We start from the raw sequence: 55,362 nt of genomic DNA, 5'->3' as shown, positions 1-55,362 counted from the left end.
GTCGTCATGGCCGAGGGGCAGGGCCTGCGCGAGGGCGAGATTGTTCCAGAAGCAGTTCGCATGGGTGAGCACGACCCCCTTCGGCGCCGCCTCGCTCCCCGACGTGAAGATGACGAGGAGCGGGTCGTCGTCGTGCACCGGCCGACGCCGCCGCGATCCTCGCGACAGGGGGACGCCAGTCTCGACCCCGGCCGTGCCGAGGACGGCGACGCGCGGGGCCGTATCGAGCGCGCGCAGCGCCTCACCCGCCAGTGCGTCGTGCTCGTCCTCCACGAGCACGAGGGCGGGGCCCGTGCGGGTGAGGAGGTCGACGAGCTCCCGAGGCGTGAGCCTCCACGAGAGCGGCACGAACGCCACTCCCGCGAGCGCGCAGGCGAAGAACGCGACGACGTGGTCGGTGGAGTTTCCCGAGATCGTGGCGATGCGGTCGCCCGGGCCGTAGCCGGCCTCTCGCAGCCCGTCCGCGAGCGCCGAGGCTCGTCCGGCGAGCGTCGCGTAGTCGGTCGTCACACCGCGGTCGTCGATCGCGATGCGCTGGGGCGAGCGGGCCGCCCGATCCGTCAGCCAGCGGCCCACGGTGTGCGCGCCGTCGTCGAGGTCGACGTCCCACGTCATGCGCGCACCTCCGCCGGGGTCTCGGCGGCCTCGTCGGCGTCGTCGAGTGTGCGCAGGCCGTCGCGCACCCGCTCGCCGCGGCGTCGTCGCACGGCGGCATCGATCGTTCCCGCGATCCCGCCGGGGAGGAACATCACCACGAGGATGAACAGCACGCCGAGGATGAACAGCGGCTCCGACAGCGGAACGCGCAGCACGTCGGGGAGGCCGGCGATGGCGTCCGAGCCGGCGAGCACCGTGAGTCGCTGATCGAGCAGCGTGTAGAGCACACCGCCCACGATGGCACCCCACCGGAAGCCGACGCCACCCAGCACCACCATGACGAGGATGGTGATGGTGAGGTCTGCCGACACCGCGCGGGGCACGGTGCCGGACTGCAGGAGCATGTATGCGACGCCGGCGAGGCTCGCGAGCACCGCCGCGATCACGAAGACGATGAGCTTGACCTTGTACGGCTGGAGCCCGAGCACCCGCACGCGCTGCTCGTTCTCCCGCGTCGCGCGGGCGAGATGCCCCAGCCGCGAGGTGTCGACCCAGAGCGTCACGAGGTAGACGACCACGAGCACGGCGAGGGCGAACCAGTAGAGGTTCCGCGTGTTCACGACGCCGATCAGGAAGTCGGGCACCTGGTCGGTGTTCAGGCCCAGCCCCTCCTCGCCGCCGGTGATCTGGGAGTTGCGGCGCACGAGCACCGAGCCCGCCTGCGCGAAGGCGAGCGTGACCATCGCGAACGGGATGCCCGAGACGCGCATCGAGACGGCGCCCGTCACCAGTGCGATCACCATGCCGCCGAGCAGGGCGAGGAAGATGCCGGGCCACAGCGGCACACCGAAGTGCTCGAGGGCGACGCCGAGGCCGTAGGCGCCCGCGCCGAAGTACAGAGCGTGGCCGAAGGACAGCATCCCGCCCGAACCGAGCAGCAGGTTGTACGAGAGCGCGAGCGCGGCGAACACCATGCACAGCGACAGCAGCGCCAGGGTGCCGGGCATGTAGGTCGGGGTGGGCAGGATGCCGGGCAGTGACAGGTTGAGCAGCGGCAGCACGGCCATGAAGACGACGAGCGCGGCGCCGACGACGGCGGGGACGAAGCGGACGAGGCCGCGGGTCGAGGAGTCGCTCATGGTCAGGCCTTCTTCCCGAGGAGTCCGGCCGGGCGCACCAGCAGCACGAGGGCGAGGAGGATCACGACGATGAAGTCGCCCGTTCCGCCGAGATAGAAGTTCGCGAACTGCTGCAGCACGGCGACGAGAACGGATGCCACGGCCGCCCCGGTGAGGGAGCCGAGGCCGCCGACCACGGTGACGATGAACGCGAAGATCAGGAGCGTGCCGCCGAGGTGGGCCGAGACGAAGGTGGAGTAGTGCATCGCGAGCACTCCCCCGATGCCGGCCGCTGCCCCGCCGATCGCGAACACCAGGGTGAACGAGCGGCGGACGTCGATCCCGAGTGCGGTGACCATCGAGCGGTTCTCGACGCCTGCGCGGATGATCATGCCGTAGCGCGTCTTCTTGAGGAACAGCACGAGAGCGGCGAGCACCAGCACCGCGGCGACCATCAGCACCCAGTAGGTGTTGGGGATGCGGGCGCCGAGGACCTCGGTCGTCTGTTTCAGCCAGGGCGGCCCGGTGACGTGGATGGGGTCGGTCCCCCAGATGCCCTCGAACAGCGCGACCGCGGCGAACGAGAGCCCGACGGTCACGAGCACCTGCTCGATGTGCCGCTCGTACAGCGGGCGGATGAGCACGAGCTCGGTCAGCGTGGCGAACACCGCCCCGACGCCGGCACCCACGAGCACGGACAGCAGGAAGGAGCCCCAGGATTCGGTGCCGAGGGCCTGGGCGACCATCCAGCCCGCAAATGCGCTCAGCGTCAGGAAGGCGCCGTGCGCGAAGTTCAGCACGTGCATGAGCCCGTAGATGAGGCTCAGGCCGCTCGCGACGAGGAAGTAGAGGGCGCCGAGTCCGACGCCGGTGATGAGAGTGAGGACGAGGGTGCTCATGCGCGGGCCTCCGCGTGGACTCCCAGCAGCCGGCGGGTGAGCTCTTCGTCGTCGAGGATCTCGCGGGCCTTGCCGGTGTGGACGACCCGGCCGCCGCCGATGACGATGGCGGTGTCGGCGAGCCGCCGCACGACCTCGAGGTTCTGCTCGACGAGCAGGATGGGCACGGTCTTGGCCGCCTCGGCGAGCGCGTCGGCGACCTCGGCCACGATCTTCGGGGCGAGGCCCTTGGTGGGCTCGTCCACGAGCAGCAGGCGGTTGTCGTTGATCAGCGCGCGCGCCACCGACACCATCTGCTGCTGGCCGCCCGACAGCGTGCCGGCAAGCTGGTCGCGGCGCGCGACGAGGTCGGGGAACAGCTCGGCCACGAACTCGCGGCGCGGTGCGCGCTGACGCTCGGCGAGCGCCAGGTTCTCGGCGACCGTGAGCTTGGAGAAGATCTCGCGGTCCTCGGGGACGTACCCCACGCCGCGGCGCACGATCCGGTGCGTGGGCTGCCCGTCGATGCGCTCTCCGGCGAGGCGCACCTCGCCGCGTCGCTGTATGAGCCCCAGGATGCCGCGGAGCGTCGAGGTCTTGCCCACGCCGTTGCGGCCGAGGACCGCCGTGATGCCGATCGCCGGCATCTCGAACGAGACGTCCTCGACGACCTGCTGCCCGCCGATCGTGCAGCGCAGCCCCGTCACCGTGAGGATCGGTTCGCCGGTCATGCCGTTCCCGTCCCGAGGTAGGCGCTCTGGACGAGCGGATCGGCCATGACGTTCTGCGGCGTGTCGTAGGCGATGATCGAGCCGAAGTACATGACGGCGACCTTGTCGACGAGTCCCATGAGCACATCGATGTGGTGCTCCACCATGAGGACGGTGCAGCCCTTCTCGCGGTGCAGGTCGCGGATGTTGTCGACGAGCCCGGGCACGTCGCCCGACCCCACGCCGGCCATGGGCTCGTCGAGCAGCACGATGCTGGTCTCCGTGGCCAGCAGCACCGCAATCTCGAGCTTGCGCTTGTCGCCGTGCGAGATGTCGCCGGCGGCGAAGTCGCGCTTGTGAGCGAGCCCGACGGCCTCGAGCTTGGCGAGCGCGAGGTCGGTCGCGGCATCCGCTCGCCTGGGGAAGCGCAGCAGCGACGCGGAGCCGCCGAGCGACACCTGGGCCGCGAGACGCACGTTCTCGAGCACCGAGAGCCGAGGGAACAGGCTCGAGGTCTGGAAGGTCCGCCCCAGTCCCGCCCGCGCCCTGGAGGGAACGGACGCCGTCGTGATGTCGTCGCCGTCGAGCAGGATCTTGCCGGCGGTGGGCTTCATGAGGCCGGAGACCACGTTGAACAGCGTGGTCTTGCCGGCTCCGTTGGGCCCGATGACGCCCACGAGCGAGCCCGCGGCGACATCCAGTTCGACATCCTTCAGAATCGTCGCGCCGCCGATCTGCAGGCCGAGGCCTTCGACCTTGAGGTGCGAGCCGCGCCGCGGTGCGGCGGGTGACTCGACCGGCGCGGACGGGACAGGGGTGCTCATCGGTGTGTGCCGTCCCGACCTATTCGGCTTCGGCCGGAGCGACGTCGTCGGCCGAGACCGTGTCGACGAGCTCGGGGGCGAACACGTCGCCGTCGGCGACGAGCTTGACCTGGTACATCTCCTGGATCAGCGCGTGGTCGCCCTCGCGCACCGTCATGGTGCCCTTGGGCCCCTCGAACTCGAATCCCTCGAGCGCGTCGACCATCGCGTCGACATCGCCCTGACCCTCCTGGATGGCGTGGACGATCATGATCGCCGCGTTGAAGCCGTCGGGGCTGAACAGGTCCGCCGTCGTGCCGGCACCCTCGAGTGCCTCCACCATGGCGGTGTTCACCTCGTTGTCGGGAGCGCCCGGGAAGTAGTGGTTGAGGAAGTTGATCTTCTCGGATGCCTCGCCGTATGCCCCGAAAGTGGCGGAGTCGCCGAGACCCGTGACGACCGGGATGTCGTCGAGCACGCCCTGCTGGCTGAGCGCCTGCCACATCGCACCCGAGGTCGCACCGGCCCACGCGACGAACACCAGGTCGGGCGAGGTTGCCAGGATCTGCTGCGCGAACGGCGTGAACTCGGTGGCGTCCTCGGCGACGAGCACCGGGGCGACCGTCGCGCCCTGGCCGCCGAGGATCGCCTCGACCGCGGCGACGTTGCCCTGACCGAAGGCGTTGTCCTGGGCGAACACCGCGATGGTCTTGCCGTCGACGTCGTCGAGGAACGTCCCCGCGGTGGCGACGTCCTGGGCGCTCTGTCGGCCCGAGCGGAACGTGTAGTCGTTGATGCCGGTGATGGCGTCCGCGGCGGCGGGACCCGAGATGTACAGCACCTGGTTCTGCTCCGCCTGCTCGGCGACCGCGAGAGCGACGCCCGATGCCGCGGTGCCGGCGATGATCTGGACGCCTTCGCCGATGAGCTCCTTGACGACGGTCACGGCCTTGTCGGGGTCTCCGGCATCGTCCTTGTACTCGACGTTGATGGTCGTGCCGTCGACCTCGCCGGTGCCGTCGGTCGCGTAGTCGAGGCCCGCCTTGAACGCGTCGAGGTACTGCTTGCCGTAGCCGGCGAGCGGCCCGGTCTCGCTCGTGACGATGCCCACTGTGACCTCGGCGGCGGCGCCGTCATCGGTCGGGTCGCCGCCCGTCGTGGCCTGCGGCGCGCACGCCGCCAGAACAAGGGCGGCCGTGGCGACCACGGAGCCCAGGAGCAACTTCTTCGTAACCCGCATGTGCGTGCCTTTCACCATTGGAAGGTTCTCGTGCCCGGAGGGAGGGCATACCTGAAACGTGATTCAGGTATTCGCAAATCTAGGAAACGACATGGCGGAATGCAAGTCGATGAGGGATGCCGCAGCCCGTCGTTACCGAATCGGGACGCGAGGCCGTGCCCCGCGAAGCCGGAAAAGCGAGAACGGGCGGTCCGAGAGGACCGCCCGTTCTTCGTGGGTGCACCCCCTGGGACTTGAACCCAGAACCCACTGATTAAGAGTCAGTTGCTCTGCCGATTGAGCTAGAGGTGCGTGATCCGCATGAGGCGAACCGAGGGTCAACATTAGCATCACGATTGCGTCACCCGGAAATCGAGGCGGCATCCCGCCGGATATCCTTGGGACCGTGACCTCCCCCTCCTCGACGCCATCCTTCGACGCGCCGTACGAGGGCGACCTCCGTGCCGATCTGCAGCTCGCGCTGCGGCTCGCGGATGCGGCGGATGCGGCATCCATGAGCCGTTTCGATGCCGCCGATCTCGAGATCAGCACCAAAGCGGATGCCTCGCACGTGACCGAGGCCGACCTGGCCACCGAGCGGGCGATCCGCGCGCTGCTCGAGGCGGAGCGCCCCACCGACAGCGTCTTCGGCGAGGAGTACGGCGTCACCGGCGACTCCCACCGCCAGTGGATCATCGATCCGATCGACGGGACCGCGAACTACCTCAAGGGCATCCCGATGTGGACGACGCTCATCGCCCTGTCGATCGACGGCGTGCCGCGGGTCGGCGTCGCGAGCCAGCCCGCGCTCGGTCGTCGCTGGTGGGGGGCCACCGGCCTCGGGTCATGGACGAACACACCCGCCGGCGAGCCGAAGCGCCTCTCGGTCTCGTCCGTGGGCACGATCGCCGAATCGAGCGTGAGCTTCCAGAGCATCGGGCAGTGGCGGGATGCCGGTCAGCTCGACGCCCTCGAGCGCCTGACGAGCTCCGTGTGGCGCGATCGCGGCTATGGCGACACCTGGCCGTACATGCTCCTGGCGGAGGGCCGGCTCGAGTTCGTCGCCGAGTTCGGCGTGAAAGAGTACGACATCGCCGCGCTCGTGCCCATCATCTCCGAGGCCGGCGGGCGCTTCACGGCCTTCGACGGCAGCCACTCGCTCTCCGATCGCTCCGCACTCGCCACCAACGGCCTCCTCCACGACGACTTCCTGCAGCTCCTCCACTCCGTCTGACCTCCCCCACTCACGATCCCCTCCCCCGGAGACCGCACACGATGTTCCCCTCACGACACCGTCTCGGCGCTGCCCTCGTCATCGCGCTGACGGCGTTCCTCGCGACCGCGTGCGCGTCCCAGGCCCCGCCTGCCGTGCAGCCGGACGAGACGATCGCCGGCACGCCCACCGCGCCGCCGCCCGAGTCCACCGCCACGCCGACGGCCGACGCCGGCGCCGAGGAGGACCCGACGTGCGAGACCCTCATCGGCGAAGACATCGTCGCGGACTTCGAGAGCATCGGCTGGTCGGCCCAGGCGGAGAAGTTCTACCTCGGCGACCTCGAGCTCGAGCACGGCGTGCAGTGCGTGTGGGCGGACTTCGAAGGCCCGGCCGGCGATCACCTGCAGATCTTCGGATGGGCTCCGATCTCCGAAGAGGACGCGGCCCCGGCACAAGCGGCGCTCGTCGGCGAGGGCTGGGTGCGCGAAGAGTCCGCCGAGGGCGTGTACATCACCGAGCCCAAGGAGACGACCATCGCGGTCGACGACGAGGGCTACGGCATGACCTACCTTTTCGCGGCCGGCTGGGTGAAGCTCGCCGACACGAAGCAGGGGCTGCTCCTGATCGAGTGGCCGAAGTCCTGAGCTCAGCGCAGGATGTGCTCACCCCGGCGGGGTGATCTGGCGGGTCACCACGGTCTGGTTGACTGTGCGCCATGACGGCTGACCCGACCGCGCCACCTTTCAACGGCAAGCTCGCCCTGCTGCTGGCCATGGCGATGTTCGTCCTCGTGGTGGACACGTCGCTCATGAACGTCTCGATCTCTGCGGTCGTGCACGACCTGGGCACGACCGCCAGTGCCGTGCAGGGCGCCATCGCGCTGGAGGCACTCGTGTCGGCGGCGTTCATCCTCATCGGCGGCAAGACCGGCGACCTGATCGGTCGCAAGCTCGCCTACATCCTCGGGCTCATCGGCTACGCGATCGGCGCGATCGCCATGACGCTCGCCAACGACATCACGGCCGTGATCATCTTCTGGGCGATCATCGGCGGGCTCGGCGCGTCGCTGCTCCTGCCGTCGATGCAGTCGCTCATCCACGGGAACTTCAGCGGGGCCCACCAGAAGCGGGTCTACGCGCTGGTGGGCGCGTCGGCCGCGATCGCCGCCGCCGTCGGCCCGCTCATCGGCGGCGCGATCACCACGTTCCTCTCCTGGCGCGTCGGGTTCCTCCTCGAGGCCGTGATCATCGGCATCGTGCTCATCGGCGCTCCGCTGGTCAAGGACGTCCCCTTCACCGGCAAGCGCTCGATCGATCTCGTCGGCGCCGGCCTCTCCGTCGTCGGCATGGGCGGCGTCGTGCTCGGGATCCTGCTGTGGCAGGAGGGCGCCGCGTACGTCGGCCTCACGATCGCCGTCGGCGCGGTCTCGCTGGCAGGTCTCGCCGGCTGGCTCGTGGCACGCAAGCGCCGGCAGAAGGCCACGCTCCTCGACCCCGAGCTGTTCCGGTCGAAGATGTTCCGCACGGGGGCGACCGGTCAGCTGCTGCAGCAGGTCACGCTCGGCGGCACGATGATCGTGCTGCCCCTGTACCTGCAGATGGTGCTCGAGTACAACGCGCTGTGGGCCGGCATCTCGATCGCTCCCCTGTCGCTGAGCATGTTCGCCGTCGCCATCCTCGCCGGGCGCAGGGCGGGCGGGCGTCCCGCCAACCTGATCCTCTGGGGATTCCTGCTCGCGCTCCTCGGCCTGATCGCGCTCGTCCCCCTCGTCCCCATCGCCGACAGCGGCTGGTACCTGACGATCCCCCTCATCATCAGCGGCTGCGGACTCGGGCTGCTCGTGTCGCAGCTCAACAACTTCACGCTCTCCCCGATCGCCGAGGAGCGGGTCAGCGAGGCGGCGGGCGTCAACTCCGCGGCCGGGTCGTTCGGACTCTCGTTCGGCCTGGCGTTCGCCGGCGCGATCATGCTGGCCGCCCTGGCCGCCACCTTCACCTCGCTCGCGTACGCCAGTCCGGTCCTCGATGCCGAGCAGCAGACCCAGGTCGCCGCGGTCCTCGAGGAGGACGCCGAACTCATGTCCAACACCGGACTCGAGGCGCTGCTGGCCGACGAGCCGCCGGAGGTGGCTGACGAGATCCTCCGCATCAACAGCGAAGCCGGGCCCTTCGCGCTTCAGATCGCCCTGCTGGTGCCGATCGTCGCTTCGGCCGCTGGTGTGCTGAACGCCTTTCGCATGCGCCGCCTCCCCGACCCGACCTCGGCGGGCGAGGGCCGCGAGAGCGTGATCGGCTGAGGAGCATCCGTTGCCGGAGTGGCTGATCGTGGTGCTCGGCGTCTTAGGCGGGCTCCTGCTCCTGTGGATCGCGCTCGCCGTCGCGCTCTGGGTTCAGCAGGCCCGATCCGGCAGGACCATGGACTGGCGTGCCATCCTCCGGCTGGGTCCTGACGTGGTGCGTCTGCTCAAGCGCCTCGCTGGTGACCCATCAATCTCTCGAAGCACTCGGTGGTGGCTGCTCGGCCTCCTCGGCTATCTGCTGCTGCCCATCGACCTCATCCCCGACTTCATCCCCGTCATCGGATTCGCCGACGACGCCATCGTGGTGGCGATCGCCCTGCGGTTCGCCATCCGTCACGCCGGGGCGGACGCGGTCGCCCGGCACTGGCCGGGCACGCCGGCAGGCCTCGAGAGCCTGCTGGCCCTGACGGGGGCGCGTCCCCGGCCCGACCACTGAGCCGGCGGTCGTCAATGCCACAGCATCCCGGGCCGGCGCAACCCCCCTCGCAACTTCGACTCCGCGCGTTTCACTGAGGGACGGGCGCTTCTCGCGCTCGGCCGTCGGCGACACGAGGAGACCGCACATGACCACCGACACCTCGGCTCGGGGCGATGCCAAGGCAGCTCCGGACCCCGAGCACGAGTCCAAGCCGGACTCGCCGAAGGACATCGAGAAGCGCTCCTGGAAGTACGTCTTCGGCAAGACGGTGCGCGAGTTCTCGGACGACGAGTGCACCGACATCGCCGCCGCGCTCACGTACTACGGGGTCCTGTCGTTCTTCCCCGGCCTGATCGCCGTGTTCTCCCTGCTCGGTGTCCTCGGACAGGGTCAGGACGCCGCCGACTCGGTGCTCGAGATCGTCGGATCGGTCGCGCCAGGCGACACCGCAGAGGCGCTGCGCGGTCCGATCGAGCAGCTGGCGTCCTCCCCCGCCGCGGGGTTCGCCCTGATCTCCGGAATCGTGCTCGCGATCTGGTCGGCTTCGGGATACGTCGGCGCGTTCGCTCGCGCCATGAACCGCATCTACGAGATCGAGGAGGGCAGGCCGTTCTGGAAGCTGCGCCCGATGCAGCTGCTGGTCACCGTCATCACCGTGATCCTGGTCACGGCGGCGCTGGTGCTGCTCGTCGTCAGCGGGCCCGTGACCGATGCCATCGGTCAGGCGCTCGGTCTCGGCGAGGTCGTCACCACGGTCTGGGATATCGCCAAATGGCCCGTGCTCGCGCTCGTGGTGGTCCTGATCATCGCGATCCTCTACTACGCGACGCCGAACGCGAAGCAGCCGAAGTTCCGCTGGATCAGCATCGGTGCACTGCTCGCCATCATCGTGCTCGCGATCGCGACGACGGCGTTCGCGCTCTACGTGACGAACTTCTCGAACTACGACCGCACGTACGGCTCGCTCGCGGGCATCGTCATCTTCCTGCTGTGGCTGTGGATCGCCAACCTGGCGCTCCTGTTCGGTGCGGAGTTCGACGCCGAGCTCGAGCGCGGGCGGCAGCTGCAGGCGGGCATCGCGGCGGAGGAGGACATCCAGCTCCCGCCTCGCGACACCCGCAAGAGCGACAAGGCGGCCGAGAAGGAGAAGCAGGACATCGAGGAGGGGCGCCGCATCCGAGAACAGCACGACGACGATGACGACGACGACCCGGATGCCGCGATGACGCCCTCATCCGAGAAGAGGAAGTGACGACATGAGCGAAGGAACCCCGATGGACCGGGCCAAACAGCCCCGCTCGATCATCGCCGGACCCTACGGGCACCCGTTCCATCCGATTCTCGTGACCATCCCGATCGGCGCCTGGGTGGCGAGCCTGGTGTTCGACATCATCGGCTTCGCGGCGGACGACCCCGAGCCGTATGTCATCGCGGCGCGGGTGCTGATCCTGATCGGGCTGATCGGGGCGGTGCTGGCGGCCGTGGTCGGGTTCCTCGACTACCTCCAGCTCGCTCGCGGCACCGCGGCCCGCAAGACCGCCACCATCCACATGGCGCTGAACCTCTTCGTCACCGCCCTGTTCGTCATCAACCTCCTCGTGCGGTGGTCTGCGGACGACGACGATGAGGTGAGCATCCTGGGATTCATCCTCAGCCTCGTGGGACTCGCGGCGCTGGGCGTGTCCGGATGGCTCGGCGGAAAGCTGGCGTACCACTACGGCGTGCGGGTGGCCGACGAGCGCAAGCAGGCCGAGGGATTCCGCTGAGTCGCCGCTGACCGGCTCAGGCAGCCGTCGTGGGCGAGCGATGCCCGCCCACGACGGTCTCAGCGGGTCTCGGTGCGCCGGCCTGCGACAACGAGGCCCGCAGCGGCGGCGATCAGCGTCAGCACGGCGAGGCGCAGACCGGGCGCGCGCCATCCGCCGGTGACCGGCTGCGCCTCGGGGCGGGGCTCGAAAACGGTCCCGTCCGACAGCCGCGCGCTGCCCCCGCGCAGTTCGAGCTTGTCTTTTGCGAAGCGCGTCACGGCGTCCCAGACGCGCGGCGAGGACCGGTGCAGCACGATGACGCTCCGCTGCACCTGCCCCACCGATGTCGCGAACCGGCGGCGGTGCGGGGCGCGCATGATCGCGCGCGCGACATGTCCCGGTGAGACGGCCGGCGGCAGCGCGTGCACCTGGCGGCCGGTGATGTTCGCCGAGTTCTGGTAGATGGGCGTGTCGATCGTGGAGGGGAGGATGACGCGGACGCGGATGCCCGATCCCCGGAGCTCGGCGCGCAGAACCTCGGCGAACCCGAGGAGGCCCCACTTGCTCGTCACGTAGGGCGCGATCAGCGGGGAGCTGACGCGAGAGTAGAGCGACGCCACGAGGACGAGCGCTCCGTTGCCCTGCCGGCGGAAGTACGGCAGCACGGCACGGGCGCCGCTGATCTGACCCATCAGGTTGGTCTCGATGATCTGCCGGAACGTCCGCGAGGGGATCTGCTCGAAAGCGCCGTAGCTGAAGACGCCTGCGTTCCCCACCCACACGTCGATGCGGCCGTACTCGGCGACCGCCGCGGCAGCCAGCGCTCGAAGCTCGCCTTCGTGAGAGACGTCCGTCGGCACCACCATCGCCTCGCCGCCGAGGGCACGGCACTCTTGGGCGACGGTCTCGAGGGCGGCACGGCTGCGCGATGCGAGCACGAGGCGAGCACCGCGACGGGCATAGGCCTGGGCGGTCGCGCGTCCGATGCCGCTGGAGGCCCCCGTGATCACCACGACGGGCTGGGGACTCGTCACGGCGAGCCCTGCCCGCGGCCCGGGAGATTGAGGTCGTCGGGATCCACGTCGACATCGCCGACGTCATCGGGACCGCCCGTTCCGGGCACCACCCTCACGTCGGCGGCGTCGATGTCGTCATCGATGGTGTCGGGGAGCGGATCGTCCTGCTTCTGCTGTGTCTCGGTCTCGCTCCCGGGGCTGTAGCTCATGTCCTTGCGCAGCGACTCCTGCTCGGAGAGGTTCGTGCGCGGTGGCGGCGGGCCTTCGTCGTTCTCGCCTGCCGCGTAGCGTGTCTTGTCGTCGGGGTTCATGCCTCGACCGTAGAAGGCGTCCCGATCTTGCTCTGGCCCCTTGACATCTCCGGTTCGGCGAGAGATTGGGAGGAGCTCAGCCCCGGGGGGACAGGTCGGGCAGCGCCCGGGTCCCGAAATCGTGGCGCAGCGCACTCTGGGCTGCGAACCACCCGACGAGTCCGTGGACCCCGGGGCCGGGGGCGGCGGATGCCGAGGCGAGGTACACGCCGGGGATCGGGGTGCGCCAGGGGTCGGTGCGGAGAACCGGCCGGCGGAACATCTGCCAGAGCGTCGGAGCGCCGGCGGCGATATCGCCTCCCGGGTAGTTCGGGTTGTGCCGCTCGACCTCGACGGCATCGCGGGAGTTCGCGGCCAGGATCGTGTCGCGGAAGCCGGGGGCGAACCGCTCGATCTGGCGGGTCACCGCCTCCTGCCGATCGTCCGCGCTGCCCGCGGGCACGTGCGTGTATGTCCAGAGGGTGTGCCGACCGGAAGGTGCGCGACCGGGGTCGAAGATCGTCGGCTGCGACGCGAGCACGTACGGCTGATCGGGCAGGCGGCCGGCGTTCACCTCGTTCTCGGCAGTCGCCACCTCGGCGCGCGTCCCCCCGACGTGCACGGTGCCCGCGCGCCGCACCTCGGGATTGGTCCACGGGACGGGGTCGCTCAGCGCGAAGTCGACCTTCGCGACGCCGCCGCCGTAGCGGAAGCCGGCCAGCGCGTCGCGGTAACGGTGCGGCAGCGTCTCACCGGCCAGACGCAGCAGCGCACGAGGCGTGACGTCCAGGAGCGTGACGCGCGCGTCGGGAAGCTCCGCCAGCGATTCGACGTCATGGTCGAGCACGAGCTCTCCGCCGTGCGCCTGCAGGTCCGCGACCATCGCGTCGATGATCGCCTGGCTGCCTCCGACGGGAATGGGCCAACCTCGAGCGTGCGCGTACGCGCCGAGCGCCAGTCCGGCTCCCGCGGCGGCGATGCTCGGCTGCGACAGGATCGTGTGCGCCGCGATGCCTGTCAGCATGGCCGGCGCGGCGTCCTCTCGGAAGCGGACGTTCCAGGCGGGACTCCCCTGCTCCAGCGCCCGCAGACCGAACGCGACCGCCGTCACGAGGTCGGGCGGGATGCGCAGCAGCGACGAGCCGGTGAAGTCGGCGACGACCGTCGACCGGTCCACGAGCGGCCGCATCAGGCGTTCGTACGCGCGACCGTCGCGGCCGAGTTCGTCGCGCGTGCGTGCGAGGTCGCGGTACGCGATGCCGGCGCGACCGCCGTCCAGGGGATGCGCGAACGAGACCTCGGGGGTGACGAACTCCACCCGCTCCCGCAGTCCGAACTCCCGGAAGAACCGGGATTCGAACGCCATCGGATGCACGGCCGAGCAGACGTCGTGCCGGTATCCGGGCAACGTGAGCTCGCGCGTGGCGGCGCCTCCGCCTGCCTGATCCGCGCGCTCGTACACGCGCACCTGCAACCCGGCGCGAGCCAGCGTGACCGCCGCGGCGAGGCCGTTCGGCCCCGCTCCCACGATCACGGCGTCGATGCCCGCCCGTCCGCGTCGCCCGTGCTCCGTCACGTATCCGTCGCTCCGCTCTCGCCCGTCTCGGCCATCTCCTGCTCAGCGGTGCTGGCGCCAGTCTTGCGCACCGCCATGCCCTCGGCAAGGTAGGCGAGACGGTGCAGCGTCTCATTGTTGCGCCAGTGCAGCGGGATGTCGATCAGCTGCTCCGGAAGCATCTTCCCGGGCCCGGCGATCGCCTCCTCTTGGATGCGCACCACGCAGCCCTCGGCCCTCGGCTTGACGTCGATGGTGACCCGGGCCTCGCCGATCGGCCAGCCTCGGGCGCGCATCACCATGCGCCGCGGCGGCTCGCACTCCTCGACGATCGTCTTGTCGTCGATGAGCACGGGCCACACTCCGAACGAGTGATGCAGCTTCGATCCCGCTGCCGGCCAGGCCTCATCGACTTCGCGCATGCGCGAGGCCCCGACGACCCAGGACGGATACAGCCATCCGTCTCCCAGCACCTGGAACACGTCCTCGGGTGTGCAGCGCAGCACCCTCACATTGCGAGACATAGCGTCGGCCCCTCCATCGTTCGGCTCACATCGGGACGATAGGGCAGCCGGATGCCTCGGCCCAGGGCATTGCGCGGGCGGTGAGTGTGTGGTTGGAGGCTCAGGAGATCGGGTCGTACTGAAACTCGCGCAGCTCCTGCGGGCATCGGCACGCGACGGCGATCTTCGCCGCCCACTCCACTGCCGCCGCGCGGGACGGCAGCTCGAGGATCGTGTAGCCGCCGTTCGGCACGGTCACGTCGGGATAGGTGCCTGCGGAGACCGAGCCGTCGGCGGCGACGACCACCGGATCGACATCCTCGTTGATCCCCCCGCCGAACACATACACCCCGGCGGCCTGGGCCTCGACGATGACCGCGCGCGATGCGGCGGCCACGTCGTCCCATTCGCCGTCGGGGACGACCATCGCCTCGCCGGGGAATGAGATCAGGTACTTGGTCATTCACGACTCCTGCTCGCTCGAGGCGCCGGCCGCGGGTTCCGGGAGCTCCGGTTGACCGCCTGGTCCGGACATCCTGTCGATTATGACCGCGCTCGCCGACACCCGGTAGGGCGGATCCTGTCGCGCGGCGGCCGCACGCTCGATAGCGTCGGAGCACGGGACGGTTGAGCCGGCTCGAGGAAGGCGCGCACGGTGGATCACATCGACACGATCGTGGTCGGCGCAGGAGTGGCGGGCCTGACCGCCGCCCGGCTGCTGGCGGACGCCGGACGGCGCGTGGTGGTGCTCGAGGCCCGCGATCGCGTCGGCGGACGGGTGTGGACCGATCGGAGCGGCGGACGCGTCACCGACCTCGGCGCCTCGTGGATCCACGGCATCGACGACTCCCCCGTTGCCGCGGCCGCAACCGCGTTCGGCATGCCGACGGTCGAGTTCACCGTCGGCGGCTACCAGCCCGACAGCCGCCCGATCGCGTACTACGGTCCTGACGGACGACGACTCGCGGATGCCGCGACCCGCAGCTTCGTCGACGACATCCGCGCCGTCGATGCGGCGCTCGTCCATGTGGTGGAGCAGTCCGAGCCGGATGCCTCCTACCGCGACGCGACGGAGGCCGCACTCGCCGCTCAGGACTGGGACGAGGATCGGGCGCAGCGTGTGCGCGAGTACCTGGAGCACCGCTCGGAGGAGCAGTACGGGGCGTGGATCGAGGACCTGGCGGCGCACGGCCTCGACGACGACTGGATCGACGGTGACGAGGTCGTGTTCCCCGACGGCTACGACCGGCTCGCCGAAAGCCTCGCGGACGGGCTCGACATCCGCCTCCAGCACGTCGTCTCGCACGTGCGGTGGAGCGCCGACGGGGTGGCCGTCACCACCGGGCTGGGCACGCTGACGGCGGACAGTGCCGTGGTGACGGTGCCCGTCGGGGTGCTGCAGTCCGCCGAGTTCGTGATCGAGCCGCCGCTTCCGGAGTCCGTCGCGGGCGCGCTGAGCAGGCTGACGATGAACGCCTTCGAGAAGATCTTCCTGCGGTTCGCGACGAAGTTCTGGGACGACGGCGTGTACGCGATACGGCAACAGGGCCCGGAGAGCCGCTGGTGGCACTCCTGGTATGACCTCACGGCGCTTCACGGGGAACCCACCCTGCTCACGTTCGCCGCCGGGCCGGCGGCCGTGGAGACCCGCGACTGGGACGAGGACCGCGTGGTCGAGTCCGTTCTCGCTCAGCTGCGGCGCCTCTACGGCGACCGGGCGGAGCAGCCGACGCACGTGATCACGACCGCGTGGCAGCACGACCCCTTCGCCCGCGGCTCGTACGCGTACATGACCGTCGGCTCGACGACGGCCGACCACGACGAGCTGTCGACGCCCATCGGCGGAGTCCTCCACCTCGCCGGCGAGGCGACCTGGACGGATGACCCTGCCACGGTGACCGCCGCGCTCTGCTCGGGCCACCGAGCCGCGTCGAACATCCTGCAGCGCGAGATCCCGATCCGCGAGGTGTGGCGCCGCAGTGACCGCGATGGCCGGTTGCCGGTGTAGCGTCAGGCCAACAGGGTCACCGCGGCTCTCAGAGGAGCGAGACCCATGGGTGAGAAGTCCACGCGTAAGGAAGGCGGCAAGACCGCGCCGTCGAAGACGCTGAAGGAGAAGCGCACCGCAAGGGCCGACAAGAAGGCCGCGGGCAGTCGCGCCGCCCAGAACGAGGCCGTCACCGGCATCAAACGGGGCTGACCGGGAGGCTCGGGTTGTCGACCGATCGCCCGCGTCGCGCATGGCCGGTCCGATGAGGCTGGCCATGCTCGGGCCGATCGCGTGGCGCACCCCGCCGCGACACTACGGCCCCTGGGAACGCGTCACCGGTCTCCTGACCGAAGGTCTGGTTCGTCGCGGAGTCGACGTCACCCTGTTCGCCACCGGCGACTCACTGACGGCGGCGGCGCTCGAGTCCGTCGCGCCCCACGGCTATGCCGAGGATCCGTCGATGGACGGCCGGGTGTGGGAAGCGCTGCACGTCGCGCATGCGCTGGAGCTCTCGGCCGACTTCGACATCGTGCACAACCAGCTCGACTGGCTGCCGCTCGCCTTCAGTGGCCGGTTCGCCGCGCCGATGGTCACGACGATCCACGGTTTCTCGGGGGATGCCATCCTGCCCGCCTACGAGCGCTCGACGTCGGCGTTCGTCTCGATCTCCGACGCCGATCGCTCCCCGGCCCTCGACTATGCGGCGACCGTGCACCATGGCATCGACATGGCCAAGTTGGACATCGTGTCGGCGACTGGCGACGACCTCGTGGTCTTCGGACGGATCCATCCCGACAAGGGCATCGCGGATGCGATCGACATCGCGGACCGGTCCGGGCGTCGGCTCACCATCTGCGGGATCGTGCAGGATGCCGCCTACTTCGCCGAGGAGGTCGAGCCGCGGCTGGACGGCGACCGGATCGTGTACCGAGGCTCTGTCGGGCCGGCCGAGCGAGCTGCCGTGCTGGGATCGGCGGCCGTGCTGCTGCATCCGATCCACTTCGACGAGCCCTTCGGCCTCTCCGTCATCGAGGCGATGGCCTGCGGGACTCCCGTCGTCGCCTATCGGCGCGGGTCCATGCCGGAGATCGTCGAGGAGGGCGTCACCGGCCACCTCGTCGACGATGTCGCGGGCGCCGTCGCCGTGCTCGACCGCGCGGCGGCGCTCGACCGGTCGGCGGTGGGCGCCCGAGCCCGCGCCCGTTTCGGCGTGGAGCGCATGGTCGATGGCTATCTCGACGTCTACCGCTCGCTTCTCGAACCGGGAGCCCTCGCATGAGCGTGGTGTAGTCTCCGCAGCACAGCGTGGCCGATCGGCAGGGTCGCGTGAACCGGACTGCGGCGACGAAGGCGCGGTTCCACGAGGGATGCCGTTGGCAGACGTCTCGCGAAAACCCGCGCGTCGCCTGACGCCGGGCCGACAGAGATGGTCGCCATGACCCACTTCGGTTTCCTGTCCACCTATCCGCCGACGCGCTGCGGTCTCGCGACCTTCACCGAGGCACTGGCCGGGGCTCTCAGTTCGAGCGGTTCCGACGAGTCCAGGATCGTGCGCGTCGTGGAGTCGCGTGAGCTGTCGCCCGTGCTGGGGGTCGTGGGGCGGGTCCCCACCACCGTGAACATGATCACCGGAGATCGGGTGAGCATGCGCGGAGCGATCCGTGCGCTCGACGGGTGCGATGTCGCGATCATCCAGCACGAGTACGGCATCTACGGCGGGCCCGACGGCGACGAGATCATCCCTCTTCTCCGCGCTCTGTCGACGCCCGCGATCGTGGTGCTCCACACCGTCCTGCTCGTGCCGAGCCGCCGCCAGCGGATGGTCCTCGAGACCGTCTGTCGTCTGGCCGAGACGGTCGTCGTCATGACCGAGAACGCGCGCGACATCCTTCGCTCGTCGTACAGCATCAAGCTCTCGAAGATCAAGGTCATCCCCCACGGGGTATCCGTGCATGGCGCGCGTGCCGTGAAGGCAGGCGAAGCACCCAAGCGCGTCGTGACGTGGGGACTCATCTCTCCCAGCAAGGGGCTCGAGTGGGGCATCCGGGCAATGGCGCAGCTGCGCGAGCGCACACCCGCCGTCGAGTACGTGATCGCCGGCCAGACGCATCCCAAGGTGCTTGCACACGAGGGCGAGCGATATCGCGAAGCGCTGCAATCACTCATCGTCGAACTCGGCGTCGAGGACGACGTGAGACTGGACGATCGCTACCTGGACCCGGCGCAGCTGGACGCGCTCATCGCGACCGCCGACGTCGTGCTCCTGCCGTACGCGTCGCACGATCAGGCGACGTCGGGAGTGCTGATCGAGGCCGTGGCCGCAGGGATCCCCGTGGTCGCGACCGGATTCCCCCACGCGATCGAGCTGCTGGGCGGCGGCGCGGGTCTCATCGCCGAGCACTCGGATCCCACATCGATGGCCGACGCCGTCAGCGCGATCATCGGCACCGAGGAGACCGCGCGCCGCATGCGCGACGCTGCCCTCCGTGACACGCACGACTCCTCGTGGCCCGCCGTGGCCGAGCGCTACCGCGAGATCGCCGGGCGCCTGAGGGTCGCGGCCGCGTGAGGAACGCCGGCTCGCGCCCGAGCGGTCCCGCCTACGCCCATCTCCTGGCCATGTCGGACGAACACGGCCTCTTCGAGCACGCGCTGTTCGACGCGCCTCGCCGCGACCACGGCTACTGCGTCGACGATGTCGGCCGTGCGCTCATCGTCGTCGTCCGCGAGCCCGACCAGACGCCGGAGCTGGCCGCCCTCGCCGAGACATACCTGTCCTTCCTGGAGGATGCGGTCGACGCCACTGGTCGCGTGCGCAACCGGATGAGCTCCGATGGCGCCTGGACCGACGAGCCGGGTCTCGGCGACTGGTGGGGCAGAGCGCTGTGGTCGACCGGATTCGCGGCGGTGCACGCTCGATCCGAGGGCGTTCGCAGCCGCGCGCTGCGCGCCTTCCATCGTGCAGCGCTCGTGCGATCGGCGCACGGACGCGCGATGGCTTTCGCGGCCCTGGGTGCCGCCGAGGTGCTGAGTGCGGATCCCCAAGATCTCTCCGCCCGCGCTGTCCTCCTGGACGGTGTGGCGACCGTCGCCCCGGCTCGCGACGACGTCTGGCCGTGGCCGGAACCGCGACTGCGCTATGCCAACGCGTCGCTCCCGGAGGTCCTGCTGGCCGGCGGGGTGGCAACCGACAACCCCCGGCTGCTCGCCCGAGGGCTGTCGATGCTGCGGTTCCTCCTGGAGATCGAGACGCTGGACGGCCACCTCTCGGTCACCGGTACCGGCGGCCGCGGACCGACGCAGCGGTCCTCTCAGTTCGACCAGCAGCCCATAGAGGTCGCCGCGCTCGCCGATGCGTGCGCCCGAGCGTTCGACGTCACCGGGGACTCCTCGTGGCGTGATGGCGTCGCGTCGGCATGGGCCTGGTTCCTCGGCGACAACGATGGCTCCACGGCGATGTTCGATCCTGCGTCGGGCGCAGGGTACGACGGTCTCGAGGCGAGCGGGCGCAACGAGAACCGCGGCGCGGAGTCCACCCTCGCGGCACTGAGCACGTACCAGCAGGCCCGGCGGCTCGGCGTGCTCGAACTGGCCCGGGTGTGACCCTCCGCGAGCACGACGCGCGCCTCGAGCACGACCCCGCCCGGGTCGTCGCCCGATTCTTCCTTCCCGGCGACGGGCTCCCGTCCTCCCACTCCCGCGTCGCCCAGATCATCGAGCGCGTGCTCGCCGCCCCGCGGGCGCAGATCGAGCAGAAGGCGGCCGAGCTGGTCGCAGACCTCTCCACGAGACATGCGGATGCCGCGCAGCTGCTGGTCGACAACGCCACCGCCCTCATCAGCCGCGTCTACGTCGCGGGCGAACTCACCGAAGCGCAGACCCTCGTCCTCGGTGCGACCTTCACAGCGGAGTACGCGGTCGAGGGCGCCGCGCTGTGCAACCCGAGTGCCGTCGAGCATCCGTCGCAGGAGGGCCTGGAGCCCGGTCAGCTGCGCGTGGCCATCGCGACGCGCTGCATCGGCGAAGGACACATCTCCTCGATCGGATTCGCAGAGGCCGTCATCGACGAGAGCGGCGTGTGGACGTTCGCGCCCCGCGCCCGGCCGCTGACGCTGCCCCGGATTCTCGGCACCGACTGGTCGCGAGATCATTTCGGGCGCGCGCTCGAGCACGACGGGCACCTCGACGATCTCACCGACGCCCTGCTCAGCACCCTTCCCGAACGACTCACCGCCCCGGAGCTGGAGGCTGCGCTCCTGGAACTCCCCGGCCAGCTCGCCGCTCGCCCCGACAGCCGCGAGCCGGTTCGGGCGATGCGAGACATGATCGCCTCCACGTATCGGGCGGAGTTCCCACGCCACGCGCCCCTGAGCGGCCGAGTTCTGCTTCCTGTCGCCGCCGAGGAGAACCACGGCATGGAAGACGCTCGGTTCGTCCGCTTCACCGACTCCGACGGGATCGCCGGTTACCGCGCTACGTACACCGCGTACGACGGGCGTGCCATCGCCCCTCGGCTGATCACCTCGCCGGATCTCGTGGACTTCACCATCCACCGCCTGACCGGCAGCGGCGCGCACAACAAGGGCATGGCGCTGTTCCCTCGACTCATCGGTCAGCACCACTTCGCTCTCAGCCGCACGGACGGCGAGAACATCTCACTGGCACGCTCCTCGGACGGCGTGATCTGGGAAGACAGGGGAATCGTGCACCGTCCCACCGAGCAGTGGGAGCTCGTGCAGTTGGGCAATTGCGGCGCTCCGATAGAGACCGGCGGCGGCTGGCTCGTCCTCACGCACGGTGTGGGGCCGCTGCGCACGTACTCGCTCGGCGCGATCCTCCTCGACCTCGACGACCCCTCGCGGGTCATCGCACGATCAGCGGAACCGCTGCTCGGCCCGGCCGGTGACCTTGCGGACGGCTACGTTCCCCGCGTCGTCTACTCGTGCGGGCCGATCGTCCACGGCGGTACGCTTTGGGTCCCCGTCGGCGTCGGAGATTCCCACATCCGGATGTTCTCCATCGCGATGGACGAGCTCCTGGATTCTCTCCTTCGGACCCCGTCCCTCTCGTCGAGCGGGTGAGTCCGGGATGCGCCGCGCGGGGCGATGGTGTCTCGACGTTCACCCGATGTCGCCGTGCTTGGGCATCAGCGCCCAGTTCTCCTGGTCTTCGTCCGTCTCCGCAGCTTCGGGATGAGTGATGCCGCGTGCTTGTCGGCGCAGCCACTGGACGACTTCGGCATCCACGAGCTCGTCCAGGTCGGTTCGGACCGACTTCGTCACGATCTGGCTTGCAGGTCCGATCAGGAAAGTCGCGATGGCGCGGGACCCGTCCTCTTCGAGGATGGGGATCTCCACGATCTTCGCGGTGTCCTCCTCGCCGAGGGCACGGCTGTACTCCAGCAGGGCGGCTGCGATGTCGTCGCCGGTGAGGAACTGACCGCCGCTGTACATGATCATCTGCATACCCATGTTGTAGACGCGATCGAGGGCGATGCGACTGGGCCTTGCGTCACCGAGTCGCCAGGGTTACAGTCGCGCGCTCGTCGCACCACGCGTGATGACACTCCCGGCCATTGACCCCGGAGCGAAGGACACGGCTATGGTCGCAACATGAAGCGAACGTTGCCGCTCGTCATCGTCGGCGTGATCCTGGTTGCCATCGGTGTGGTGTGGACTCTCCAGGGTTTCAACATCCTGGGCGGATCGCCGATGAGCGGCTCGTCCTTGTGGGCGATCATCGGACCGATCGTGCTGCTCATCGGGCTGGCGCTGATTGTGGCCGCCGTGGTTGCCCGACGACGCCGCGGCCCTCGCTAGCCGCCTCGGTGCGTCGCCGGAACCTCGTATCCGAACTTGTCGGCCAAGGCGCGGACGTCCAGGAGGTCCTTGGGCGCCGGTTCGTAGGCGGTCTTGAATCGGAACAGCCACTCCGGCGCGATGCAGCGCACGTCGAGGCCGTGCAGGGTGGCCCGCCCGCTGAGCGATTCAACGGGGTACTCGACCCCGTACACGTGCCCGCCGTTCTCATCGAACTCGAACACGTGCACGTCGATTTCTCGGCCTTCACCGTCTCGCAACACGAAGTTCCATGCGGATTCATCCGCCCGCGACCGATGCTCGAATCCCCGCGCGCCCAACCAGTCGCGCAACGACGACTCCTCCGCACGGCTCACGGCGAGGTCGAGGTCGTCGTGCTCTCGCAGCTGGCGTCCTACGAGAGCGTCGACACACCATCCGCCATCGACCCACACCGAAATGCCCTCGGAGGTGAGTCCTCCGACAATCTCAGTCACATCGAGCACGGTCATTCTCGACATGTGTCAACGCCAACGGCCCCTTCACGGCCTTGCTCGGAGTGACCGCTGAGCCAGTCGTGCGCGGTGATCTCGAACGTCAGGAAGCGGGACCGGACGCCGAGGAATTCCGCGCTGGTGCCGACACCGAGGGGGTGCATCGCGAGACGGCGCAAGACGCGCACCGAGGCGACGTTCGCCTCGATTGCCTCTGCCCAGATGGATTCGAGTCCGAGCTCGGCGAAACCGAACTCCAGAGCGCCGAATGCGGCAGCCGTACCGAGGCCCTGGCCCCAGCGCGCCGATGGCCCGATGAGGTACCCGAGTTCGCGCCGCCCCGGTTCGTCGCCATGGAGGTCGACGTACCCGACCGGATCGTCGTCGCTGAGCACGAGCAGCCGGACGAGCTCCGGATCTGATCGAGCGATCGATTCTCGCCACCACTCCCGCGCGTCGACCGGGGACTCTCTCAGGCGCCAACCGGCGTGGGCGCAGAACACCGGATCGGTCGCCCACGATGCGAGCGTGTCGGCGTCGGCGGCGACCATCGGACGAAGAGTCACTCCCACACCGGCAGTCAACCACGCCTGTCGCGGTGACTGGCTACGCGGTGGCCTCGTCCAGGAATCCGACGACCACGTCACGGACCAGGTCGGTTCGCGCGAGCCCGAAGAAGTGGGTCGTGCCCGGGAACACCGCGAGCTGGGACGCGGGAACGCCGACGAAATCGCCATTCACGTCGCCGCCGCGAAGGCGCAGGAACTCGACCGCGTGGTCCAGCGACACCATGTCGGCGTCGCCCACGGTGATGAGCGTCGGCGCGGCGATCGCGCGAATCTCGGCCTCCGTTCGATCGGGAAACCCGCCTTCGTACGTCGCACCGAGCTTGTCGAGCAGGACCTGGAGATGCTGCAGGTCGGGGTGCGGCGACTTCGCGAGATAGGTGGCTTCCATCGGCGTGCCGGCGATCATGTCCACGGTCATCGCACCGACCGCATCCGCGTTCTCCGACCCGCGCATGCCGGACGCGGCGAACGATGTGGACGAGACGATGACCCGCCTGACCCGTTCCGGGTGGTCGATGGCCAGGTCGAGGGCGACTGCCCCGCCGACGCTGAAGCCGAAGAGGTCGGCGCGCCTGACGCCGAGGTGGTCGAGCACGCCCAGCACATCGTCGGCGAATGCCGCCGCGGAGAACGGCCGGTCGATGTCGTTCGTGCGCCCGTGGCCCTGGAAGTCGACCGCGACGACTCCCCGCCCCACCGCGAGGTCGGGGATCAGCGCACCGAACTGCTGCTCGATGTCGAACAGACCCCCGTGCAGCAGCACCAGCGGTGTGCCATCGGAGACGTCGCCGTGGACTTCGTAGTACATGCGAAGCTGATCGAGTTCGACATAGCCGGTCTCGGCTGCAGGCGCGGAGGATGTCAGATCCGTCATGCAGATACCGTCGCAGAGACCCGTCGCCACATCAACCTTGCGCCGGCTCGTCGGAACGCCGCCAGCGGCCCCAGCCGAGACCGTGTCTACGGATGCGTCTGTGCGGGGCGGTCGATGGGTGCGGGGGCCTCCTCATCGACGGCGTCGCGGCGCACCTCGTCGGTGACGGCGTCCGTCAGAGCTTCGGCATCCGCCCGTGCGTCGTCGGAGTGCCGCTCGTGGGGCTCGCGTTCGGTCATCGGATGCTCCTTCTCAGGCAGGTGCGGTGCGGGAGCGCCGCACTCCCCTGACTCTGGCCCAGGTGCACTTGGATCTCCGGGGCCTTGACAACGAAACCACCGACGCAGCATTGCAGGTGGAGCCGGAGACGGGATCGCTCCGCATGACACCGAGGGCATGCCCAGAAGTCGCTTTCGCGCACGAAGAAGGCCCAGCACCCGCGGAGTACGCGGGAACTGGGCCTCTTCTGCGACAGCGGCAGTGGTGGAGATGGGGGGAATCGAACCCCCGTCCATCGCTGAGAGACTGCGTCTTCTCCGGGCGCAGTCTGTGAAGACGTTCTGCTCGGCTCCGACCTTTGTCACAGACACCTAAGTTGACAAGCCCAGCCTGGGAAGAGTCCCGCGTGGCGTCCAGGCGCCACCACGCAGCAAGTCCCCTAGATGACGCCAGGATCCGTAGCGGGAACGCCTACGGTCTGACGGAGCTCAGGCTCGCTTATGCAGCGAGGGCGAGCTCAGTGCGCTTGGTTTCGGCACTTATTGTTTTGCAGAGATCGTTTACGAGATAACCCTGCATCCTCGGCCCGCTTCTCGCAGATTCACAGGCGATGTCGAAACCGATCATCCCCATGAGCCTTCTTGCGAAGGGCCGCTGTCGCACTGTGTAGTTGCCAACACCCGGAGCCGAAGCATCCGAGCGTTTCAGAATACAACGGATCCCGCGGCCCCGCCATTCCGTCAGGCGAAGCCCAGTTCTCCGCGAACGATCGAGTCGCCCGAGTGCGTCGGATCGCCGTCCTCCGGCTCCTGCGAGATGTCGACGAGCCGGTAGTCCCGCAGGTCGATGTCCTCGGGGATGTCGAAGACGCCCTCGCTGCCCTCGAGCACCCCGAGGCTCACGAGCGCCGAGGCATCCGTCGTGATGAGCCACACCTCCCGATAGCCGTCGTCGCCGTCGGATGCGTCGAGCGCGACCTTGACCTGCCGCTCCCCGTCGGAGTTCTCGACCACGACGGCTTCGCCGAGCGCACCGGGGTGGTCGGGGAACGCCTCGAGCGTCGCCGCGGCGACCTCCACGGGCTGAGGCGGACGCGTGAGCGACCAGGTGAAGACGCCCGCGAGGATGACGGCGACGCTCGCCGCGAGAGCGAAGAGCACGCGCACGCCTCGTCGGTGGGGCTTCGGCTTCGCAGGGGCCACGCCGCTCGCCGCGACGACCGGTGCGGCCTCCGCGGCGGCGGGGGCGACCGACGTGACGACCGGTGCGGCCTCCGCGGCGGCGGGGGCGACCGACGTGACGACCGGGGCGACAGGCTCCGGCTCCCCCGCCGTACCCAGGTGCAGCTCATCGGCGATCCGGCCCCAGACCCGCTCCGGCGGCGCCTCGATACCTCCGAGCTCCACCGTGGAGCGGCCGACCGCGACGGTGTACTCGAGCTCCGCCAGCTCCAGCGCGCACTCGTCACAGCCTTCGAGATGGGTCCGCTCGTCGACGGTCGCGGTCTCTCCGATCGCGATCAGCGAGAGTCTCTCGGCGTCAAGATGCGACATGGCCCACCTCCAATCGGCTGCGAAGGCGGGTGAGACTTCGCCTGATGTGGCTCTTCACGGTACCCAGTGGCATCTGGAGGCGAGCTGAGATCTGCTCGTGGGTGAGGTCGTCGTAGAAGGCGAGACGCACCACGCGCCGCGCATCCGGCTCCAGCTGCTCGATCTCGTCGGCGAGGAGCAGGCGGTCGCCGAGGTCGATCTCGGGTCGCACCAGCTCCTCCGGCGTCGCCAAGCGCTGCAGCTGCTCCTGCAGCGCACGCACGCGCGTGCGCGCCTCGAGGGTGTCGGCGATGCGGCGCCGGGCGATCGTCACGAGCCACGTCGACATCTTTCCTTTCGCGGGGTCGTACGAGGCCCGCGAGGTCCACGCCGACACGAAGGTCTTCTGTGTCACGTCCTCGGCGTCTCCGCGGTCACCGAGAACGCGGAGCGCCAGCGTGAAGATGATCGGCGACCACCGGCGGTAGAGCTGCTCCAGGGCGCGCTCATCGCCGGCACCGAATCGATCGCACAGCTCTCGCTCCTGTGCCTCGTCCACGCTCGCTCCTCTCATGGCTGCCGCATCCATCGCCGGCTCATGTCGTCGGGGTCGCGATGGCGACCACGTTATCCGCGTAACGCCCCGTTGTGGAGTCGAACGCGCCACCGCACGTGATGAGCACGAGGGCGCGCGTCCCTTCCCGGGCGAAGAGCTCGGCCACCGGCAGGCCGGCCTTCGGGTAGTAGGTGACGCTCTCGACTACATAGTCGTGGGTGGTTCCCGCGGCATCCGTCACATCGATCACCTCGCCCACCGGCAGGTCGCGGAGCCGGCTGAACGGCCCGATCGGGTACTCGGGGGAATCGACGTGGGCCGAGATGACGATGTTCCCGTCGGAGCTCGCCGGGTCGGCGCCGAATCGGTACCACCCGGCGACGGCGGGATCGGTCGGGAGCTCCATGAAGCCACCGCTCTCGACCCCGACCGGGATCACCGGAACGTCCACGTCGATGGATGCGACGGCCACCCGCACCGGCGGCACCGATGGCCGCACAGGCGTCGGGGTGGCCGCCGCCACCGGCACCTCGACGGCGGGCGTGGGGCGCTCCGCCGTCGGGGCCGGTGTGGACGGGGCGGCTCGTGGGGGCGAGCCGCATCCCGCCAGGCAGAGGACGACCGCAAGAGCCGCCAGGCCTCCCGCGATCGTCCTCGTCACCATGTCGTCGGTCCTCAGCGCTGCGCGCGGGCGCGGGCGGCGACGACGGCGGATGCCGCCACCGCAGTCGCGATGAGGACGCCCGCGATCAGCAGCAGGTTCTGCATCATCGCGTCACGTTCGGCGAGCTGTCCGCCGGTGCCCGAGTTCACGCCGTCGGGCGCCGAGTGGAGGCCGGTGACGGTCTGCACGGCGAGCTCGAGGTTCTCGTCCTCGAGGCTGCCCCACGCGTAGACGATCGTGAGCACGCCTTCCTGCACCTCTACGTCGGCCGGTCCGATGACCGGGTCGGTGGTACCGGCGGCGGCTACGGATGCCGAGATCGTGCCGGCGGCGAGGTCGAGGCTGGCCTCATCGGGGTTCGCCAGGCCTTCGATCACCGGCGTGCCGCCCGCGAGCACGTCGACAGCGGGAGCGGCGGCGACGTGGCGGACAGTCAGGCGTCCTTCTCCCGCGGCGGTGGGCGAAGTGTCGTTGACGAAGGGCGTCACGGTCGGCGCTCCTGCGTCGTCGAGGTGCGCGACGGCGGTGTAGTTCGTGTCGGCTGCGAGCGTCACGGTGACCGGGCCGAGCACCGGGGCGCTGTCGTCCGCCGCATCGGGCGCCGTCAGCGCGACCTCGTAGTCCCCCGGCGCCAGGTCGAGGGGGCCGGCGAGGTCGCCGGGCTGGAAGTCGTCGAGCGTGAGCTCGCCGTTGACATAGACATCCACGGGGGTGTCCGGGATGCCGTGCAGCACCGACAGAGCGGCGTTGCCGGCGGTGCTGGCGCTGGCGGGGGCGATCAGGCCGAGGGCGGCAATGGCCCCGGCGGCGATCCCCGCGAAGATCTTCTTTCGCATGATGGTCCTCTTTCGTCGGGGGCGGCTGGTCGCCACCCATCGACAAGTGATTCCGGCCGACCTGTCCCTTTGGATGCAGCCGCATGAAAGTCGCTCCCCTACGTCGCGTCGATGCGTAGGCTCGCCCTCATGAGCGATGTCGTCATCACCGTCCGCGGCGAGCACGAGGTGCGTGTCGCACCCGAGCGCGCCGTCGCCCACCTGACCATTCGCGCGGAAGGCCCCGAGCGCGGCGCGGTCGTCGAGCGCATGGCGGCGTTCAGTGAGCCGGTGCGCGAGGACCTGGTGTCCCGCAAAGACACCGGCACGGTCGTCGAGTGGACGAGCCAGCGCGTGTCGGTGTGGTCCGAGCGCCCGTGGAGCCCGGAGGGCAAGCGCCTCGCGCCCGTGCACTACGCCACCGTCGACTTCAGCGCGACGTTCACCGACTTCACTGTGCTGTCGTGGTGGGCGGGCGAGGTCGCCGAGCGCGAGGGCGTTCAACTGGGCTGGATCGACTGGCAGCTCACCCCCGACACCCGCGCGTCGACGGAACGGGATGTCGCGGCCGGCGCCGTCGGAGTCGCCGTCACCCGCGCCAACGCGTACGCGGGGGCCATCGGACTCAGCACGGTCACACCGCTCGAGATCGCCGACCTGGGACTGCTCAGCCGCAACGATTCCCCCGCGCCGGAGGCGGCCCCGCGGCTGCTGATGGCTAAGGCATCCTTCGCCGCAGACTCAGGCGGTGCGCCGGCGGTGCAGCTGCAGCCGGAGGACATCGTCGTCTCGGCGGCGGTGGAGGCGCGGTTCAGCGCGAACTGAGCGTGTCAGTCGCCCAGGCGATTGCGTGAGCGCATGGCGCGCTCGGCCTCGCGCTTGTCTTCGCGCTCGCGGATCGTCTGTCGCTTCTCGAACTCGCGCTTGCCCTTGGCGACCGCGATCTCGACCTTCGCGCGACCGTCCGAGAAGTAGAGCTTGAGGGGCACCAGCGTGTAGCCGCCTGCGGAGACCGCGTGCGAGAGCTTCACGATCTCGTCCTTGTGGAGCAGCAGCTTGCGGATGCGCTTGGACGCGTGATTGGTCCAGTGGCCCTGCGAGTACTCGGGGATGTGGACCGCGTCGAGGAACGCCTCCCCGCCCTGGATGTACGCGTACCCGTCCGAGATGTTGGCACGACCCTGTCGCAGCGACTTCACCTCGGTGCCGGTGAGCACGAGGCCCGCCTCGTAGGTCTTCTCGATCGCGTACTCGTGGCGCGCGCGACGATTGGTCGCGACGACCTTCTCCCCGCGTTCCCTGGGCATGGTGACTCCTCGGTCGAGCGCCGTGCGGAGGCACGACAGCCGCTCAGTCTACCCCCGTAGGTGGCCCCGCCGGCTCACGCGCGCAGCCAACGGCGGATGGCGAAGCTCGCCGACAGGGCCGCGAGCAGCACGCCGATGAGGATGAGGACCGGCACGACGATCCACGCCTCGGCCAGACCCACCCAGGTCGTCACGAACTCGACGCGTCCGCGCAGGTACTGGTCGACGCCGAAGTGCACGCCCGCGATCACGGCGGCGCTGGCCAGCAGCGACCCGATGAGGGCCGCGAAGACGCCTTCGAGAATGAACGGGGTCTGGATGAAGCGATTGGATGCCCCGACCAGACGCATGATCCCCAGTTCCCGTCTGCGCGCGAACGCCGACAGGCGGATGGTGGTCGCGATCAGCAGCACGGCGGCGACCAGCATGAGCGCCGCGATGCCGATCGCGATGTAGGTCGCGACCGTCAGCGCCGAGAACAGCGGCTCCAGGTACTGCAGCTGGTCCTTGACCTCCTCGACCCCGTCCGTGCCGCTGAAGGCCTCGAAGATGACATCGGACTGCTGCTGGTCGACGAGGTTGATCCAGAAGGTCTCGTTGAGCTGGTCGGGTGTGATGACGCTGGCGTACTCGTCGCCGAACAGCTCGAGCGCGTTCTGATAGGCCTCGTCCCGGTCCTCGAAGCGCACATCGCGGATGAGCGGCGAGAGCGCGGCGCCGTCGAGCTTCTCCTGCACGGCGGCGAGCTGCTCCTCGCTCGCGACGCCGTTGGCGCACGTCGGCGCCTGCGAGATCGCCGTGCACATGTAGATCGCGACCTGCGCGCGGTCGACCCAGAAGTCCTTCATCGCGCCGATCTGCATCTGCATGAGCATCGCCGCACCGACGAATGTCAGCGACACGAACGTCACCAGCACGACGGAGATCACCATCGAGGCATTGCGGCGCAGCCCCGTGAACGCCTCGGAGAGGATGAGTCCGACCCTCACGACGTGGGCCCCACTTCGCTGTCGCCGTCGGCTTCGCCGAGCCCGAGCCGATCGGCCACTCCGAGGTCGGCGACGTCGATCTCGGGCAGGTCGGCGACCGGAATGGGCTGCGTGTGGGAAGGGTGCGGCCTGTTCACGGGGCGTGCAGGGGCTTTCGTCACGGGCTCCGCCGGGTCCGCCTCGGGTTCGGGATCTGTCTCGGGTTCCGGCGCGGGCTCGGGTGCGCGCTTGCTCTCGGGCACGGGCTCGCGGTCGGATTCGAGATCGGGCCCGGGCTCCGGTGCCGGAGCCCGAGGCAGGGGTGGCGGCGGTGGCGCGGCATCCGCCGACTGCTCGTCCTCCCGGTCGGCAAGGGTCGGATCCAGCCCGGCTTCCGCCGCGGCGGCAGCTTCTCGCTGCACCTCGAGGACGGCGGTGAGCGCCGCGACGGCGGCGGCTCCGCGCTCCTGCTCGGGGGCGAGGCTCGGCAGGCCGGACGTGTCGCCGTAGCCGCCGTGGCGCTCGTCGCGCACCATCTCGCCGTCGGCGAGCTCGATCACGCGCCGCTGCATCTGGTCGACGAACCCGGCCTCGTGGGTCGCCATGACGACGGTGGTGCCGCCGCCGTTGATCCGGGCGAGCAGCTGCATGATGTCGACCGACGTCGCCGGGTCGAGGTTTCCGGTGGGCTCATCCGCGAGCAGCACCTGCGGACGGTTGACCAGTGCCCTGGCGATCGCGACGCGCTGCTGCTCGCCGCCCGAGAGCTCGTGCGGGAATCGCTTCTCCTTGCCGGCGAGGCCGACCAGCGCGAGCACTTCCGGGACGGTCTGCTGGATGTAGGCGCGGGACGAGCCGATGACCTGGAGGGTGAACGCGACGTTCTGGAAGACGGTCTTGGTCGGCAGCAGCCGGAAGTCCTGGAAGACGGCGCCGATGTGCCGGCGGAAATAGGGCACCTTGCGGTTGGACAGCGTCCGCAGGTCGCGCCCGAGCACGACGACACGCCCGTCGCTGGGCGTCTCCTCGCGCAGGATCATGCGCAGGCACGACGATTTGCCCGAGCCCGATGCGCCGACGAGGAAGACGAACTCCCCGCGGAGCACTTCGAAATCGACGTTGCTCAATGCAGGCTTCGACGTGCCCTTGTAGCGCTTGGTGACATTCTCGAACCGGATCATCGCCTCAAGAGCCTAAGCGGATGCCTCGTCCCCCGCTCCCGCGACACCCGACGCCGCCGCAACCGGGTGCAGTCCCCGCCGGGGCGAGTGTCGGAGATATGTTCTAATCTCGAGGTATGTCAGCCAGCCGCACCTCCGCCCCGGAGCCCGCCGTGGAGCCGGCGGCGGAGTGGCCTGCGGACATCGCTGGTCCGGACGATGTGAGCCTCGTGACCGAGGTCGCCGACATGATGGCCGTGTTCGCGGCCCAGCGCCTGCGCCGCATCGACGCCATGCGGCGGAACGCCCTCGACGACGCCGTGCAGTACGGCACGGCGATCGCGGCGGTCGTGGAGCGGTCAGTCCGGCTCGAACTGGCGGCGGCGCTCAGGGTCACCGAGCACGCGGCCGCCGGGCTCATCGGTCTGGCGCACGCGCTGGTGCATCGGTATCCGGCCGCGCTGCGCACGCTGGAGCAAGCGGGCATGACCGAGCGGCACGCCGAGATCCTCGTCGATGCACTGGACGCGGTGGAGCCCGAGGTGCGGGATCGCACCGCCGCCCGAGCCGTCGAACTCGCCGAGCAGCTCCCCGTCGGCGCGTTCCGGCGCGCCCTGCGCAGCCTCATCGAGTCGGAGCGTGCGGCGACGGTCGCCGAACGCCACGACACAGCGCTGCGCGATCGTCGCGTCATCGTGGAGCCGGCCGCGGACGGCATGGCATGGATCCACGCACTGCTTCCCGCCGTCGAAGCCCGTGCCATCCAGGGCCGGCTCACGGCGATCGCCACCGTGCTCGGGGCGCAGGAGGACGAGACGCGAACGCTCGACCAGCTGCGCGCCGACGTGTTCGGCGACCTGCTGGTGGACGGCGACACGACCGCCCTCGACCCCGTTGCGAGGGGCATCCGCGCCACCGTCGCCGTGACCGTTCCGGCACTCGGGCTCCTCGAGGCCGAGCGGGGCGGCGCCGACGGCGTGACGGCGATCGTCGAGGGGGTCGGGCCCATCCCGCTGGCACGAGCCCGCGAGCTGTGCGGCGGTGCCGACGGCTGGATGCGCATCCTCACCCATCCCGAGACCGGCATGGTCCTGTCGGTCGGGCGCGAGCAGTACCGCCCGCCTCCCGCTCTGCGACGGCTGGTGCGATGGCGCGCCGACCGATGCATGGCTCCCGGGTGCGGCATCCCTGCGGCGCGATGCGAGATCGACCACACCGTCGCATGGGAGCACGGCGGAACCACGTCGCTCGACAACCTCGCGCCACTCTGCCGAGGACACCACACCATCAAGCATCACGGCGGCTGGCGCGTGGAGCAGATCGACGGCTCCGGCGGCGCGCTCCAATGGACCTCGCCCGCAGGGCGCCGCTACCGCGTCGAACCCGAACGCAGGGTGCCGGTGTTCGTTCCGTCCGATGGCGGTCCGAGCGCGCCGTTCTGAGCGCCGGAATCACCGGTGTGGACGCGGGCGAGGCGAGAGGTGACGATGGAGGGCATGAGCGCTGCCGTCATTCCCTCGTCCGAGCTGATCGTGGGCGCATCGCGCACGATGCGCTTCGAAGGTGCCCACTACGACTCGGGCGTCTCATTCTTCTACGTCGACAACGACCCCGGCATGGGTCCGGGGCTGCATCGGCATCCCTACACGGAGACCTGGCTCGTCATCGAGGGCGAGGCGACGATCCGGATGGGGGACGACACCGTCGTCGCCCACGCCGGAGACACCGCCGTGGTCGCGCCCGATATGTGGCACGCCTTCACGAACACCGGATCGGGTCGACTGCGCATCATGTGCATCCACGCGTCGCCGGTCATGATCCAGGAGGAATCCGAGGCCTGACCCGACGCGCGGCCCCGACAAACCGGACTCGTCAGCTGACCACGCCCGAGAGCGCCGGTGAGCTCAGTCGTCGTCCTTGCGCTTGCGCCAGCGGATGCCCGCCGCGATGAAGCCGTCGAGGTCGCCGTCGAACACGACCGCGGGGTTGCCCACCTCGTGTCCGGTGCGCAGGTCCTTGACCAGCTGCTGGCCGTAGAGGAAGTAGGAGCGCATCTGATCGCCCCAGCTGGCGGTGATGACGCCCGCGAGCTCCTTCTTCTTCGCCGCTTCCTTCTCCTTCTGCAGCAGCAGCAGTCGGGTCTGCAGCACCCGCATGGCGGCCGCGCGGTTCTGGATCTGCGACTTCTCGTTCTGCATCGACACGACGAGGCCGGTCGGCAGGTGCGTCAGGCGCACGGCGGAGTCGGTCGTGTTGACGGACTGGCCACCGGGACCGGAGGAACGGAACACGTCGACACGGATGTCGCCCTCGGGGATCTCCACCTCCACGGCCTCTTCCATCACCGGGATCACCTCGACGGCCGCGAAGCTCGTCTGGCGCTTGTCGGCCGATCCGAATGGGCTGATGCGGGCAAGGCGATGCGTGCCCGCCTCGACCGAGAGCGTGCCGTACGCGTACGGGGCGTCGATCTCGAAGGTCGCCGACTTGATGCCCGCGCCTTCGGCGAACGACGTGTCCATGACCTTGACGGGGTACTTGTGGCGCTCGGCCCAGCGCAGGTACATGCGCATGAGCATCTCGGCGAAGTCGGTGGCGTCGTCGCCGCCGGCGCCCGAGCGGATCGTCACGACGGCGGCACGGTCGTCGTACTCGCCGTCGAGGAGCGTCTGCACCTCGAGCTGGCTGACGATGTCCTCCAGCTCGGCGAGCTCGTGGCGCGCCTCTTCGGCGGAGTCCTCGTCGTCCATCTCGTTGGCGAGCTCGACGAGGACGTCGAGGTCATCGAGCCGGGCCTCGATCTCGGTGATCCGGCGCAGCTCGGTCTGACGGTGGCTGAGCGCACTCGTCACCTTCTGCGCCTTGTCGACGTCGTCCCAGAGATCGGGAACGCCGGCCTCCTCGCTCAGTCGCGCGATCTCGGTGGTGAGTGCCTCGACTCCCACGACCGACTTGATGTCGGCGAACGTGGAGCGCAGGGCCTGGATATCGGCGGACAGATCGAAGTCGAGCATGACAGTCCAGACTAACGTGGATGCACGTGAGCGAATCCCCGGAACCCGTACCCGTCCGGGACGTGCTCTGGCGGTTCGCTCCGATGATCTACGGGCCGACGGTGCTCTTCGCCCTCGGCGAGGGTGCGGTGATCCCGCTGATCCCCGTGATCGCGGCCCAGCTCGGCGCCGACCTCGCCACGGCCGCGCTCGTGGCATCGGCGCTGGTGGTCGGCCAGCTCTGCGGGAACATCCCCGCCGGGTGGGCGGTCGCCCGCATCGGCGAGCGCCTGACCATGGCGATCGCGGGGGGCCTCTCGCTCGGAGCCGTGGTGGCACTGGCCTTCGCCCCGTCGCTCGGGGTCTTCGCGATCGCCGTCTTCCTCATCGGGTTCTGCGCCGCGGCGTTCGGCCTGGCGCGCCACTCGTTCATGACCACCCGGGTCCCGCTGGCCTTCCGCGCCCGCGCGCTGTCGCTGCTGGGCGGCACGTTCCGGCTCGGGATGTTCATCGGCCCGTTCGTCGCGGCGGGGCTGCTGGCGCTCGGCGGCGACGAGCACGCGACGATCTGGTTCTTCGCGGGCTGCCTCGTCGCGACGATCCTGCTCGTGCTGCTCGGACCCGACCCCGAGACCGCCGTCGCCTCTCCCCCGCGATCGGCAGTCGACACGACGCTCAGCGAGGACACCGGCGAACCGGTCAGCGGGTCCATCCCGACCACCGAGCGCATCGGCGTGTTCCGAACCATGTGGCAGTACCGGCGCGTGCTCTCGCGGCTGGGGCTGGCCGCGGCATCCCTCTCCGCCGTCCGCTCGGCGCGACAGGTGGTGCTGCCGCTGTGGGGAGTCTCGATCGGGCTCGACGCGCAGACGATCGCACTGGTGGTGGGCATCTCCGGCGCCCTCGACTTCGCCCTCTTCTATGCGAGCGGGCAGGTCATGGACCGCTTCGGGCGCCTCTGGGCGGCCCTTCCCGCGATGCTCCTCATGGGGCTCGGGTTCATCGCGCTGTCCTTCACGCACGAGTCCGACCAGTCGGCGCTGTGGTTCGCGATGTTCGCGGCCGTGCTCGGCGTCGGCAACGGGCTGTCGAGCGGCATCCTCCTCACCCTCGGCGCCGACATCGCGCCCAAGAGCGACCCCGCACCCTTCCTCGGATCGTGGCGCACGCTCACCGACGCGGGCGGCGCGATCTCTCCGCTCATCGTGTCGGGCATCGCCGCGGTGTCGACCCTCTCGGTCGCCACGGGCGCGGTCGGTCTGATCGGACTCGTGGGAGCCGCAGCCTTCGTCCGGTGGGTGCCCCGGTTCGTGCCCCGCGTGCGGCCGTGACCGAGGCCGCCGGCGAGGCGATGCGCTTCTGCCGCAGCCGCAGTGCGGGTCGTCGCTGCACGCGTCCGCTCGATCACGCCGGGTTGCATCGGCACCGGGCGATCATGTGGACGGATGCCGCGGCCGACCCCGCGCGCTGCCCCGGATCCGGCGCCGTGGCGCCGCCCGCTGCACCGCTGCCCGACGGGTTCCCGCACGGGCGCGCACTGTGCCCGACGTGCCTGCGCTTCCTCCCGCTCGACGGCGACGGCCTCATCGAGGAGCACGAGACCTCCGACCCGGACGAGACGCCGGCCGAGGCCGGGCAGCGACGGGAGTGGCTGAACCGCCACGGGTGGTGAGGCATCCGCTCGACTCGCGACACGAGACGACGGAAGGGCCGGGCGAGCGGGTCAGACCCACGCCCGGCGCACGGACTCCGCACCCAGCTGCATGCGGGTCGTCACGCCGGCGACATCCATGAGGTCGGCGATCCGGCGCTGGACGGTGCGCAGTGAGATGCCGAGCTGAGCGGCGGCTGCGGCATCCGTCACCCCCAGCAACAGGAGGCGCAGCAGATCACGGTCGATGTTCTGAGCCGAGGAAGCAGCGCCGATGGGCAGGAACTCGGTCGCCGAACGCCAGTACTCCTCGAAGATCGAGACCACGAGATCGAGCAGCCCGCTCGGGTGGATGATGAGGGCGCCGAAGCCGCGATCCTCGTTCTGCGTCTGCATCGGCACGAGCGCCATCTGGTCGTCCGCGATGAACATCCGCGTCGGGAGCGTCGGGAGCACGCGCACCTCCTCGCCGATCTGAGCCATCTCGCGGGCGGCCGTGAGGAAGCCCGGACGCTCGAGCACGGCGCTCTCGACGATCACGCGGTAGCGCACTCCCCTGGCCAGGGCGCGATCCTCCTCGAGGTTCTCCTCGCCGCTGACGAGCGCGATCTCATTGAGCACCAGCACGCGCACCTGGTCGGTCGAGGCCGCCTGCAGCTGGGCGACCCGCTGCCGCACCGCGTCGTCGCCGATCACGACATCGACCACATCGGCGACACTGCGCTGCTCGGCCGACTGGCGGTAGAGATCGTTCAGGTCGACGAGGGCCTCGTGCGCCCGCGTGAGGCCGCGCTCCCGCTCGAGGAGCAGCGGGCGAAGGGCGACCGTCGGCGGTGACGCGACGAACCTGTCGCCGCTGCCGGCCTGACGCGCGAGCAGCCCGAGCCGCTCCAGCTCCGTCACGATCGGCCGCACCCGCGGCAGCGACATGCTCAGCGCCGCCGCGACCTCGGCGGCGGACGCCGAGGTCTGCTGCAGCACGCAGCGATAGACGGCGGTATGCGCCTCGTCGAGTCCGAGTGCGTCGAGCACGGTGACCTTCCCCATGTCGACCATCGTCACCCGCCAACCCTGGCGGATGGTGGACATGGCGTTTCTCCGCCATCACTTTACGCGATTGCCCGTGTGAGGCTCGTCGAAGATCCCCTACCCCCGAGAGGCTCACGCATGTCACGACCCCAGCCCATCGGCCGCCGTCTGCGCCCGATCGTCGCCGCCACAAGCGGTCTGGCGATCGGCATCGCAGGCATCGGCCTCTGCTCTCTGCCGGCGGCCGCCACCGCCCCCGTCGACGGTCCCCCCGCCACAGACCCGGCCGCCGGCAGCTCGCACTCCGTCACGCTGATCACCGGTGACCGCGTCACCATCACCGACCTGTCCGACGGCACTCACACCGTCGACATCGACACCGCCATCGAGGGCGCCGGCGTGCGCACCTACGAGGCGGCCGGCGAATTCCACGTAATCCCCGACGTCGCGCTCCCCTACCTCGCGTCGGGCGTCCTCGACCAGGACCTCTTCAACGTGACGAAGCTCATCGAGTTCGGCTACGACGATGCCTCCGTCGACGCGACCCCGGTCATCGTCGAGACCGACGGCGCCGCCGCGCGCACGTACGCGGCGCCCGTCCCCGGTCTCGAGGTGCAGGCGGAGCTCGCCAGCATCGGCGGGGCCGCGGCCACGCTCGGCCACGCCGACGCCGAATCCTCCTGGGGCGCACTGACCGGCGCGGACGCGGCATCCGCCCGCTCGTTCTCGACCGGCGCCACGCTCGCCGGCGGCATCGCGGCCATCCACCTCGACGGCAAGGTGAAGGCCACCCTCGACTCGAGCGTGCCCTTCATCGACGCCCCCGCGGCATGGGCCCAGGGTCACACCGGCGAAGGAGTCACCGTCGCGGTGCTCGACACCGGCATCGACGACGCGCACCCCGACGTCGCCGGCCGCGTGCTGGACGCCTCCAAGAGCTTCGTGCCCGGCGAAGAGGTCGCGAGCGACGTCCACGGGCACGGCACGCACGTCGCCTCGACCATCGCCGGCACCGGCGCTGCGAGCGACGGCACCCACCGAGGTGTCGCCGACGGCGCCGACCTGCTGATCGGCAAGGTGCTCGGAGCCGACGGCTACGGTCAGGACTCGTGGATCATCGAGGCGATGGAGTGGGCAGGTCAGAACGCCCCGATCGTGTCGATGAGCCTCGGCTCGCTGTCGGCGTCCGACGGCAAGGACCTGATGGCCGAGTCGCTCAACCAGATCGCCGAAGAGACCGGCGCCCTGTTCGTCGTGGCGGCCGGCAACTCCGGAGCCCCCGAGACCATCGGCGCACCGGGTTCGGCCGAGCAGGCCTTCACGGTCGGCTCGGTGGACGACCCGTCGGGTGGCATGTCGTACTTCTCGAGCCAGGGCCCGCTCTCGCGGTCCGGCGCGCTGAAGCCCAACGTGTCCGGTCCCGGCAACGACGTCACGGCGGCGCGCTCGGCCGACAGCCCCGGTGAGGGCTCGTACATCGGCATGAGCGGCACCTCGATGGCCACTCCGCACGTGGCCGGCGCCGCCGCCATCCTCCTGAGCGCGAACCCCGACCTCACCACGGAGCAGCTCAAGGCGGCTCTCGCGAGCACCGCCACCGACTACGGCTTCACGTCGTACGCCGGCGGGTCCGGCGTCATCAACGTCGACGCCGCGCTCAACGCTCCCGTCGTCGCAGCAGGCTCGGGCGACTTCGGCATGCTCATGTGGGGCGAGGAGCCGACCCCGGTCGAGCGCACGGTCGCCTACACGAACCGCACGGACGCCGAGATCACGGTCGCACTCGAGGCGACGCTGACCGACACGACGCCCGGCGCCGTCGATCCGGGCCCCGGTCCGATGTCGGCAGGAATCGCGTTCGACGCTCTCACCATGGATGTCGACACCCTCACCATCCCGGCGGGCGCGACTGCGTCCGTGACGATGATCGTCGACCCGGCGAAGGTTCCGGCAGGCACGCAGCTGTCGGGCGCGCTCGTCGGATCGGTCGACGGCGAGCCCGTCGCGCGCACTGCCCTCGGCACCATCGCCGAGGCCGAGCGCTACGACCTCACGCTCACCGCGACCGGCTTCGACGGCAAGCCGGCGACGACGTACGCGCTGCTGTGGAACGAAGAGGAGAAGTTCGTCGAGCCGATCCTCGTCGAAGGCGAGACCACGGTGCGCCTGCTGAAGAGCGACTACACGGTGATGTCCTACATGGACCTCAACCGCACGCCCGACACGCGCGCGACCGTGCTCGTGGGCGACCCGAAGGTGACGCTCGACAAGAACTCGTCCGTGTCGCTCGACGCCCGTACCGCGAAGAAGGCCACGGTCGATGTCGGCAAGGCCGGCCTCGAGCGTGTCTTCCAGCGCATGGACGTCAACGTCGACAGCTTCGCGGCGGCCGTCATCATGCCGGTCTGGACCGACGAGATGTGGGCTCAGCCGATGAAGGTAGATGACGCCGACTTCGACTTCACGACGCGCTGGCGCCTGTGGACGCCGATGCTCTCGGTGAAGTCGGGCAACACCGAGCTCGACACCATCATCCAGAACGGCTCGACGCTCCTGGACGGCGAGATCGAGGGCATCCCCGTCAACGCCGGCAAGGGCACGGCGGCCGAATTCGCGGCGGCGAAGGCCAAGGGCAAGATCGCGGTCGTCACGCGCTCCGCCGAGGTCTCGGCATCCGAGCGGTCCGCCAACGCGGTCGCTGCCGGGGTCAAGCTGCTGCTCGTGGTCAACGACGAGGACGCCGAGTTCAACGAGTGGGTCGGATCCGCGGACTACGAGTCGGGTGCGGGCCTTCCGGTCGCCGGACTGAGCGGCGTCGAAGGGCGCGCGCTCCTGGCGAAGATGGCCAAGAAGAAGGTCACGCTGTCCGCCGTCGGAACGCACTACTCCGACGTCGTCTACGACATCGCCCGGTACAGCGACGGTGAGATTCCCGCGAACCTCGCTTACACGCCGAAGAAGCTCGCAAAGATCGACACGACGTACCACGGCCAGAAGGAGGCCCTCGGCGAGTTCCGCTACGACTTCGGTCCCGATGCGCAGTACAGCACCGGCTTCTTCATGATCGCGGAGCGCGGCAAGGTGCGCACCGAGTGGGTGAACACCGACCAGATCCGCTGGAATCAGGGCGTCGGGGTCGAGTCGGTCCGCTGGGAGATGCGTGACACGAAGCGCACGTACAAGCCGGGTCAGCGCACCGAGGCGGAGTACTTCGGCGGGATCGTGCGTCCCTACGTCGGCGTCGGCTACTGGGTGCCCTACCGGGCCAACGCGTACGCGCAGGTCAACGTGCCCGGCTGGGCGGACGGCGGCGACGCGATGCACACCGGTGCGTTCGACACCTGGATGGAGAACTCGACCGTCAAGCAGCTGACCGACGTCTACATCGACGGCGAGCTGTGGAAGCACTCCGAGTACCAGGGTGCGAACGTGGACGACCTGCCGGACGGCGAACAGGACTGGCGTGTCGTGAGCACCGCGACGCACGACGGCTCGCATCTGAAGAGCTCGACGAAGACGGTCAGCGAGTGGACGTTCCACTCCTACGGCAAGCAGGGCGACTGGACCCACCGGCTGCTGCCGATGATCCAGGCGTACTACGACGTCGACGTCAACGTCCAGAACATGGTCGGCGATGGCCGTCGCAAGGGATCGAGCATTCCGCTCGGTCTCGAGCTCGGCCACGTCGCCGGCACGACCGGCTCCGGCGCGATCACCGAGGCGACGCTCGAGGCCCGCACCGCGGGGGGCGCGTGGAAGAAGGTCGCGCTGAAGCCCGCGACGACGGATGCCCCGACCGGTGCGGTCGAGGGTGGGGTCGACGGCGACATCTTCGTGACGTCGCGCGCCTGGGTCAGTGGCTACGCCGCGCAGATCCCGGTGTCGGACAAGGGCGGCTGGGTCGACCTGCGGGTCACCGCGAAGGACGCCGAGGGCAACACGTTCTCGCAGGAGATCGTGAAGGCCTTCGAGACGACGTCCGTCAAGGGCTCCGGCCCCCGCGGCTGATCACCCGAGCCGGCACTCCCGGCATTCACAGGAAGGGCCCCATCCGCTCCGGCGGGTGGGGCCCTTCCCTGTTGCCGCGGCCGCGACGTCACGTAGCGGTGTGATCAGCGCAGGGCGGTACGGCTGGTCGCGGTAGCCGCCAGTGCCACGCCGTCCGGCACGAACAGCGTGAGGATCGGCGGATGCCACTGATCGGCGACCGTGACGCGCGCCGAGACGCCGTCCGGAGTCGCGGCCGAGACGAGCACCGCTCCCCCGCCGACCTCGGCCACCATCGACTCGGCCTGCGAGTGCACGCCGGCCGCCGTGAGCAGCGCGACGGGCTCGCCGCCGTCGACCGTCAACTCGAACCCGTCCGCGGCAGCGAGGGCCGCGGCATCCGCCAGCGAGTCCAGGCGCTTCTGCGCGAGATAGAGGCTCGTGGCATCCGCGCAGATGAGGACCGCGACCATCGCCAGCACGCCGTAGCCGAGCGTGAGGATGAGCACGCTTCCCTCGTCGTCGCGGTCGCGTCGACCCCGGCCGCGGCGCCACCTCATCCCGACCCCCAGAACCGCGAGACGCGCTGGGCCGCGGAGGCCTCGACCGGGATGCTCGCCAGGTGGTCGAGCCCCAGCACCGGCGGCACCAGCGGGAGGGCGACCGTCGTGCGCAGCGTCACGACGAGGGTGGCACCGGCACTCGGGCACGCCGCGCCCGCGGGCCGGCAGCTCATCGACACGGTCACCGCGTCGGCATCGAGGCCGTACTCGACCACGACGGACTCGAGCACCAGGTCGGCGCGCTCCTGCGCGTCGGCCGGATCCGTCGCCGTCGCCACGGCGCGGGCGATGTGGCGGGCGCCCGCCTCGGCCCCGAGAGACTGGCCCTGGATGAGACCCAGCGACACGACCAGGTAGACGAGCGGCACCAACAGGAGCAGCCCCACCAGGATGAACTCCAGTGCCGCCGAGCCGCGCTCCGGGTCGTCAGTCGAAGGATTCGACGGGTGCACGCGCGGTCACCTCCATCGTCCGCGGAGCCCCGAGGAGACCCACCAGCGGGAGCACGGCGCGCACGGTGACCTCGACCGACGGGTGGCCCAGGGCTCCGGTCTCGCGCACGTCGACATCAGTGGTGTACTCGCTGCCGACGGTGCGGGCGACGATCCGCCTCGTGCGCTCGGCGCCGTCATCCAGCGATCGGTCGGCGAGCGCGGCGTGATACGCACCCTCGACGGCGGCGTCGTGCACCACGTTGCGCACGTACACGGCGAGGCCGAACTGCAGCACGCCAAGAGTCAGCACGGTGAGCAGCGTCCCGACGAGCACGAACTCGACGGGGCTGGATCCCGACTCCCCCTCGGCAGCCGCGAGGATGCGGGCACGGATGCCGCGCACGGCCTACAGGCCGGAGACGCGCGAGATCGCCTGCTCGAACAGGCCGGCGAGGGCGGGGCCGGCGAGCGCCCAGATGAGCACGACGAGCCCGGCGGTCATGAGCGTGATGAGCACCCAGCCGGGGACGTCGCCTCGCTCGTCCTCTGCCAGGTCGGCGCTCATGGCGCGCAGGCGGGACAGCGTGCGGTCGATGTGGAGGCGGATCATTTCTCTCCTTGAGGGGATATCGGCTGCCGGGGCGCCGTGCGGAGGTTGGGGCGTCAGGCGATGCCGAGTCGAAGCATGAAGACTCCCGGGAACACGGCGAACAGCACGCTGAGCGGGAGGATGAGGAAGACGAGTGGGACGAGCATGTAGATCTCCTTGCGACCCGCGCGCTCGATGAGATCCCGCTTGGCGTCCTCGCGCGCGTCGAGCGCCTGCGCATGAAGAACCTGGGCGAGCGGGGCGCCGCGATCGATCGCCGCGACGAGCTGATCGACGGTCCGGGCGAGCGCCGAGATCTGCAGCCTGCGCGCGAGGGTCGTCAGCGCCTCGGGCAGCGAGGAGCCGGTGCCGACGGCGACCACGACGCCGCGCAGCTCTGCCGTGAGCTCGCCCGCACCGACGTCACTCACCCGGCGGAGCGAGTCCAGGATCCCCTCCCCGGCCGAGAGGCACAGAGCGAGGAACTCGAGCACGGTCGGCAGCTCCTCCTGGATGCGCGCCACGCGCGCCCGCGCGGCCCGGCTGAGCCACGCGTCGAAGCCCAGGGCGGCTCCGACGGCGCACAGCGGCGGGATCATCGCCAGCGAGGCCGAGCCGCGCCCGAGCAGGACTGCGGCCACGACGACCAGTCCGCCGACTCCGAGTCCGGCGATCGCCCACGCGAGCTGCCGGCCGCGGAAGGCCGCGGCATCCGTGGGCCATCCCGCCTGACGAAGCCGCCGCGAGATCGACGCATCGCCCCCGGCCGCCTGGGCGAAGCGGGTCTGCAGCGCCTGCCACGCGAGCACCGCGTCGCGGCGGACCGGTGCGGGCGTGAGTCCCAGCCCGCGAGGGTCGGTGACGTCGCGGATGTACGGCGCGATCCGGTTCGCCAGGCTCGGCGCTCCCCATCGCGGTGCCAGGGACAGCAGCAGGCAGACGCCGACGCCCAGGGCCGACCCGAGGACGATCGCGAAGGCGAGGTCGTTCCCCCCGAGGGCGCTCATCCGAACCACCGCCGCGGCTCGGGCAGCCGACCGAGCCGGATCATGAGCCGGTAGGCGACGAAGGACACCGCTGCGCCCGCGAGGATGAGGACGATCCCCTCCGGGCTCCCGTAGGCGCGGGCTCCCTCGGGACGCAGCGCGAGGAGCGCCAGCACGACCCAGGGTGCGGCGACGCCGAGCACGGCCGCGCCGCGGATCCACGACTGCCGGGACTCGACCTCGGCCCGTAGTGCGGCGTCGGCGCGCACCGAGCCGGCGAGCGCCCGCAGCACCGGGGTGAGCTCCGTTCCGCCGACCTGACGGGCCATTCGGAGGGTTTCGATGATCCGGTCGGCGACCGGGTCGGACAGGGCGACTTTCAGCCGCTGGGCGCTCGAGTCGAAGTGCCCCGACGCCGACACGTCTCGGGCGAACGCGGCGAAGGCAGGGCGCAGCTCGACGGGAGCGGAGTCGGACAGGCTCGCCACGGCGTCGGGCAGCGACATCCCCGCACGCACAGAGGCGATGAGATGGTCGCACACGTCCGGCCAGAGCGCCCGTCGTGTGCGCAGCAGCCGTGCCCGGCGCGCCCGCAGCCACGCGAAGGGTGCGACCGCCCCGGCGACCGCGGCAACGAGGCTGAGGGCGGCGACCTGGGCGATCAGCCAGGCGACGGATGCCGCCACGACCGCACAGCTGATCGCGACGACCACGACCGACCCGGGCGACACGCGCGAGAGGCCCGCGGCCTCGAGCAGTCGCGCCGTGCGCCCGCTCGCGACGGCCGGGGCTCTGCGCCGGTCCGCCGGCCACAGCCAGGGCGAGAGCGCGAGCAGGATCCCGGCCGACAGCACCGCGCCCCAGACGAACGTCACGGCGCCACCCGGTAGAGCGTCCGCGCGACAACGGCCGCCTCCTCCACCCCCGTGGGCTCGACGATCTCGACGACGCGACGGACGCCCGAGGCGTCGCGCTCGCAGTGGACCACGAGATCGACGGATGCCGCCACCGCGGGAACCACGAAGGCCGCATCGATGTTGCGCCCGGCGAGAAGGGGCAGCGCCGCGAGCTTGCCGAGGGCCTCCCGCGCGGAGTTGGCGTGGATCGTCGCCGCACCGGGGACGCCGGTGTTGAGGGCCAGGAGCAGGTCGAGCGCCTCAGCGTCACGCACCTCGCCGACCACGAGCCGGTCGGGACGCATGCGCAGCGCCTCCTTGATCAGCCGTCGCAGCGACACCTCGCCCGTGCCCTCGAGGCTCGGCTGCCGCCCCTGGAGTGCGACGATGTCTGGCGCGGACACGGCCAGCTCGAAGGTCTCCTCGACCGTCACGATGCGATGGTGCGGCGGGCAGGCCGCGATCAGCGCCCCCAGCATCGTCGTCTTGCCCGCGTGCGTCGCGCCCGACACGAGCACCGAAGCACCGCGCGCCATGGCGGCGCACAGCAGGTCGGCGGCGGCCGGGGCGAGCGCGCCGGCCGCGACGAGTCGATCGAAGTCGCGGAACGCCGGCAGGAACTTCCGGACGTTGACCGCCCAGTGACGCCGGGTGATGTCGGGGATGACCACGTGCAGGCGCGATCCGTCCGGCAGCGACGCATCGACGAACGGCTGGCTGAGGTCGACGCGGCGACCGCTGGACTGCAGCATCCGCTCCACCAGATCACGCACGGCCGTGTCGGTGAGCGTCAGGGGCGTGCGCTCGGCGACGCCGCCGCGCGCGACGAAGATGCGGTCGGGGGCGTTGATCCACAGCTCCTCGACGGTGGGGTCGTCGAGGTAGGGCTGCAACGGCCCGTACCCGGCGACGGCCGCGAGCACCTCGCGGACGCAGGCCGACTCGTCGTCGACCGGCGCGAGCCCCCGGGCGAGGGCGAAGTCGTTGTGCCGGCGCACCTCGGCGCGCGCGATGTGCGCCGCGAACTCGGGGTCGCGGGACGGATCCGCGTGCTCGGCCCGGAGTCGCTCCCGCACGCGCTCGGCGACGAGCGTCGCGGGCGGCGATGCGATGGATGCGGGCACCGAAGCATCCTCGCAAGTCGGGCAAGCGGCATCCCGAAGTTATCCACAGGTGCGCGCCCGCCCCGTGCGGGGCAGGATGGACGAAGAGAGAAGGAGCAGACATGACGCACTCGAAGAAGGACATCTCGCCGGGCAGCCGGGTCGCATTCGGACTGGTGGGCATCGTGCAGGTCGTGCTCGCCTTCCTGGCGTTCTGGGACCTCGCCCACCGCGACGCCGACGAGGTGCGCGGGCCCAAGCCGGCGTGGATCCCGGCGATCCTCGTCAACTGGATCGGACCGGCTTCCTACTTCCTCTGGGGCATCCGCCGCTGACCGTCGAACGGGGGTCAGCCCCACAGCCCGCGCACAGTCGGCTCAGTAGACTGAACGCACTCGCGGGAGTGGTGGAATTGGCAGACACGCAGGATTTAGGTTCCTGTGCCTCCGGGCGTGTGGGTTCAAGTCCCACCTTCCGCACGTAGCCGCCTTCGCGGTGCACACCGCCGACCGCTCCGACCGACGGGAACCACATCTTGCACGACATCGCCCTCATCCCCTGGCTCGACCCTGCGGGCATCATCGCCTGGGCCGGCCCCTGGGCTCTCGCCGTCGTCTGCTTCATCGTCTTCGCCGAGACCGGGCTGCTCATCGGGTTCCTGCTCCCGGGCGACACGCTGCTCGTCATCTCCGGCCTGCTGTCGCACCCCCAGGAGGGCGCGCCGAACGGCATCTTCGGCATCAGCGTCTGGTGGGTCGCTCTGCTCATCGGCCTCTCGGCGTTCGTCGGCGGCGAGGTCGGCTACCTCATCGGCCACAAGGGCGGCCCGGCGGTCTTCGAGAAGAAGGAGTCGGGGGTGTTCAGCGTCAAGAACGTCGAACGCACGAACGCCTTCTTCGAGCGCTTCGGCGGACTGACGATCATCCTCGCCCGCTTCGTGCCCATCGTGCGCACGTTCGCGCCGGTCGCGGCGGGCGTCGGCCACATGCACAAGGGCAAGTACACGCTCTACAACTTCATCGGCGCCGTGCTCTGGGGCTTCGGTCTGACGATGTTCGGCTACGCGATCGGGTTCATCCCGTGGGTCGCGCACTTCGTCGAGGAGTACATCGACGTCATCCTGCTGGTCGCCGTCGGCGGCACCGCCATCGTCACCCTGTGGCACTACCTCAGCGAGCGCCGCAAGGCCAAGAAGGCCGCCGCCGCCGGTGAGGACGTCGTCACGGACCACACCGAGGCCGAGGCACTCGTGCTCGACCCGGAGGTCTTCGAGCGGGGGCCCGAGCACCACGAGGGCGACGCGCCCAAGAGCTGAATCGGCGTCGAGACCCGCGGTCAGGAGGCCTTCGCGGTCTTCTTCGCCGCGGGCTTCTTCGCTGCCGGCTTCTCGGACGCAGCCGCTGACTTGTTCGCCGCAGTCTTCTTCGCGGGAGCCTTGGCCGGGGCATCCGATTTCGACCCGGTCTTCGCACCGCCGCCCTCGCGGGCCGCACGCGACTTCTCGACGCTGGCGCGGAGCGCAGCCATGAGGTCGATGACCTCGCCGCCGGTCTCCTCCTCCTCGTGGTCGCCGAAGGTCTCGGTGGTGTCGAGGGCGTCGCCCTTCTCGAGCTTGGCGTCGATGAGGGTGCGCAGCTCCTCCTGGTACTCGTCCGTGAACTGCGAGGGGTCGAAGTCGCTCGCGAAGCTCTCGACGAGGGATGCCGACAGCTCGAGCTCCTTCGCCGAGATCCGGACCGACTCGTCCAGCGCCGGGAACGCGGCCTCGCGCACCTCGTCGGCCCACAGCAGCGTCTGCAGCACCAGGACGTCGCCGCGCACGCGCAGGGCGGCCAGGCGCGTCTTCTGCCGCAGCGAGAACCGCACGATCGCCGTGCGATCGGTCTGCTCGAGGGTCTTGCGCAGCAGGACGTAGGCCTTCGGCGACGCGGAGTCCGGCTCGAGGTAGTACGCCTTGTCGAGCGTCAGCAGGTCGACCTGCTCGCTGGGCACGAATTCGACCACGTCGATCTCGCGGCTCTTCTCGGACGGGAGCGACCCCAGGTCGTCCTTGGTGAGCACGACGGTCTTCTCGCCGTCGTCGTAGGCCTTGTCGATGTCGGAGAAGGGGACGACCTCGCCGTCGATCTCGCACACCCGCTGATAGCGGATGCGCCCGCCGTCCTTGTTGTGCACCTGATGCAGCGACACGTCGTGGTCCTCGGTCGCCGAATACACCTTCACCGGCACGTTGACCAGACCGAAGGTCAGCGCGCCCTTCCAGATCGCCCTCATCACACCAGTGAACACCGGTCGGACCCGTCACGGCTAGTGCGAGCCGGACGCTTGCTCGACGGCCATGGCTGTGCGACGCAGCCATTCGGACGGGTCCCTCGCGTGATAGACGTGCTCGTCAGGCTCGATCCGGTCGAGGAAACCCTGATAGATCACGGCCTGACGCAGGGCCGCGACCGGACCGATCAACATCAGCGCGCGGGCCGGATCACTGCCGGGGACGGCGTCCTGCCAGGCGGCGAGCCAGTGGTCGATGACGGGCTCGGCATCCGCTTCGGGCATGCGCTCGGTGAACGCGGCGACGTCGAGGAGCGGATGCCCCATCCCGCTGTCACCCCAATCGAGCAGGGTCATCCGTGCGGGCGTGCCACGGACGTTGCCGGGATGGAAATCCCCGTGCACGAGGCCGTCCGGCAGTCCACAGTCCTCGAGACGCCCCGCGCCCGCGTCGAGCCCGTCGATCAGCCGCTCGATGGCCCGGCGCTCCGCCGCCGTCAGGTCTTCGGCCGAGCTCTCCAGGGTGTGCGCGGCCCCGGCCGCGAGCGCCGGGAGACGCCAATCCGGGAGGAGCCCGCGTACCGCGGCGAACGCTTCGTCAGCGGCGGTCGCGCGCTGGATGCCGACGAGCAGATCGATCATGCGCATTGCGACAGCGCCGCCCGCTCCGTACAGGTCCTCGCCGGGGATCTCGTCGAGCAGGCAGATGCCGTCGGTGCGATCGAGCAGCCGCGGGACGTCGAACCCGCGCAGCCCCTCCAGCACGGCCCCCTCGTGCGCGAAGAACGACGGCACCGCCTTGAGCCAGGCCGCACCACGGGCGTGCGGGAGCCGCCACAGCGAGGACAGGTTCCACGACCGCACCTGCTCGGGCTCGCCCGTGAGCGGCACGCCGGCGGTGGCGAGCGCCTCGATCGCCCACTCCAGCTGCCGTGCCGGGCCGCCGGGCCGCGCCCATGGCTGGCGCAGCTGCTCGTCCACGAAGTCGCCGGGGTCGGCGGGTGCGAGCGCGACCGCTCGCACCGCGGACGCGGAGTCGGCCTCGGCGCCGTACCGGAGGTGCCACACGCCTTCGTTCTTGACCGCATCGATCAGACGGAGCACGGTGAGCTCGAGCGCCCACGCGCGACGCGCGAGGGCGACCAGCGGCCTCGTGTCGCTCCAGCCGGGAGCGCGGCGCATGCGCACCTGCGCGGTGCTGCCGAGCGGAACGCCTTCGGGGGTGCAGAGCGCGAACGAGACCATGCAGTGCTCGATCGACGCCATGAGGCGCATGCTAGCGCGCGGCGGCGTTCGTGCGACCCCCGCCGACACGGCAGGATGGGCGCATGGCGCAGCCACGGGGCAAGTCCGCCGAGCAGCTCGTGAGCATCGGCGGGCGTCGCCTGCGCGTGACGAACCTCGACAAGGTGCTCTACCCCGAGACGGGCACCACCAAGGGCGAGGTGATCGACTACTACACGCGCATCGCGCCGCTGCTCATCCCCCATGTCATCGGGCGTCCGGTCACCCGCAAGCGCTGGCCCGAGGGGGTCGGCACAGACGATGAACCCGGCATGGTCTTCTTCGCGAAGGACCTCGAACGCGGCGCGCCGTCGTGGGTGAAGCGGATGCCGATCCCCCACTCGACGGGCACCAAGGACTATCCCCTGGTCGGCGACGTCCCGACCCTCGTCTACCTCGCGCAGGTGGCCAGCCTCGAGCTGCACGTGCCGCAGTGGCGGTTCACGCCCGACGGCGAGCGCGGACCCGCCGACCGCCTGGTGCTCGACCTCGATCCCGGACCCGGTGCCGGGCTCGCCGAATGCGCGATCGTCGCAGGCTGGGCACGGACGATCCTCACCGGGATGGGGCTCGAGCCGTACCCGGTCACCAGCGGCAGCAAGGGCATCCACCTCTACACGGCGCTGCCGCCCGGGCAGACCACCGAGCAGGCGTCGATGATCGCCAAGGAGCTCGCCCGGTCGATCGAAGCCGACCACCCCGACGTCGTCGTCAGCTCGATGAAGAAGACGGAGCGCCACGGCAAAGTCCTCATCGACTGGAGTCAGAACAACGGCGCCAAGACCACGATCGCGCCGTACTCGCTGCGCGGCCGGTCGCACCCCACCGTGGCCGCGCCGAGATCGTGGGACGAGATCGAGGCCCCGGGCCTGCGGCATCTGCTGTTCGAGGAGGTCCTCGAGCGGATGGACGAGCTCGGCGACCCGATGGACGCCCTCGGCTTCCACGCCGGCGGACGCGAGGCGGAGTCCGGCCCGCTGTCGTCGTACATCGCCAAGCGCAGCGCGTCGCGGACGCCCGAGCCGGTGCCGGAGAACCCGCTCGGCGCGACGCCCCACGGCGAGAAGCCGATCTTCGTGATCCAGGAGCACCACGCGACGGCGCTGCACTGGGACTTCCGGCTCGAGCACGACGGCGTGCTGGTGAGCTGGGCGGTGCCGCGCGGCGTTCCCCCCTCCTACAAGCGCAACAACCTCGCGATCATGACCGAGGACCATCCGATGTCGTACGCGTCCTTCGAGGGCACGATCCCGGCGGGCGAGTACGGCGGCGGCTCGGTCACGATCTGGGACGACGGCCGGTACGAGCTGGAGAAGTGGCGTGACGACGAGGTGATCGCGACCCTCGAAGGGCGTCCCGGCGGCCCCCTCGGGCGCGTACGGCTGGCGCTGATCCGCACCGAGGGCGAGGGCGAGAAGTCCAGCTGGCTCCTGCACCGGATGAAGACGGATGCCGCGGGCCGGCCGCAGCCCGACGGACAGCCGGTCCATGCGAGCCCGCAGGCCGACGAGCCGCGACCCGCACCGGCGCCCCGCACGCGCCCCCGCGTCGCCCCGGACGCCCGCGTTCCCCCGGAGTCCGCGACCTCCGCGGTGTGGCCGCCGAGCCCGGATCAGCTGCGACCGATGCTCGCGACGTCCTCGACCCCCGCGCTCGCCCGTCAGGCAGCCGCCCGCTGGGGTGATCAGGCCTGGGCCGAAGCGAAATGGGACGGCATCCGCGCGGTCGGCGCCTGGGACGGAACGCGACTGCGCCTGTTCGCCCGCAGCGGGAACGAGCTCACGCACCGCTACCCCGAGCTGACCGACATCGACATCGGCCTCGGCGACGAGCCGGCGGTCGTGGACGGCGAGCTCGTCGCACTGGAGCCGGACGGGCGCCCGAGCTTCCCGCTTCTGCAGACGCGCATGAACCTCGAGCGCGCCGGCGACATCGCCCGCGTCGCCCGCCGGACGCCGGTGCGCTACTACCTGTACGACCTGCTGGTGCACGGCGGAGCCGACATCACCTCGTCCCCGCTGCGTGAGCGGCGCCTCGCCCTCGAGCGCCTCGCCGCCGGCGCCATCCCTGCGCTCAGCATCCCCCCGGTGTTCGACGACGTCGACGTGGCCCTCGAGACCAGCACGCGGCTGCGGCTCGAGGGCATCATGGTGAAGGATCCGGCGTCGCGGTACCTGCGGGGGGTCCGGTCGGAGTCCTGGCTGAAGGTCAAGATCACCGCCACCCAGGAGGTCGTGATCGCCGGCATCCGTCCCGGCAAGGGCGGGCGCAGCGGCACCTTCGGCTCGCTGCTGCTGGGCATCCCCGACGACGACGGTCTCCGGTACGCCGGCCGGGTCGGCACCGGCTTCAGCGACTCCGCCCTCGCCGCCCTGCTGCGCGCACTCACCCCGCTGCGCACCGAGGAGAATCCGCTCGTCGGCGTGCCGCCGCTCGATGCCCGCGATGCGCTGTGGGTGCGCCCCGAGCTCGTGGGCGAGGTCGAGTACGGCGAGTTCACGCCCGGCGGCATCCTTCGGCACTCGCGCTGGCGGGGCCTGCGTCCCGACAAGCGGCCCGACGAGGTGCGCCGGGAGGACCGACCGGGCTAGGCGTGCGCGTCGTGCTCGACGTGCCCCGCGGGCTCGAGCTGGAACGTCGAGTGCTCGACGTCGAAGTGCTGCGAAAGGCAGGTCTGCAGGTCGCCGAGGATGGCCGACGCGCGGCCGTCCCGCATCGCGGCGTCATCGACCACGACATGCGCCGAGAACACCGGCGCGCCGCGCGTCAGCTGCCAGACGTGAACATCGTGCACATCGACGACGCCGGGGGTCGAGCGGATGTGCTCGCGGATGTCGCGCACCTGGGTGCCCTGCGGGACCGACTCCGCGAGGACGGAGACGACCTCGCGCAGCAGGCCGACGGCACGCGGGATGATCATGGCGGCGATGAACAGCGACGCGATCGCATCGGCCTGCACCCACCCCGTCGTGACGATCACGACGGCGGCCACGATCACGGCGGCCGAGCCGATGAGGTCGCCGAGCACCTCCAGATACGCACCGCGCACGTTGATGCTGCGACGCTGGGCCGAGCTGAGCAGCCACATCGCGACGGCGTTGGCCACGAGACCCACGACCGCGACGACGAGCATGAGTCCGCCCGCCACCTCGACGTCACCGGGGTCGAGCAGGCGCTGCACGCCCTCGACCGCGACCCAGCCCGACAGCGCGATCAGGATGATGCCGTTCACGAGGGCGCCGAACACCTCCGCGCGCTGATACCCGAACGTGCGGCGGTCGTTGGCGGGTCGCGCGGCGACCGCGGTGGCCACGAGGGCGATCACCAGGGCGGCGGCATCCGTGAACATGTGCGCCGCATCCGCGAGCAGCGCCAAGGATCCGGAGAGCGCGGCGCCCACCACCTGCACGATCATCACGACGGTGGTGATCGCGAGCGAGAACGCGAGCAGCCGTCGGTTGCTCGCCCCGCGGATGCCGCCCTCCTGGGCGCTCGCGTGATCGTGCATGAGGCCAGGGTATGCCCCGCACCGGCCGAGCGAACGCTGATCGGCGCAGTCGGGAATGAGTGTGATTCTCAGTCCCGGCAAGCGCTCACAATCCGGTCAGCAGCGGTGCGAGCAGGGCGAATGCGCGAGCGCGGTGGGATGCCGCGTTCTTCTCGGCGGCGGACCACTCGCCGACCGTGCGCTCGGCGTCCGCGGGCTGATCGTCGGGGATGAAGACGGGGTCGTAGCCGAAGCCGCCCGCGCCCGACGCCTCCCGCGCGAGGCGGCCGGGCCAGCGGCCCTCGACGACCTCTTCGCTCGACGCATCGCCCGGCACGACGAGCGCGATCGTCGAGACGAACTGCGCCGTGCGCTGCGGATCGCGGATGTCGGACAGCTGGTCGAGCAGCAGCTCCACGTTGGCCGCGGCATCCTTCGCGTGTCCGGCCCAGTACGCGGAGAAGACGCCGGGAGCCCCGCCCAGCACGTCGACGCAGATGCCGGAATCGTCGGCGAGTGCCGGAAGCCCGGTGTGCGCCGCCGCCGCACGGGCCTTGATCAACGCGTTGGCGGCGAACGTCACACCGTCCTCGACGGGCTCCGGGCCGTCGTACGCCACGACCTGCAGGTCGGGCCGGGTGGCCGCGACGATGGCCTGGAACTCCTCCACCTTGTGCGGGTTGTGGGTGGCGAGCACGATCTGGCGTGCAGTCCCGGGTGCCGCATCGGCGGCGGCCACGGCATCCGCCATGTCCGACGGGTGGGCGTTCACGCGTCGCCGCCCGCGGACAGCGCCGTGAGCTGGTGCTCCCGGAGCGAGGCGCAGCCGGCGACCCCGAGGTCGAGGAGGGCGTCGAGCTCGCGCTTGTCGAAGGGCGCGCCCTCCGCCGTGCCCTGCACCTCGACGAAGAGCCCGCGCCCGGTGACGACGATGTTCATGTCCGTCTCGGCGCGCACGTCCTCGACGTAGGCGAGGTCGAGCATCGGTTCGCCGTCGATGATGCCGACCGAGACGGCCGACACCGAGTCGATGAGGGGAACCGCCTTCTGGCCGATGAACTTCTTCGCACGACCCCACTCGATCGCGTCCGCCAGCGCGACGTAGGCGCCGGTGATCGCGGCGGTGCGGGTGCCCCCGTCGGCCTGCAGCACGTCGCAGTCGATCACGATCGTGTTCTCGCCGAGCGCCTTGGTGTCGACGACGGCCCGCAGCGCACGGCCGACCAGCCGCGAGATCTCGTGGGTGCGGCCGCCCACGCGGCCCTTGACGCTCTCGCGGTCGTTGCGGCTGTTGGTCGCACGCGGCAGCATCGCGTACTCCGCCGTCACCCAGCCCTTGCCCTTGCCGGTGAGCCACCGGGGCACGCCGTTGGTGAACGAGGCGGTGCACAGCACCTTGGTGCCGCCGAACGAGATGAGGGCGGACCCCTCGGCGTGGCTGCTCCAGCCGCGCTCGATCGTGATGGGACGCAGCTGGTCGACGGTGCGGCCGTCGGCTCGCACGAGATCGGCGCCGGTGAGTTCGGTCATGGGTGGTCTCCTCGGGTGGGGATGCCTCAGCCGAGGCGCGGGGGAAGTTGGATGGCGCCGGTCTGCACGAGCTGGACCTCTCGCACCTCGCGGCCCATGAGGCGGTGGGCCAGCCGCAGGAAGTCGTCGGCGGACGCGCCGGTGGCCTCGTAGACATGGGTGGGCGAGGCATCCGGACCCGCGAGCAGGTCGCGGGAGACCAGCTGACGGTAGACGTCCTTCGCGGTCTCGGTGTCGCTCGAGACGAGCGAGACGTCGGGACCCATCACGTAGCTGATCGCGCCCTCGAGGAACGGGTAGTGCGTGCAGCCGAGCACGAGGGTGTCGACGCCGGCGTGGCGCAGCGGTGCGAGGTACTCCTCGGCCATGGCGAGCACTTCGGGCGACTCGGTGACCCCGTCCTCGACGAACTCCACGAAGCGCGGGCAGGCCTCGGCGAACACGGTCAGGCGCTCGTTCACCTCGAGCATGTCCTGGTAGGCGCGCGAGCCGATCGTGCCCACCGTGCCGATCACGCCGATGCGGCCGTTGCGGCTCGTGGACATCGCGGTGCGGACGGCGGGGCCGATCACCTCGACCACGGGGACGTCATAGCGCTCGCGCGCGTCGCGCAGCATCGCGGCCGAGGCGGTGTTGCAGGCGATCACGAGCATCTTGACGCCCTGGTCCACCAGCGTGTCGAGGATCTCGAGAGAGTAGCGCCGCACGTCGGCGATCGGCTTCGGGCCGTACGGGGAGTGCGCGGTGTCGCCGATGTAGAGCAGCGATTCGCGGGGAAGCTGGGCCGAGACTGCCCGTGCCACGGTGAGCCCGCCGACACCGGAGTCGAAGATTCCGATGGGAGCGTCGTTCACGATCGTCCAGCCTACGCCAGCCCCTGGCTAGGCTGACCCGCATGAGCGACTCCCGGAGCACCGCCCTGCACACCGATCGCTACGAGCTCACCATGCTCGACGCGGCTCTGCGCGACGGCACCGCCGATCGCCGCTGCGTGTTCGAGCTGTTCGGGCGCCGGTTGTCGGGCGGACGCCGATTCGGCGTGGTCGCCGGCACGGGGCGGCTGCTGAGCCTGATCCGCGACTTCCAGTTCGGCCAGGACGAGCTGCGCTACCTCCGCGACGAGCGGGTGGTGGATGCCGCGACCCTCGACTTCCTCGAGGGCTACCGTTTCAGCGGCTCGATCACCGGCTACCGCGAGGGCGAGCTGTACTTCCCCGGCTCCCCCATCCTGACCATCGAGGGC

General features: G+C 70.2%; 61 protein-coding genes, 2 tRNA genes and 1 other RNA gene (2 of these 64 cut by a window edge). 24 read left to right on the top strand and 40 right to left on the bottom strand.

Annotation, left to right across the window (positions count from 1 at the left end; all coding sequences use genetic code 11):
* The 7 genes from SOM19_RS07885 to SOM19_RS07855 form a co-directional block, all read right to left on the bottom strand.
* On the bottom strand, positions 1-615 hold the beginning of the coding sequence (locus SOM19_RS07885) for a class I adenylate-forming enzyme family protein (RefSeq protein ID WP_320485983.1). It extends 975 nt beyond the left edge of the window; the window shows 615 of its 1,590 coding nt (coding positions 1-615); its start codon is at positions 613-615; its stop codon lies beyond the left edge, outside the window.
* On the bottom strand, positions 612-1,736 hold the full coding sequence (locus tag SOM19_RS07880) for a branched-chain amino acid ABC transporter permease (RefSeq protein WP_320485982.1): 1,125 nt from the start codon (positions 1,734-1,736) through the stop codon (positions 612-614). Before SOM19_RS07880 ends, SOM19_RS07885 begins: the two co-directional genes overlap by 4 nt.
* A 2-nt stretch (positions 1,737-1,738) precedes the next feature.
* Entirely contained in the window at positions 1,739-2,614 is an 876-nt protein-coding gene (locus SOM19_RS07875) for a branched-chain amino acid ABC transporter permease (protein ID WP_320485981.1), read from the bottom strand.
* Positions 2,611-3,324, bottom strand: a complete 714-nt coding sequence (locus SOM19_RS07870) for an ABC transporter ATP-binding protein (protein WP_320485980.1) — start codon at positions 3,322-3,324, stop codon at positions 2,611-2,613. Before SOM19_RS07870 ends, SOM19_RS07875 begins: the two co-directional genes overlap by 4 nt.
* A complete protein-coding gene (locus SOM19_RS07865; RefSeq protein ID WP_320485979.1) occupies positions 3,321-4,127 on the bottom strand; it encodes an ABC transporter ATP-binding protein in 807 nt (268 codons plus the stop codon). The genes SOM19_RS07870 and SOM19_RS07865 overlap by 4 nt, the downstream gene beginning before the upstream one ends.
* A gap of 19 nt (positions 4,128-4,146) precedes the next feature.
* Positions 4,147-5,346, bottom strand: a complete 1,200-nt coding sequence (locus SOM19_RS07860; protein ID WP_320486690.1) for a substrate-binding domain-containing protein — start codon at positions 5,344-5,346, stop codon at positions 4,147-4,149.
* 218 nt (positions 5,347-5,564) lie between these two features.
* Positions 5,565-5,637, bottom strand: a tRNA-Lys gene (locus tag SOM19_RS07855).
* A 94-nt stretch (positions 5,638-5,731) separates the two neighbouring features.
* Between SOM19_RS07855 and SOM19_RS07850 the strand changes: the two genes are divergently transcribed.
* The 6 genes from SOM19_RS07850 to SOM19_RS07825 all read left to right on the top strand — a co-directional run bounded on the left by SOM19_RS07850 (position 5,732) and on the right by SOM19_RS07825 (position 11,024).
* Entirely contained in the window at positions 5,732-6,559 is an 828-nt protein-coding gene (locus SOM19_RS07850; RefSeq protein ID WP_320485978.1) for an inositol monophosphatase family protein, read from the top strand.
* Between the two features lie 41 nt (positions 6,560-6,600).
* On the top strand, positions 6,601-7,185 hold the full coding sequence (locus SOM19_RS07845) for a hypothetical protein (protein ID WP_320485977.1): 585 nt from the start codon (positions 6,601-6,603) through the stop codon (positions 7,183-7,185).
* A 71-nt stretch (positions 7,186-7,256) separates the two neighbouring features.
* On the top strand, positions 7,257-8,837 hold the full coding sequence (locus SOM19_RS07840) for an MFS transporter (protein WP_320485976.1): 1,581 nt from the start codon (positions 7,257-7,259) through the stop codon (positions 8,835-8,837).
* A 10-nt stretch (positions 8,838-8,847) separates the two neighbouring features.
* Positions 8,848-9,276, top strand: coding sequence for a YkvA family protein (locus SOM19_RS07835; RefSeq protein ID WP_320485975.1), 429 nt, complete (start codon positions 8,848-8,850; stop codon positions 9,274-9,276).
* A 127-nt stretch (positions 9,277-9,403) separates the two neighbouring features.
* Complete coding sequence (locus tag SOM19_RS07830) at positions 9,404-10,510, top strand: YihY/virulence factor BrkB family protein (protein WP_320485974.1); 1,107 nt, start codon at positions 9,404-9,406, stop codon at positions 10,508-10,510.
* Positions 10,511-10,514: 4 nt separating this feature from the next.
* Positions 10,515-11,024 carry a DUF2231 domain-containing protein gene (locus tag SOM19_RS07825; RefSeq protein ID WP_320485973.1) on the top strand — a complete coding sequence of 170 codons (510 nt, stop codon included), beginning with the start codon at positions 10,515-10,517 and terminating at the stop codon, positions 11,022-11,024.
* Between the two features lie 59 nt (positions 11,025-11,083).
* On the opposite strand, the gene SOM19_RS07820 is transcribed toward SOM19_RS07825, so the two are convergent.
* The 5 genes from SOM19_RS07820 to SOM19_RS07800 all read right to left on the bottom strand — a co-directional run bounded on the left by SOM19_RS07820 (position 11,084) and on the right by SOM19_RS07800 (position 14,833).
* Positions 11,084-12,040 (bottom strand): SDR family NAD(P)-dependent oxidoreductase, encoded by a 957-nt coding sequence (locus SOM19_RS07820; protein ID WP_320485972.1) that lies wholly within the window; start codon positions 12,038-12,040, stop codon positions 11,084-11,086.
* Entirely contained in the window at positions 12,037-12,333 is a 297-nt protein-coding gene (locus SOM19_RS07815) for a hypothetical protein (RefSeq protein WP_320485971.1), read from the bottom strand. The genes SOM19_RS07820 and SOM19_RS07815 overlap by 4 nt, the downstream gene beginning before the upstream one ends.
* Positions 12,334-12,409: 76 nt before the next feature.
* The gene (locus tag SOM19_RS07810; RefSeq protein ID WP_320485970.1) at positions 12,410-13,888 is read right to left on the bottom strand and encodes a phytoene desaturase family protein; all 1,479 of its coding nucleotides are present in this window, start codon (positions 13,886-13,888) and stop codon (positions 12,410-12,412) included.
* The gene (locus tag SOM19_RS07805) at positions 13,885-14,391 is read right to left on the bottom strand and encodes an SRPBCC family protein (protein WP_320485969.1); all 507 of its coding nucleotides are present in this window, start codon (positions 14,389-14,391) and stop codon (positions 13,885-13,887) included. Before SOM19_RS07805 ends, SOM19_RS07810 begins: the two co-directional genes overlap by 4 nt.
* Positions 14,392-14,491: 100 nt before the next feature.
* Positions 14,492-14,833 carry a YciI family protein gene (locus SOM19_RS07800; RefSeq protein WP_320485968.1) on the bottom strand — a complete coding sequence of 114 codons (342 nt, stop codon included), beginning with the start codon at positions 14,831-14,833 and terminating at the stop codon, positions 14,492-14,494.
* Between the two features lie 192 nt (positions 14,834-15,025).
* Between SOM19_RS07800 and SOM19_RS07795 the strand changes: the two genes are divergently transcribed.
* The 6 genes from SOM19_RS07795 (at position 15,026) to SOM19_RS07770 (ending at position 21,441) form a co-directional block, all read left to right on the top strand.
* Positions 15,026-16,378, top strand: coding sequence for a flavin monoamine oxidase family protein (locus tag SOM19_RS07795; protein ID WP_320485967.1), 1,353 nt, complete (start codon positions 15,026-15,028; stop codon positions 16,376-16,378).
* Positions 16,379-16,423: 45 nt separating this feature from the next.
* The gene (locus SOM19_RS07790) at positions 16,424-16,570 is read left to right on the top strand and encodes a hypothetical protein (protein ID WP_320485966.1); all 147 of its coding nucleotides are present in this window, start codon (positions 16,424-16,426) and stop codon (positions 16,568-16,570) included.
* 64 nt (positions 16,571-16,634) lie between these two features.
* Positions 16,635-17,639: a glycosyltransferase family 4 protein gene (locus SOM19_RS07785; RefSeq protein WP_320485965.1), complete on the top strand. Its 1,005-nt coding sequence runs from the start codon at positions 16,635-16,637 to the stop codon at positions 17,637-17,639.
* Between the two features lie 156 nt (positions 17,640-17,795).
* Positions 17,796-18,929 carry a glycosyltransferase gene (locus SOM19_RS07780; protein WP_320485964.1) on the top strand — a complete coding sequence of 378 codons (1,134 nt, stop codon included), beginning with the start codon at positions 17,796-17,798 and terminating at the stop codon, positions 18,927-18,929.
* Complete coding sequence (locus SOM19_RS07775; protein ID WP_320485963.1) at positions 18,926-19,963, top strand: glycosyltransferase; 1,038 nt, start codon at positions 18,926-18,928, stop codon at positions 19,961-19,963. Before SOM19_RS07780 ends, SOM19_RS07775 begins: the two co-directional genes overlap by 4 nt.
* Positions 19,960-21,441, top strand: a complete 1,482-nt coding sequence (locus tag SOM19_RS07770) for a glycoside hydrolase family 130 protein (RefSeq protein ID WP_320485962.1) — start codon at positions 19,960-19,962, stop codon at positions 21,439-21,441. Before SOM19_RS07775 ends, SOM19_RS07770 begins: the two co-directional genes overlap by 4 nt.
* Before the next feature lie 39 nt (positions 21,442-21,480).
* On the opposite strand, the gene SOM19_RS07765 is transcribed toward SOM19_RS07770, so the two are convergent.
* Positions 21,481-21,831: a hypothetical protein gene (locus tag SOM19_RS07765; protein WP_320485961.1), complete on the bottom strand. Its 351-nt coding sequence runs from the start codon at positions 21,829-21,831 to the stop codon at positions 21,481-21,483.
* Between the two features lie 141 nt (positions 21,832-21,972).
* Here SOM19_RS07765 and SOM19_RS07760 point away from each other — a divergent pair, with 141 nt between their 5' ends.
* A complete protein-coding gene (locus SOM19_RS07760; RefSeq protein ID WP_320485960.1) occupies positions 21,973-22,179 on the top strand; it encodes a hypothetical protein in 207 nt (68 codons plus the stop codon).
* Here SOM19_RS07760 and SOM19_RS07755 read toward each other — a convergent pair.
* From SOM19_RS07755 to SOM19_RS07715, 9 genes are all read right to left on the bottom strand, one after another.
* Complete coding sequence (locus SOM19_RS07755) at positions 22,176-22,655, bottom strand: nucleotidyltransferase domain-containing protein (RefSeq protein ID WP_320485959.1); 480 nt, start codon at positions 22,653-22,655, stop codon at positions 22,176-22,178. The two genes, SOM19_RS07760 and SOM19_RS07755, sit on opposite strands and share 4 nt — an antisense overlap.
* Positions 22,656-22,666: 11 nt before the next feature.
* Positions 22,667-23,224: a GNAT family N-acetyltransferase gene (locus SOM19_RS07750; protein ID WP_320485958.1), complete on the bottom strand. Its 558-nt coding sequence runs from the start codon at positions 23,222-23,224 to the stop codon at positions 22,667-22,669.
* A gap of 34 nt (positions 23,225-23,258) precedes the next feature.
* Complete coding sequence (locus SOM19_RS07745; protein ID WP_320485957.1) at positions 23,259-24,095, bottom strand: alpha/beta fold hydrolase; 837 nt, start codon at positions 24,093-24,095, stop codon at positions 23,259-23,261.
* 86 nt (positions 24,096-24,181) lie between these two features.
* Positions 24,182-24,334, bottom strand: coding sequence for a hypothetical protein (locus SOM19_RS07740; RefSeq protein ID WP_320485956.1), 153 nt, complete (start codon positions 24,332-24,334; stop codon positions 24,182-24,184).
* 242 nt (positions 24,335-24,576) lie between these two features.
* Positions 24,577-24,945: a transfer-messenger RNA gene (gene ssrA / locus SOM19_RS07735) on the bottom strand.
* A gap of 109 nt (positions 24,946-25,054) precedes the next feature.
* A complete protein-coding gene (locus SOM19_RS07730) occupies positions 25,055-25,867 on the bottom strand; it encodes an anti-sigma factor (protein ID WP_320485955.1) in 813 nt (270 codons plus the stop codon).
* Complete coding sequence (locus tag SOM19_RS07725; protein ID WP_320485954.1) at positions 25,854-26,405, bottom strand: RNA polymerase sigma factor; 552 nt, start codon at positions 26,403-26,405, stop codon at positions 25,854-25,856. The genes SOM19_RS07730 and SOM19_RS07725 overlap by 14 nt, the downstream gene beginning before the upstream one ends.
* 37 nt (positions 26,406-26,442) lie before the next feature.
* The gene (locus SOM19_RS07720; RefSeq protein ID WP_320485953.1) at positions 26,443-27,066 is read right to left on the bottom strand and encodes a class F sortase; all 624 of its coding nucleotides are present in this window, start codon (positions 27,064-27,066) and stop codon (positions 26,443-26,445) included.
* An 11-nt stretch (positions 27,067-27,077) separates the two neighbouring features.
* On the bottom strand, positions 27,078-27,902 hold the full coding sequence (locus SOM19_RS07715) for a DUF4397 domain-containing protein (RefSeq protein WP_320485952.1): 825 nt from the start codon (positions 27,900-27,902) through the stop codon (positions 27,078-27,080).
* A 129-nt stretch (positions 27,903-28,031) separates the two neighbouring features.
* Here SOM19_RS07715 and SOM19_RS07710 point away from each other — a divergent pair, with 129 nt between their 5' ends.
* On the top strand, positions 28,032-28,706 hold the full coding sequence (locus tag SOM19_RS07710) for an SIMPL domain-containing protein (RefSeq protein WP_320485951.1): 675 nt from the start codon (positions 28,032-28,034) through the stop codon (positions 28,704-28,706).
* 5 nt (positions 28,707-28,711) lie between these two features.
* On the opposite strand, the gene smpB is transcribed toward SOM19_RS07710, so the two are convergent.
* From smpB to ftsE, 3 genes are all read right to left on the bottom strand, one after another.
* A complete protein-coding gene (gene smpB, locus SOM19_RS07705; RefSeq protein ID WP_320485950.1) occupies positions 28,712-29,188 on the bottom strand; it encodes an SsrA-binding protein SmpB in 477 nt (158 codons plus the stop codon).
* A gap of 74 nt (positions 29,189-29,262) precedes the next feature.
* Positions 29,263-30,177 (bottom strand): permease-like cell division protein FtsX, encoded by a 915-nt coding sequence (ftsX, locus tag SOM19_RS07700; protein ID WP_320485949.1) that lies wholly within the window; start codon positions 30,175-30,177, stop codon positions 29,263-29,265.
* Complete coding sequence (gene ftsE / locus SOM19_RS07695) at positions 30,174-31,337, bottom strand: cell division ATP-binding protein FtsE (RefSeq protein WP_320485948.1); 1,164 nt, start codon at positions 31,335-31,337, stop codon at positions 30,174-30,176. Before ftsE ends, ftsX begins: the two co-directional genes overlap by 4 nt.
* Positions 31,338-31,453: 116 nt before the next feature.
* Here ftsE and SOM19_RS07690 point away from each other — a divergent pair, with 116 nt between their 5' ends.
* Complete coding sequence (locus SOM19_RS07690; RefSeq protein WP_320485947.1) at positions 31,454-32,758, top strand: HNH endonuclease signature motif containing protein; 1,305 nt, start codon at positions 31,454-31,456, stop codon at positions 32,756-32,758.
* A gap of 54 nt (positions 32,759-32,812) precedes the next feature.
* Positions 32,813-33,157 carry a cupin domain-containing protein gene (locus SOM19_RS07685; protein WP_320485946.1) on the top strand — a complete coding sequence of 115 codons (345 nt, stop codon included), beginning with the start codon at positions 32,813-32,815 and terminating at the stop codon, positions 33,155-33,157.
* Between the two features lie 63 nt (positions 33,158-33,220).
* On the opposite strand, the gene prfB is transcribed toward SOM19_RS07685, so the two are convergent.
* On the bottom strand, positions 33,221-34,330 hold the full coding sequence (gene prfB, locus SOM19_RS07680) for a peptide chain release factor 2 (protein ID WP_320485945.1): 1,110 nt from the start codon (positions 34,328-34,330) through the stop codon (positions 33,221-33,223).
* A gap of 83 nt (positions 34,331-34,413) precedes the next feature.
* Here prfB and SOM19_RS07675 point away from each other — a divergent pair, with 83 nt between their 5' ends.
* Together SOM19_RS07675 and SOM19_RS07670 are read left to right on the top strand one after the other, a co-directional pair.
* Positions 34,414-35,640 (top strand): MFS transporter, encoded by a 1,227-nt coding sequence (locus tag SOM19_RS07675; RefSeq protein WP_414683647.1) that lies wholly within the window; start codon positions 34,414-34,416, stop codon positions 35,638-35,640.
* Positions 35,637-35,981: a hypothetical protein gene (locus SOM19_RS07670; RefSeq protein ID WP_320485943.1), complete on the top strand. Its 345-nt coding sequence runs from the start codon at positions 35,637-35,639 to the stop codon at positions 35,979-35,981. Before SOM19_RS07675 ends, SOM19_RS07670 begins: the two co-directional genes overlap by 4 nt.
* A 51-nt stretch (positions 35,982-36,032) precedes the next feature.
* Here SOM19_RS07670 and SOM19_RS07665 read toward each other — a convergent pair whose 3' ends face one another.
* Complete coding sequence (locus SOM19_RS07665; protein ID WP_320485942.1) at positions 36,033-37,049, bottom strand: TrmB family transcriptional regulator; 1,017 nt, start codon at positions 37,047-37,049, stop codon at positions 36,033-36,035.
* Between the two features lie 78 nt (positions 37,050-37,127).
* Here SOM19_RS07665 and SOM19_RS07660 point away from each other — a divergent pair, with 78 nt between their 5' ends.
* Complete coding sequence (locus tag SOM19_RS07660; RefSeq protein ID WP_320485941.1) at positions 37,128-40,997, top strand: S8 family serine peptidase; 3,870 nt, start codon at positions 37,128-37,130, stop codon at positions 40,995-40,997.
* 104 nt (positions 40,998-41,101) lie between these two features.
* Here the strand turns inward: SOM19_RS07660 and SOM19_RS07655 are convergent, their stop codons facing one another.
* Genes SOM19_RS07655 through SOM19_RS07625 form a run of 7 tightly spaced genes read right to left on the bottom strand, consistent with a single transcriptional unit; the run spans position 41,102 to position 45,568 of the window.
* Positions 41,102-41,485, bottom strand: a complete 384-nt coding sequence (locus SOM19_RS07655; RefSeq protein WP_320485940.1) for a pilus assembly protein TadG-related protein — start codon at positions 41,483-41,485, stop codon at positions 41,102-41,104.
* Positions 41,486-41,532: 47 nt separating this feature from the next.
* Positions 41,533-41,991, bottom strand: a complete 459-nt coding sequence (locus SOM19_RS07650) for a TadE family protein (protein ID WP_320485939.1) — start codon at positions 41,989-41,991, stop codon at positions 41,533-41,535.
* Positions 41,966-42,376 carry a TadE/TadG family type IV pilus assembly protein gene (locus SOM19_RS07645; RefSeq protein ID WP_320485938.1) on the bottom strand — a complete coding sequence of 137 codons (411 nt, stop codon included), beginning with the start codon at positions 42,374-42,376 and terminating at the stop codon, positions 41,966-41,968. Before SOM19_RS07645 ends, SOM19_RS07650 begins: the two co-directional genes overlap by 26 nt.
* A gap of 3 nt (positions 42,377-42,379) precedes the next feature.
* The gene (locus tag SOM19_RS07640) at positions 42,380-42,583 is read right to left on the bottom strand and encodes a hypothetical protein (protein ID WP_320486716.1); all 204 of its coding nucleotides are present in this window, start codon (positions 42,581-42,583) and stop codon (positions 42,380-42,382) included.
* 53 nt (positions 42,584-42,636) lie between these two features.
* Entirely contained in the window at positions 42,637-43,569 is a 933-nt protein-coding gene (locus SOM19_RS07635) for a type II secretion system F family protein (RefSeq protein WP_320485937.1), read from the bottom strand.
* Positions 43,566-44,423, bottom strand: a complete 858-nt coding sequence (locus SOM19_RS07630; protein ID WP_320485936.1) for a type II secretion system F family protein — start codon at positions 44,421-44,423, stop codon at positions 43,566-43,568. Before SOM19_RS07630 ends, SOM19_RS07635 begins: the two co-directional genes overlap by 4 nt.
* Positions 44,420-45,568 carry a TadA family conjugal transfer-associated ATPase gene (locus tag SOM19_RS07625; protein WP_320485935.1) on the bottom strand — a complete coding sequence of 383 codons (1,149 nt, stop codon included), beginning with the start codon at positions 45,566-45,568 and terminating at the stop codon, positions 44,420-44,422. The genes SOM19_RS07630 and SOM19_RS07625 overlap by 4 nt, the downstream gene beginning before the upstream one ends.
* Positions 45,569-45,669: 101 nt before the next feature.
* Between SOM19_RS07625 and SOM19_RS07620 the strand changes: the two genes are divergently transcribed.
* The 3 genes from SOM19_RS07620 to SOM19_RS07610 all read left to right on the top strand — a co-directional run bounded on the left by SOM19_RS07620 (position 45,670) and on the right by SOM19_RS07610 (position 46,862).
* Positions 45,670-45,882, top strand: a complete 213-nt coding sequence (locus tag SOM19_RS07620) for a PLDc N-terminal domain-containing protein (RefSeq protein ID WP_320485934.1) — start codon at positions 45,670-45,672, stop codon at positions 45,880-45,882.
* A gap of 62 nt (positions 45,883-45,944) precedes the next feature.
* Positions 45,945-46,026 (top strand) — tRNA-Leu (locus SOM19_RS07615).
* A 56-nt stretch (positions 46,027-46,082) separates the two neighbouring features.
* Positions 46,083-46,862, top strand: coding sequence for a DedA family protein (locus SOM19_RS07610; RefSeq protein ID WP_320485933.1), 780 nt, complete (start codon positions 46,083-46,085; stop codon positions 46,860-46,862).
* A gap of 20 nt (positions 46,863-46,882) precedes the next feature.
* On the opposite strand, the gene ku is transcribed toward SOM19_RS07610, so the two are convergent.
* Both ku and SOM19_RS07600 read right to left on the bottom strand, forming a co-directional pair.
* Positions 46,883-47,821, bottom strand: a complete 939-nt coding sequence (gene ku, locus SOM19_RS07605; protein WP_320485932.1) for a non-homologous end joining protein Ku — start codon at positions 47,819-47,821, stop codon at positions 46,883-46,885.
* 33 nt (positions 47,822-47,854) lie between these two features.
* Positions 47,855-49,084 (bottom strand): aminoglycoside phosphotransferase family protein, encoded by a 1,230-nt coding sequence (locus SOM19_RS07600; RefSeq protein WP_320485931.1) that lies wholly within the window; start codon positions 49,082-49,084, stop codon positions 47,855-47,857.
* A 62-nt stretch (positions 49,085-49,146) separates the two neighbouring features.
* On the opposite strand from SOM19_RS07600, the gene SOM19_RS07595 reads away from it, so the two are divergent.
* Positions 49,147-51,693, top strand: a complete 2,547-nt coding sequence (locus SOM19_RS07595; protein ID WP_320485930.1) for an ATP-dependent DNA ligase — start codon at positions 49,147-49,149, stop codon at positions 51,691-51,693.
* Here the strand turns inward: SOM19_RS07595 and SOM19_RS07590 are convergent.
* The 4 genes from SOM19_RS07590 to murI form a co-directional block, all read right to left on the bottom strand.
* Complete coding sequence (locus SOM19_RS07590; RefSeq protein ID WP_320485929.1) at positions 51,690-52,610, bottom strand: cation diffusion facilitator family transporter; 921 nt, start codon at positions 52,608-52,610, stop codon at positions 51,690-51,692. The genes SOM19_RS07595 and SOM19_RS07590 overlap by 4 nt on opposite strands.
* An 85-nt stretch (positions 52,611-52,695) precedes the next feature.
* A complete protein-coding gene (rdgB, locus tag SOM19_RS07585; protein ID WP_320485928.1) occupies positions 52,696-53,340 on the bottom strand; it encodes an RdgB/HAM1 family non-canonical purine NTP pyrophosphatase in 645 nt (214 codons plus the stop codon).
* Between the two features lie 17 nt (positions 53,341-53,357).
* On the bottom strand, positions 53,358-54,119 hold the full coding sequence (rph, locus tag SOM19_RS07580; RefSeq protein ID WP_320485927.1) for a ribonuclease PH: 762 nt from the start codon (positions 54,117-54,119) through the stop codon (positions 53,358-53,360).
* Between the two features lie 26 nt (positions 54,120-54,145).
* Positions 54,146-54,973 (bottom strand): glutamate racemase, encoded by an 828-nt coding sequence (gene murI, locus SOM19_RS07575; RefSeq protein WP_320485926.1) that lies wholly within the window; start codon positions 54,971-54,973, stop codon positions 54,146-54,148.
* Positions 54,974-55,014: 41 nt separating this feature from the next.
* Between murI and SOM19_RS07570 the strand changes: the two genes are divergently transcribed.
* On the top strand, positions 55,015-55,362 hold the beginning of the coding sequence (locus SOM19_RS07570) for a nicotinate phosphoribosyltransferase (protein WP_320485925.1). The gene runs 984 nt beyond the window's last position; the window shows 348 of its 1,332 coding nt (coding positions 1-348); the start codon lies at positions 55,015-55,017; the stop codon falls past the right edge of the window.

Origin of the sequence: Microbacterium sp. CFBP9034 (assembly GCF_034045255.1) — a bacterium.
Classification (GTDB): Bacteria; Actinomycetota; Actinomycetes; order Actinomycetales; family Microbacteriaceae; genus Microbacterium.
The sequence above is the reverse complement of the archived record's forward strand: the minus strand, read 5'-3'. Positions and strand labels throughout refer to the sequence as shown.

Coding starts and splice junctions, on each gene's coding strand:
- SOM19_RS07690 (WP_320485947.1), top strand. CDS start 31,454: ATGTCAGCCAGCCGCACCTCCGCCCCGGAGCCCGCCGTGGAGCCGGCG.
- SOM19_RS07640 (WP_320486716.1), bottom strand. CDS start 42,583: ATGATCCGCCTCCACATCGACCGCACGCTGTCCCGCCTGCGCGCCATG.
- SOM19_RS07620 (WP_320485934.1), top strand. CDS start 45,670: ATGACGCACTCGAAGAAGGACATCTCGCCGGGCAGCCGGGTCGCATTC.
- SOM19_RS07825 (WP_320485973.1), top strand. CDS start 10,515: ATGAGCGAAGGAACCCCGATGGACCGGGCCAAACAGCCCCGCTCGATC.
- SOM19_RS07720 (WP_320485953.1), bottom strand. CDS start 27,066: ATGGTGACGAGGACGATCGCGGGAGGCCTGGCGGCTCTTGCGGTCGTC.
- SOM19_RS07830 (WP_320485974.1), top strand. CDS start 9,404: ATGACCACCGACACCTCGGCTCGGGGCGATGCCAAGGCAGCTCCGGAC.
- SOM19_RS07745 (WP_320485957.1), bottom strand. CDS start 24,095: ATGACGGATCTGACATCCTCCGCGCCTGCAGCCGAGACCGGCTATGTC.
- SOM19_RS07875 (WP_320485981.1), bottom strand. CDS start 2,614: ATGAGCACCCTCGTCCTCACTCTCATCACCGGCGTCGGACTCGGCGCC.
- SOM19_RS07870 (WP_320485980.1), bottom strand. CDS start 3,324: ATGACCGGCGAACCGATCCTCACGGTGACGGGGCTGCGCTGCACGATC.
- SOM19_RS07790 (WP_320485966.1), top strand. CDS start 16,424: ATGGGTGAGAAGTCCACGCGTAAGGAAGGCGGCAAGACCGCGCCGTCG.
- SOM19_RS07710 (WP_320485951.1), top strand. CDS start 28,032: ATGAGCGATGTCGTCATCACCGTCCGCGGCGAGCACGAGGTGCGTGTC.
- prfB (WP_320485945.1), bottom strand. CDS start 34,330: ATGCTCGACTTCGATCTGTCCGCCGATATCCAGGCCCTGCGCTCCACG.
- ftsE (WP_320485948.1), bottom strand. CDS start 31,337: ATGATCCGGTTCGAGAATGTCACCAAGCGCTACAAGGGCACGTCGAAG.
- SOM19_RS07685 (WP_320485946.1), top strand. CDS start 32,813: ATGAGCGCTGCCGTCATTCCCTCGTCCGAGCTGATCGTGGGCGCATCG.
- SOM19_RS07635 (WP_320485937.1), bottom strand. CDS start 43,569: ATGAGCGCCCTCGGGGGGAACGACCTCGCCTTCGCGATCGTCCTCGGG.
- SOM19_RS07660 (WP_320485941.1), top strand. CDS start 37,128: ATGTCACGACCCCAGCCCATCGGCCGCCGTCTGCGCCCGATCGTCGCC.
- SOM19_RS07760 (WP_320485960.1), top strand. CDS start 21,973: ATGAAGCGAACGTTGCCGCTCGTCATCGTCGGCGTGATCCTGGTTGCC.
- rph (WP_320485927.1), bottom strand. CDS start 54,119: ATGACCGAACTCACCGGCGCCGATCTCGTGCGAGCCGACGGCCGCACC.
- SOM19_RS07765 (WP_320485961.1), bottom strand. CDS start 21,831: ATGGGTATGCAGATGATCATGTACAGCGGCGGTCAGTTCCTCACCGGC.
- SOM19_RS07780 (WP_320485964.1), top strand. CDS start 17,796: ATGACCCACTTCGGTTTCCTGTCCACCTATCCGCCGACGCGCTGCGGT.
- SOM19_RS07595 (WP_320485930.1), top strand. CDS start 49,147: ATGGCGCAGCCACGGGGCAAGTCCGCCGAGCAGCTCGTGAGCATCGGC.
- SOM19_RS07840 (WP_320485976.1), top strand. CDS start 7,257: ATGACGGCTGACCCGACCGCGCCACCTTTCAACGGCAAGCTCGCCCTG.
- SOM19_RS07800 (WP_320485968.1), bottom strand. CDS start 14,833: ATGACCAAGTACCTGATCTCATTCCCCGGCGAGGCGATGGTCGTCCCC.
- SOM19_RS07880 (WP_320485982.1), bottom strand. CDS start 1,736: ATGAGCGACTCCTCGACCCGCGGCCTCGTCCGCTTCGTCCCCGCCGTC.
- smpB (WP_320485950.1), bottom strand. CDS start 29,188: ATGCCCAGGGAACGCGGGGAGAAGGTCGTCGCGACCAATCGTCGCGCG.
- SOM19_RS07845 (WP_320485977.1), top strand. CDS start 6,601: ATGTTCCCCTCACGACACCGTCTCGGCGCTGCCCTCGTCATCGCGCTG.
- SOM19_RS07600 (WP_320485931.1), bottom strand. CDS start 49,084: ATGGCGTCGATCGAGCACTGCATGGTCTCGTTCGCGCTCTGCACCCCC.
- SOM19_RS07865 (WP_320485979.1), bottom strand. CDS start 4,127: ATGAGCACCCCTGTCCCGTCCGCGCCGGTCGAGTCACCCGCCGCACCG.
- ku (WP_320485932.1), bottom strand. CDS start 47,821: ATGAGGGCGATCTGGAAGGGCGCGCTGACCTTCGGTCTGGTCAACGTG.
- SOM19_RS07815 (WP_320485971.1), bottom strand. CDS start 12,333: ATGAACCCCGACGACAAGACACGCTACGCGGCAGGCGAGAACGACGAA.
- SOM19_RS07740 (WP_320485956.1), bottom strand. CDS start 24,334: ATGACCGAACGCGAGCCCCACGAGCGGCACTCCGACGACGCACGGGCG.
- SOM19_RS07805 (WP_320485969.1), bottom strand. CDS start 14,391: ATGTCTCGCAATGTGAGGGTGCTGCGCTGCACACCCGAGGACGTGTTC.
- SOM19_RS07665 (WP_320485942.1), bottom strand. CDS start 37,049: ATGTCCACCATCCGCCAGGGTTGGCGGGTGACGATGGTCGACATGGGG.
- SOM19_RS07785 (WP_320485965.1), top strand. CDS start 16,635: ATGCTCGGGCCGATCGCGTGGCGCACCCCGCCGCGACACTACGGCCCC.
- rdgB (WP_320485928.1), bottom strand. CDS start 53,340: ATGGCGGATGCCGTGGCCGCCGCCGATGCGGCACCCGGGACTGCACGC.
- SOM19_RS07715 (WP_320485952.1), bottom strand. CDS start 27,902: ATGCGAAAGAAGATCTTCGCGGGGATCGCCGCCGGGGCCATTGCCGCC.
- SOM19_RS07590 (WP_320485929.1), bottom strand. CDS start 52,610: ATGCACGATCACGCGAGCGCCCAGGAGGGCGGCATCCGCGGGGCGAGC.
- SOM19_RS07860 (WP_320486690.1), bottom strand. CDS start 5,346: ATGCGGGTTACGAAGAAGTTGCTCCTGGGCTCCGTGGTCGCCACGGCC.
- SOM19_RS07675 (WP_414683647.1), top strand. CDS start 34,414: ATGATCTACGGGCCGACGGTGCTCTTCGCCCTCGGCGAGGGTGCGGTG.
- SOM19_RS07730 (WP_320485955.1), bottom strand. CDS start 25,867: ATGTCGCATCTTGACGCCGAGAGACTCTCGCTGATCGCGATCGGAGAG.